Source organism: Niastella yeongjuensis, assembly GCF_900110245.1.
GTDB classification, from domain to species: Bacteria; Bacteroidota; Bacteroidia; order Chitinophagales; family Chitinophagaceae; genus Niastella; species Niastella yeongjuensis.
In genome coordinates this window covers 865,071-922,741 of record NZ_FOCZ01000002.1, presented here as the reverse complement: position 1 = coordinate 922,741, position 57,671 = coordinate 865,071, and the positions used below count along the sequence as shown (strand labels likewise).

Below are 57,671 nucleotides of genomic sequence, written 5' to 3'. Positions count from 1 at the left end.
AGTGAAGAAACCAGTGCACTCCAGAACAACGTCTACATCATGCTGACCCCAGGGAATTTGAGCAGGGTCTTTTTGTGCATAGATCTTTACTTCTTCACCATTTACTATAATAGAATTATCGGTATTTTTTACTTCAGCATCAAAACGGCCCTGAGCGCTATCATATTTAAGGAGGTGGGCCAAAACTTTAGGACTAGTAAGGTCATTGATAGCAACTACTTCAATGCCATCCATTTTATAAATCTGGCGGTATACCAACCGGCCGATACGACCAAAACCGTTGATCGCCACTTTGACTGTGCTCATGATCTGAATATTTTGTGTTAATTAAAAATTCGGGGGCTAAGGTACGTCTTTGGCTGTAAATGATTCTGTGAAATTTATGTGTATAGCCGGCCGCAACCGGTTGCGTGGCGGCATATTGGCACAAACAGGCTAAACATATATCGGACACTTACTTATGAAAACAATTACCCTGGTTTTTTTGGAGGCTTTATAACAATTTGAAAGCAAATGGAGCATAGTGAAAGAAAACGCATAGCAACAAGAAAGATGCTAAGAAATCGTTAATTGGCCGATGCGATATTTTTTATTGATGGTGAAGGCAGTCCCTGGAATACTACCGGCCGATTGTTTCAAGTCACCCACTTTTCTAGCAGGCAGGTAAGCACCCTGAAAAATATTTTAAAAGAAAGTGGGCTTTTTTTTGGTAGAACAGGACAGTTTCCTATTTTTGCACTCCCAAAAACGAGCCGCGTTCGTCTAAGGGCTAGGACACCACCCTTTCACGGTGGTGATACGGGTTCGAATCCCGTACGCGGTACAAAGGTTTCAACCTTGGCAATATTAAAAGAGCTTCCCGATAGACCGGGAGGCTTTTTTGTTCCCACCGGAAGGGCAAAGTGATGGTGGAAAACAACTGATCCTTATCTTTGCATTCTCAAAACCAGCCGCGTTCGTCTAAGGGCTAGGACACCACCCTTTCACGGTGGTGATACGGGTTCGAATCCCGTACGCGGTACAAGAATTTAGAAAGGACTGTTCGGAAGATCAGTCCTTTTTTGTTTGATCAAGGACCAGCGAGCCAGGCATATTTCGCACTTTTAAAATTTGACTAATGGACAAACCTTCAATCATCCCTTTCAGAATAAATAAGCCCGCAGCTGCATTAAATTCACTGGTAAACAGGGACGATTTTTTTGTAACCGAGTCGAAGGAAGGCTATATGTGCACAGTTGAATACATAGCATTATCATATAGTATTAGCGCTGCAGATTTGACAATTGCCGTTTATGATTTTAATGCCGATCCGAAAGGCCAGCGTGTATTAGTCTACGAGATACCGGCTGAAAGTAAAGGCACCTATTTTTATACAAAGATCAGAATGGCGCCCGGTGAACTGTTATATGTTAAAGCACGAGGCGCAACGGAGTCAGTGAATGTTCATGTGTCGGGGTATTATGAGGTTATTCCCGAATAAATAGGCAGTTTATTTTTTATCTTTTCGGGCAGCCACCACTTTGTCAATAATTTTCAAATAAAGCTCCGTTGGCACCTGTCGCCCGTATTCATACTTTGTTTTATGAGCTATCACCAGATCAAGTTTTGGGAGAACAGTAATAAACTGCCCAAATGCTCCACTGGCAGTATAAGCGCCTTCATATACGTCCTTATCAAAGGGCGCATCCCAAACCCACCACAGATAACCATAACCAAAATGAAAATAAGCCGTCTTGTTTTGCTCAGCCTCCTTATAGGTAGTAACAGGTACAGTAGTAGTTGTTACCCAGTTTGCCGGCAACACCTGCTGGTTCTTCCATTTGCCTTTTCTCAGCATGAGATAGCCTAACCTTGCCATATCACGGGTCGAGAACCACATGTGATAAGCAAGATATTTTGACCTTGTTGTATCGCCGGTTTTTCGTTGTGCGTCCATTCTCCAGTCTTGCATATGCAAGGGCTTAGCCAGTATAGAATCAATAAGTTCATAAATACTTTTCCCTGTCTGCTGCTCAAGAATATAACCTGCTATATTAAAGTCCCAATTATTGTACAGCCAGAAACCGCCAGGTTGCACGCTGCCTCTTTTGGGAGCCATAGCAGAAGCATCACCTTCATTGCTTGCCGGATGATAAACACCTGAACGGGCGGTGAGTAAATCTTTTATAGTAGCCTTCGTTTCAACAGGCAGTAAACCACCCACATCATTAAGCCCCAGTTGTTCAATAGTGGTATTCAGCTTTATCTTTCCATTCTCAACAAAAGGTCCATATAACATGGAAAGAACACTCTTTCTACAGGATGCCAGATAGCTAAGTTCCTCTACATCTCCATAGTCGACCAATATTTTACCACTTTGAACTACCATAAACCCTGTTGTATGGGCACTGTCAATAATAAATCGCCGGAGTTGTTTAAGCAAGGTGTTATCCCATCCGTAATCGCCGGGATTGATTATTCGATCCCAGGTAATATCAGGATATACTTCAATTGAGTTGTTGGGCGCAGGCGTTTGAGCAACAGAAAAAAACGGAAGTAGCAAACCCCATAATAGCAACTTCTGCATAATCACATTTATTGTAGATAAAAATTAACAATCGATAACAGTTCAGTATACTTGAATAACATCACCCCTATAAAGTTAACAGAAAATAATAAAGCCTTGTAAATAAAAATTTACAAGGCTTTTGTGTGATATCTCCCTCACTGGGAGGACTATGCTCAAAATATTTTACTTATTAATTATCAGTTTCCGTACCCGGCTGTTCTTATAGTCTGCGAAATAAACATTACCGGTCGCATCTACCGCTATCCCCATCGGTTGATTTAACCGCATGGCGGTAGCATGCATGCCGTTTCCACTGTAGCCCGCAATTGCGCTACCTGCGATTGTGCTGATGGTTCCGTCAGTGGCTGATACCTTCCGTACACGGTTGTTATCTGTATCGCAAAAGAAGATATTACCAGCGTCATCTACGGTAACCCCAACAACGTTACTGAGCTGCGCAGCCTTTGCCGCTCCGCCATCGCCACTATAGCCGGTTGTACCTGTTCCTGCCACCGTACTGATCAATCCGGTGATAACGTCTACGCGACGGATCCGTGACTTATCAGCAATAAAGAGATTACCGTATTTATCAAAAGCGACCCCATTGACGTTGTTGAGGGATGCAGTAATGGCGGTAATTCCGTCGCCATTAAAACCCTGTGTTCCATTGCCCGCCACCGTGGTGATGATGCCTGTGGTATGGTCCACACGCCGCACCCGGTAGTTACCAGCGTCACCGAAATAGACATTGCCGTCTTTGTCTAGTGCAACTTTGCTCGGACCTCTCAGTTTGGCTTGCCGGGCCGGAATGTTATCGCCATTGTACCCGAAAGTGCCGCTAATGCCGTCGCCATCCCCTGCAATGATGTTCATCAGGCCGGTAGAAACGGTCACTTTTCGAACAACGTTTTGCACCATGTCGGCATAATAGTAATTGCCGGCTTTGTCGAAGGCCACGCCAGATGGGGCCCAAATTTGTGTACCGGTGGCGGGTAAACCATCACCAGGTTGGCCCGATGAAGAGTATATTCCTGCAGCGATTGAAATGACACCGGAAGAAGCAGTGATCTTCCTGACCAGTTCATTCCCCCAATCGGCGATTAAGAGATTCCCGACATTATCAACAGCTACATCAGCCGGATTATACAATGCCGCCTTAGTGGCCGGCCCATTATCACCACTGAAAGTCGGCCTGTCTATGCCCGCCAGGGTGATCAGGACAGGAGATGTAAAGACGGTAGAATCTTTCTTTACGCATGGAATAACCGTACGGTTACCGATATCTATGTATACACTATCTGCTGTAAGTCTTTTCACTGGCCAACTTACTACGCTTTGGGCGTCCTGCGCCATATCGGGCCATCCAAGGGTTGCTATCTTGAGCGTGTCATCGCCCTGCCACCACCATTTTCCCGTTTGCTCTGACTGATCATAACTGATCACACCGTAAAAGAAACTGTCAACCCCGAAATACAACCTGTTATAGCTAGAACCTGGCGTCCACCAGCCTGGAATAAACCGCTTACTGAGGGTGTCGTTTTTTTGATCAATTGGCGGCGGAGTAGAATTGGAATCAGTGTCTTTTTTGCACGAAAATAAACTAACAATGCCGATTGCGGCAGCGCATAGGAAGGCCGGAATTTTGTTCATGGTCTTTGAAAATTTGAGATAATGGATCACTTATTCATTGCTGAATTTCAAAACATATAATCGCCGCCAAGATAATACAACCGATCGGGTGCTGCAATATTTGGCTCTGATAATGTGAATAAAAAATTAATTCGTTCGAACTAAACTGGTAGTAGAACCGATGAATGGTATCGTTTGTGATTTTAAAGGATAAAATCAGGCAAAACCTATAGGCAGTTTATTTTTTAGCTTTTTGGGTAGCCACTAGTTTGCCGGAGTTGTTTAAGCAAAGTGTTATCCCATCCGTAATCGCCGGGATTGATAATTCGATCCCAGGTAATATCAGGATATACCTCAGTTGAGTTGTTGGGCGCAGGCGTTTGAACAACAGAAAAAAACGGAAGTAGCAAACCCCACAATAGCAACTTCTGCATAGTAACACTTAGCATCAATACCCTGCGCCCGGGCCAACTTATATTTTGCCTCTGATTTCAGGTTTTATATGACTGTCATAAATTTCCCGGAGCTTATCAAACACATTTTTATCGAGGGCGGGAAGCGAAGAGGCTGATACGTTATTGTTTACCTGTGACACTTTAGTGGCGCCGGGGATGACCGAAACTATAGCCTCATGATCAAGTATCCACCGGATCGCATGAGCAGCTAAATTTGTCCCCGGCAGCAGAGCTTGAATTTCCTGCGCCAGCTTAACTCCGATTTCAAATGGAATTCCGGAGAATGTTTCCCCTACATTAAATGATTCTCCGTTAGCATTATAGTTGCGGTGATCATGTACATCAAACGTCGTGTTTGCATTAAACTTCCCGCTGAGCAGGCCACTAGCCAGCGGAACACGGGCAATCAATCCAACATTCTGTTTATGAGCCCTATCAAAGAATTCCTGTGCCAGGTGTTGACGGAAAAGATTGAAAATGATTTGCAATGAAGCTACGTCCTTATGATCCAGGCATATCAATGCTTCCTCTGTAGTTTCAACGCTAACACCAAAGTGTTTAATGAGCCCTTCGCTTTGTAATTTTCTCAAATGATCAAAAATTTCACCCCTGCGCAATACTTCTGTAGGGATACAGTGCAATTGTTCTAAATACAGTTGGTCAATGCCCAGATGCGTCAGAGAATCCTCCACATGCCTTTTCATTACATCATAAGTAAAATTTTGCGGCCAACCATATGGTTTGTCGTGGCGGCGTCCCATTTTAGTGGCCACATAGACTTTTTGATCAAGCTGTTTTAAAAAATCTCCTATGAAAGTTTCACTTACCCCCATTCCATAAACGTCCGCTGTATCGATAAAGTTTCCTCCTGAATTTACATATGCCTGCAATATCTCAAACGCCCCGGCCTGATCGATCTTCCCCCAATCCGCACTGCCCAATTGCCACGTTCCCAACCCTACTTCCGCGATTCTATCTCCCTTAAATTGCCTGTATTTCATATTTATCTATTTGTTTTAAAAACCAATTTATAGCGCATCATGAGCCGATTAGATGAGTTATTCGGCTCAAAAATAGCGAATTTATGAGCCGATTAAGTCAACTATTCGGCTCACGTCATGCCCAAGCAATTAAAAATGAATGAGATTCAAGATCACACATTTAATCATTTAACAATATGAATTGATCATCTGTTGTTCCATTACAACGGTCTGTACCGGGCTATGATCTATCAACAAAAAATCATTTACCATGAAAAAAACAATGCTGATCATCGGCGCCGGGCCCGGACTAAGCTACGCCGTAGCAGAAAAATTTGCCTCTCAGGAGTTTAACATCGGGCTTATCAGTCGTAAAACAGAGAAACTCCAGGCATTTAAAAACGAGTTGGAAGCGAAGGGCACAACAGTTTTCAGCGCTGCAGCAGATGCCGGCGATGCCGCCCTATTGGAAGCAGCCATTCATACAATATCAGCAAACACAGATGGCTTTGATGTGATCTTATACAACGCTGCCGTGATTAAAGCCAGGTATATACTGGAAGAAAGCAGCGAAGACCTTATTCGCGAGTTTGCCATAAATGTCGCCGGCGCTGTAAAATCCCTCCAGGTCACCTACGATGATTTAAAGAAGAGAAATGGCGCATTCCTGCTCACCAGCAGCAACCTGGCTACTGACCCGGTAGCGGCTTACGGTTCATTGTCTATTGGCAAAGCCGCTCTCCGCAACCTGGCCTATCAACTACACAACAGGTTGAAGAACGAAGGAATATATGTAGGCCTGCTTACTATAAACGGGGAAATAAATCCGGGAAGCGACACCCGCTCACCTGCGGTGCTGGCCAATCTTTTCTGGAAACTTTACTCAGACCGGAATCAAGTAGAGATCCAACAATAAGCTATATCAAACTACAACAAAAGCTGCATTATTCCATCGAAAGCAGGGAAACATGGGCTTTAATTACTTCAACATCTTTCGATTGTGCGAAGGCGGTATTTAAAATAAAAACAAGCAGCGTTCCTGTCAGCAACCGTTTCCTTTTTAAGCATTAAGTTTTATAAAATAAGATGGCCATATAGCAAAATAACATAACTTAACAGAAATTGTAGAATTGAAGTTACACAAAGGTAAAAAACCTACAATGACTTATTTTTTGACAACTTCAGTTCATTGAATGACAGCTGTAGCAAACTGAATGACACAATCAGCGCATGAAGTCACGACTTTCCCTTATCCGATATGACAATGATCTTATCGATTCACGTAATGAACTATGCGATACCTCCAATGGTGTATTAGCCAGTCACAATGAGTTATTTGCAAGTACCATTTGCCAATTGTACAGTTCAAATAAATTCCCGGAAGCTATCATCCGATTTAATTAAACCATCATTCGATTTAAGGAAGCTATCATGTGATTTATGATGGCTATCATCCGATTTATTGTAACTTTCAATCAGCATATTGAAGCTTCTATTTAATTATTCTATGAAATAATCAGAATAAGACGTCACACAATTGAAACATGTTATCAATTTCTGACCTATTCTGGCTGCAATCTGATTTATTGGACCTTTAAAACAAAATATTGGCACCCCAAGTCGAAATATTGAGGGTTCCACCTGAATTAAGGAAGCTTTCAACAGAAATATGATAGCTTTCCTCCAATCGCAGCAGGTTCTCACTATATTTAACACCGAGGCATAAACGTGCCCGACATTCCCGTTTCACCCAATTAATTATCAAAGCTCATAACAATGGTAAAAAAACTGACAGAAATTCTGTTAACCATTCTCATTCTTGGGTCTCATGCAAATAGCCAGACCCACCGGACGGATTACAAAGGAAAGATCATCGACATGCACGTTCACCTTTTCGTAGAAGAGGGGGACAAGCTGAGCGCAGCTCGTAACAATACCATTAGCGATATCATGGCTGTAATGCCGAATAACGGGATAGAAAAGGCGACGATCATCACCATTGCACAGAAAGGGAATATGGCCGACACCCGTATGCGCAACGATAGCATCATAGCCACGGCCAGGAGGCACCCTTCCATGATCCCAGTTTGCTCGGTTCACCCGATGGATGGCGTCGATGCCCTCACAGAAATGCAAAGAGTTCATGAACTTGGAGTCCAGATCATTAAGCTGCACCCTAATTCCCAGCGATTCGACGTATCTGCACCGGAGGTCGATGCCATAGCCAAAAAAGCGGGCGAATTGAAGATGATCCTGCTCTTTGACAGTTATAGCCCTACCGACGCCGGCGAGATCGGCAAACTGGTCATACTCGCCGCAACAAACCCTGCCGCCCGCTTCATCCTGGCACATACAGGACTGGTTAACTTTCCTCAGCTGCTGATGATCGAAGGGCTGAAGAAATATCCCTGGTTTCAGAACAATATCTGGTTCGATGTATCTGCCATTGCACCTATTCTCGGCGATTCTCCATTCCGTGAACAACTGGTATGGACCATCCGGAAAATAGGTGTCGGGCAATTCATGTTCGGCTCCGACTTCCCACTGTTCGACCCGGCCGAATCTATCAAAGGCGTACATGATATGGGATTCACATTAGAAGAAGAGAAGAAGATCTTTTATACGAATGCCTGCCGGCTCCTGGGCATCAAACCCTGAGGTTTTAGGAGAGATATGGAACATAAATGAAATCCTTCCCGACAAGTCGGGAGGGATTTTTGCTTTTGGAAGGCTTATGCAAAAGAGCTATACACCCCATGCCCTACAATACTTGATGCAACTTAACATACTGCAAAAGCAGGATCGTCTTTCCATCCCTGATCTCCCCTGTTTCTATCATTGACATTGCCTTGTTGATATCCATTTCCAGCACTTCAATGTTTTCTTCTTCATGTTCTATACCACCACCCTCTGTCACTTTCATTTCTTTTGAATAAGCGGCAATAAAAAAGTACAATATTTCAGTAACCGAACCGGGAGACATATACGCTTCAAAAATTTTGCGAACTTCTCTTATTTTATAACCCGTTTCTTCTTCTGTTTCCCGCCTGATACAATCTTCCGGATTATCCTTATCTAACAGCCCGGCACAGGCTTCGATCAACATACCGTTCACATTACCGTTTATGAAGGTAGGCAGACGGAATTGCCTGGTAAGAATTACAGTTCCCTGTTCTTTATTGTAGAGCAATATGGCAGCGCCGTTCCCTCTATCATATGCTTCTCTGGTTTGAGTCTGAACCGATCCATCCTTTTTAGTATACTCATAGGTTATTTTTTTAAGTACATACCAGTTGTCAGACAGTATTTTAGCGTTCAATATATTTACATTACTTATCATTTATCATTTATTTTACTGTGTGTAAATAAAGTCAAACATTACTCCGCCTAATAAACTACCCCTTATACTTGTTCTTATAATCGAAAGGGGTCATCCCTGTTATTCTTTTAAAAACTTCCCTGAAAGCCTGAACATCGGCGTATCCTACATTGTACATCACTTCATTTATTGTCTTGCGCCCAATCTCCAATTGTTTTTTGGCAGCTTCAATTTTCACTTTTTGAATATACTCGGCTGCTAAAAGCCAATAAAAAGGCACCCGTACACAAACTGGCTACTTCAGAACCACTTTTGTAGGCTTCCGAGATCCATGAGGTACAGTCTTTATTTATATAAGTGGCACTGCTTGCATGTCCGGTCAGGGAAGGTATGATTATCAAATCAGGATAGGTTGCTTTATCAAATGTTCTGTCGGTTTTTATCACATACCTGCCACCATTTATTTTTACTTCATCTGTGAAGCCAACCACATTAACATTAAACATCGATGGCTTCCCATTTTTTATCAGATACTCATTTGCCTTTTCAAAAAAGTAAACCGAATCTGTAATAGACCCAGGTGCAGCGTTTTTAAAAGCCAGGACAGAAATGGTTTTCATGTAACAAATGTAATGAATCAGAATGTCGCAAATACCCCCTCAACAATGTCGTATTCACCCGGCATAAATATGGATCCTTACGGATAATTTTGTGTCATGCTTAGTATTAATCCATATTTCAACTTCATGGGCACTTCAGAAGAGGCCATGACCTTCTACAAATCCGTGTTCGGCGGAGAGTTCACCATACTTCAACGGTATAAAGACATTCCCGGTAGTGAAAAATGGCCGGTTGAAGAACAGGATAAAATCATCCACATCTCATTAGTCACCCCCAAGGGCCATGTTTTTATGGCAACGGATGCATTGGAGTCAATGGACCAAAAGATAACTGCGGGTAATATTTGCCGTATAACCATTCATACTGAAAATGAAACCGAAACTAAAAAACTGTTTAATGGCTTGTCTGCAGGCGGTAAAATTGAAATGCCACTGAACAAAACTTTTTGGGGAGCTCTTTGTGGGATGATTACCGATAAATACGGAATTCAATGGATGCTTAACTATACCTATCCGACAAACAAATAAACTCCATACATAATGAACAGCAATCACAACATTGGCTTTTGGATAGGCCAGGTCCTTAAGGTATTATTGATACTTTTCATGGCATTCGACGCCATAACAAAGATCATTAAACATCATCAATCGATGGAAGCATCAGCCAAATTAGGTATAGCTCCTGCTCTTGTTCCAGCATTGGGTATTATGTTGCTGATCTTCATCATCCTTTATGCAGTTCCATTAACCAGTACCTTCGGATTAATTCTTATCACTGCCTATTTGGGTGGAGCTACGGCGGTAATGATTCAGGCCAACATGGGAGGACACCCCTACTTTTTCCCAATTGTTTTCGGCATCGTTTTATGGATCTCTCAGGTATTAATTTCTCCGGAAATCAGGAAACTGCTTTTTTCCCCTAAGTAATTGCATAAACCCCGGACCTACTGAAAATCCAGTAGATAAAAAACATGCATTTCCAGTATTGTCCTTCTTCATGGATTCTACCAAATTTGCGCCTGAAAACATTAATCAATGAAAAAAATACTTACCGTACTCGCGTTAATAATGGTTATTTCTGGCGCAATCTCCTGCAAAAAGAGCAGTGATGATGGGAATACTAATAATAACGCCAAGACTTTGTTAATCAAACTGACCTTGTCACCCGTACCCGCTACCAACCAGGGCTCATTTTCCGGAGCTATTAATGCACTGCTGCCTAATTTAAACCTGGCCACCTGGAAAGTAAACAATGTGGTTCGTTCAAATGAAAGCACCATAGCGTTCAGCGCAACTGATTTCCAAAACGGCGTTTTGACATTGGAAACCACTCAGGCGGTTAGTAACTGCAGCATTACCCTTAGCGGAGTTACCACTGCACAATATCCTTACACCGCTGTTATTCAGTGGACACTTAACGGGAAAGCAAACGACCCCATAACCATGCCCGTAACCAGCACGCTGGTACGCACTTTCGACATTCTTTAACCTTTTATAAGTAAAAAATAATAAATCCCGGACCTTTCAGTCCGGGATTTATTACTTAATGCCAACTGTAACCTCACATGATGCAGCCATTGGATTATCCCATGAACCACCAACAACAATACTAAGCATAGCCTTACCTTGCTTAATGGCTTTAAAAAGCACAATATTGGGCAAACCCTCCGGATAGATTTTTTCTCCGGAAGAAAGTAATAAAGATTCAGAGAAAATACCTATGAGCTCAATGACATCTTTTCCAGAAAGCTGATGCCCACCCGTTGCCTTAAAAAACAAAACATCACCTATGTCAATATAGATCATTTGGGGTATTTCCCGACTGCTATCAATGGTGACCAGGTGCGCCATAACCTGAATGGACTGCTATTAACAACCCTACTTTATCAAACTGGATTTAATTACCTCTTCAATCTGGGTATCACTTACATCCTGATCTTTAGTCCATGCTTCCTGATAAGCTTCTTTTCCATAATCTGCAACCTGTGTGCTACTGAAAAGTTTGGGATAAACAATGGCGGCAAATTTATAATCCGACTCATTTATGTCAGTACCACCTAATATTGGCTGATTATCTTTGGTAATGGAGGAAGGAAGCTGATAACACATGATGGAAGTCTGATCAGCAGGTGTACCTATGATCGAGCTGTCGTTTAAGGGAGTAAGTACTTGCTGATCTACGGTTGCCCGATCCCAGCCCTGTGTTCTTTCAAAATATTCGTACGCTTTTTCCTTATCAATCCTGTTTATGATTTCCCGTCTCATGTGTTCATGAGGGAACCCAAGTGTATGCCCTGTTTCATGTCTTATCACCCTGTAAAACTCAGAGTCGATCGTATTCATGGTAAATCCCTGCAGGTTCATGGTTTGCATATTTGTTGGAACATGAAGAATGTCTGTTCCAAGATAAGACCAATACCCACCGCCACCTCTGGAAATTCTAACATTACCATCTCCTTCCGTTTCAACAAAAGATATACAGGCTGTTTTTGACCAGGCGTTCATGTGACCTATGATCCTTTTTTTGAGATCTGCAGGTGTAGATTCCATAAAGCTTACGGTTAGCTTCCGGGGAAAAGGCCCCCAGTATTTTGTAATCAGCAACGTTAGCTTTTGCGGATTGGCGGTTAGTTCCATAGCCAGCTCTCTTGTGGACTCTAAAACCGGTTTATTAACAGGATATACTTTGACAGCTGTTTCCGCCGCTTTTTCAAGCAGATGAACAGGAAGCATTTTAATGGAACAACCGATTTCTTCTGGTGTGCTTTTATTATCTTTCTCACTGGTTGTAGTCCCAAGCGCCTCATTGGCAATGCTAATAATGCGGGATAATGCTTCTTCGGCATTGTTTGATTTGTTCATGATTACACCTCCTGGTTTTAAGAGTTATTTTATTTGTTTGTACAAAAGAATATAGTTCATCCCCAAACAGCATCAGGGGATGTCTAACACTTTAGTAAATAATGATTAACCGATTTTTTTTCTTTAAAAGGCGTCTGGATTAAGAGGAACTATTCAGAAGGTGGGACGGTTGCAGGCAAAGTTTGGAAATAATTTCTAATGGGACAAAATGATTCTTGTCACTCTTTTTTAATGGCTATACTTTAATTGGAACATTGCGAATGAACGTTTTAGTGGGAAGCCGGGTTTCTTTTATCTGCCCAATCGTGCTCGTACATTTGCTGAAAACGAACTGGTACCTCTTTTGTTTACATGCAGTTGATCGCCGAACATCGTATTCGGCAACCATACTTCAGTCTGCAAAACACATAACCGGGAATACTTTTTTTGCAACCCTTCCAGAAACTGATTTATTGTAGACTCATACAGGGATTTGTTATAAGTATTGAACGAAGCCTGGTTCATGGGCGGATTAACCAGATATACAGCGATATCATTCGCTTCGGCCAAACGCATGATCTGCTCAAGATAATGCTGATTGATCTGTCCGGGTTCAAAGCGAAGTTTGGCATCTATAACATCCGTGTTATTGGAATCGGCTCCGCCAAAATTTGTATAACCCCGGTATTCGCTTAATTGAGCAATGACCCTTTGCTTGTCACGAGCAGTCTTCTTTTGAGAAAAACAGCAATTATTTAAGCCGTCCAAAAATGTTTCCCGGTAAGAAAACGGAGAATGCCAGTATTTTAATTCCCTGACAAACTGATCGTATCTCAACGTAGCATGCCCCGCGGCCCGGTTGTGAAAAAGATAATTGTATTTTCTTTCCAGTTGCTCCAGCTCTTTCAATTCGCCATAACTGATAAACCGGTAAGGAATAGTCCTGAGATTAAACCAGCGGGAGTATTCGCTGATGTAACTCATTCCATAGACCATTACTAAAGTATCTACTTTATTGTGCTGCAGGTATCGCTTCAAAGTAATATATCCTTCAAAAAAATCACTTCCCGGGATGGATAAATTAATCCACTTTTCCCCAAGCTGGCGTGGATTAATACTTGCATTCCCCCGCGAGTCGCCGATGATAATACTTGTGAATCCGGTTTTCTTATTGATTTGGCCATATTGATACTGGCATTGAAAATAATCTACTGCAGGCCCTAAGAAAAACTCAGGCTTTCGGGAAATGAACCCGCCAATAATTATCCCGGATAATAGTACTGTTACCAGAAGATAGCGGGTAGTCTTTAATAAAAACTGCTTCATTTCCTAAAACTGAAAATATATAAAGTTTGTTTGTTTGCCAAAGTAGAACAGCACCAGCAATGCCAGTACTACATATATAACTGATTTTATTCGCCGGGGCGCTTTTAAGCTTCGCTCATCTCTTCGCAACCACCAGTCGCAGCCTATTAACGGAATAATATAACAGCATACGCTCAGGCACATTAAAAGGTCCTTCGGTTGTTTATAATTGGTAACTGCGCTTGTCAAATACCCGATGGCTTCCCGCATATCAGCAGCACGAAAAAACACCCACGCAAAGGTCACAAAAGTAAAAGTGACCATCATTTGTGCAAGTTCCCTTCCCGAAGGCAGCCTGCGTTCCTGGGCAACCACATCCGATGTGTGTTTTCGGTTACGGTTTAACAGCAACAAGGGCAAGAACCCGCAGGCGTGAATGCCACCCCAGGCAATGTATTTCCAACTAGCCCCATGCCAGAAACCACTCACCAGAAAAATGATGAACGTATTTCTTACTGCTTTTAATTTTCCCTGTTTGGAACCTCCCAGCGGAATGTATAAATAATCCCGGAACCATGAGGAGAGTGAAATATGCCAGCGGCGCCAGAATTCGGCAATATCCCGGGAGAAATAGGGGAATTTGAAATTGGTCAACAATTCAAACCCAAACAACTTAGCGGTGCCCAATGCAATGTCTGTATAGCCGCTGAAGTCGCCATAGATCTGAAAAGAAAAAGCAATGGCTCCTACAATAAGGGAGCTCGCATGCTGATCATGATAATGGGTAAATATATTGTCCACAATCACCGCCAGGCTGTCTGCAATCACCACTTTTTTGAACAGTCCCCACAAAATCAGCCTGCAACCATCTGCGGCCTGGATATTATTAAAAAACCTTTTCTTCCTGATTTGAGGCAACAGGTGACTGGCCCTTTCAATTGGCCCGGCTACCAATAATGGGAAAAAGGAAACAAACACAGCATAGTCAATAAAATTCTTTACCGGCTTTTGTTTATCGCGGTAGATGTCGAACACATACGACATGCCATGAAAGGTATAAAATGAAATACCGATAGGTATAGCCACCTGCAATAAAACCACATTTGTGTGTAAACCCAGCAAAGCCAGCCCCTGCTGAAATTGTAATGCAAAAAAGTTATAATATTTGAACACCGCCAGGATGCCAAGATTATTCAAAACACTCAGCCATAAAAAAAGCCTGGCTCTTTTTCTGTTTTGTAGAGCTACCCCAAAACCATATAAGTAATCGAGAAAAGTGCTCAGGGCCAGCAGTACCATGAATTTCCAGCTCCACCAGCCATAAAAGAAATAACTGGCTATTAAGATCAATATATTCTGCCAGTGCAAAGACCTGTTGAAGACAAACCAATACAGTATAAAAACAGACGGTAGAAACAATAAGAATTCAACGGAATTAAATAACACTAATGATGGTTTTGTTACGAATTGGCAGGCCGGAATAAAATTGAAGGTGCAAAAATATAAAAGATACCCTATTTCATAATAATATTGATTTCCGGGGTTAGCCGTAACAAACCCATTTCAAAATTCTGCAAATCAGCGATTTGTAAAACAATAGGGCGTGTTTCACCGGGGACCGGTAAGAGTAAACCCTGAAAAATGTAATATTTACATTAAACATTTAACCAATTGGTTTGTATCCGGCTATAAAAGTTTATCTTGGGCCGGCATGCAAGGCCTAGTTTATTACATTTCGTTACCATTCATTTATTTGCTTTCCCTCCTACCCTTCCCCATCTTATACAGGGTTAGTGACGGATTTTATTTTCTTCTATATTATGTTACCGGCTACCGCAAAAAGGTAGTGCTGCAAAACCTTCGCAATTCTTTCCCTGAAAAGTCGGAAAAAGAATTAACAAGATTGTGCAAGGATTATTACCACTACCTCAGTGATCTCTTTCTGGAAAGTTTTAAAACACTTACCATCGGGCGCTCCTCCATGTTAAAACGTTGCACGTTAAGCCCGGAGGCAAAAGCCATTTTCGACCGGTATAACCAAGAAGGAAAAAGTATTATGCTGGTGATGGGTCATTACGGCAATTGGGAATGGGCAGGCAATACTTTCAGCCTCCTTTGTAAACAAAAATTGTTCGTGGTCTACCATCCGTTCCGCAATAAATACTTCAATGGGTTGATGGTTCGCATGCGTACACGCTTCGGCACGGGGCTTATTGCCATGAGAGACACTTACAAAGACATGGTGAGAAACAAGTCAATGATCAGCACCACTGCCTTTATTGCCGACCAAACACCTTCACCCGAAAGTGCCTTCTGGACAACCTTTTTAAACCAGGACACACCGGTTTTTAAGGGAACGGAAAAAATTGCCCAGAAAATGGGGTATCCTATTGTGTATATAACAATAAAGCGATTAAAAAGAGGTTATTACAACATATTGGCGGAAGTATTGGTGGAAGACGCTAAAAAGACCGCCGAAGGGAAAGTCTCTGAATTGCACACCGCCAGACTGGAAAAAGATATTCGTGAACAACCTGAAATATGGCTGTGGTCACATAGACGATGGAAGCACAAACGCCCGGCAGAAAACAAAATAATTCTATAAAAAACCCTTTAGTCTCAAATCATGCAAAAAAATCCGGGCCGGGAGCTGATCCTTGCAACCAAGCCATTTGCCAAAGAAATAGTATGGAAAAGCTGGCTCTATAGCCTGTCTACGTTAGCCGTCCTGATCGCACTTGTGTCAGGTATTTATTTTTTGGATAATATTTTCCTACGTATTGCCTGCAGTCTTGGCGCCGGGCTTACCATGGTGCGCATGTTTGTGATCTACCACGATCATCAGCATCATACCATCCTTAACCGGTCAGTGCCCGCTAATATCCTTTTCACCCTGTACGGCATTTATATTCTCGCGCCTACCAGCATCTGGAAGCGGTCGCACGATTATCACCATAATCACAATTCGAAATTATTCAGTGCCAGCATAGGTTCATATCCCATTATGACCAAACAACGTTTCTTGCAGGCATCCAAAGCAGAACAACGTGGCTACCTGTTCATCCGCCATCCATTGACCATTGGGTTTGGGTACATTACCATGTTTATTTATGGCATGTGTGTACGCTCCTTTCTCAGTGCGCCCAAACGCCACTGGGATTCGCTCATTGCACTGATCGTTCACTTTGGCATTAGTGCTATAGTCTTCGTTTACCTGGGCTGGCTCACCTGGTTGCTGGCGGCGATTGTTCCTTTTTTACTGGCCTTTATGATAGGTGCCTATTTATTCTATGCACAGCACAATTTTCCGGGCGTAACCTTCCGCGAAAAAGACGACTGGTGTTATGAGGAAGCGGCTATGTCTTCGAGCAGTTACATGGTAATGAATCCATTTTGGAAATGGGTTACCGCCAATATCGGTTACCACCATATTCACCACATCAATTCACGCATTCCGTTTTACCGTTTGCCTGAAGTAATGGCCAAACTGCCACAATTAGCGGAAGCTAAAACAACTTCCCTGAACCCCTGGGATATCGTGGCCTGTTTCAAGTTGAAAGTTTGGGACCCGGGCACCAATTCTATGGTAGGCCTTAAAGAGGTGTATTACCCGCAGCCGGCAATAAGCGCAATAACAACTGCCAGTTAGTATAAAACAATAAATCAGTTATACAATCCCTCCCGACGCATCGGGAGGGATTTTTCATTTTAAGAAAACAGGGGTACATTAGGGTTGTCATATGAAAACAATTGAAATGAACCCGTCCACACCTTACCTCGACTCCAAGAAACACTACCCGGTACTCGATGGCCTTCGCGGCGTAGCCGCTGTTATGGTCGTTTGCATGCACGTTATGGAAACCTTCAGCGGCGGCAACCGGTTTGTTATGATTATCAACCATGGTTACCTGGCAGTAGATTTCTTCTTTTTACTCTCTGGATTTGTTATTTCCTACGCTTACGACGACCGGTGGTCAAAAATGACCCAATGGGATTTTTACAAACGCCGGCTGGTGCGGTTACAGCCCCTGGTGGTGCTTGGCTCCCTGGTTGGCGCGGCGCTGTTTTATTTACAACAGGGTCAGGTCTTCCCGTTAATAGCCGACACGCCAGTCTGGAAATTGTTACTGACCATGGTCATTGGCGCTACTTTAATCCCGGTACCTGTTTCCATGGACATTCGTGGCTGGCAGGAAATGCACCCGCTCAACGGTCCTGGCTGGTCGCTGTTTTTTGAATACACTGCCAATATCCTCTATGCTATCCTTTTCCGGCGTTTTTCAAAAATAGTATTAGCCGTTTTTGTCGCATTGGCGGCCTGCCTGTTAACCGGCTATCTCGTTTTGGGGCCGAAAGGAGACCTGATCGGCGGCTGGTCTATTAACCAGGAACAACTGTTCATTGGTTGTACCCGGGTATTGTTTCCATTTACTGCCGGACTGTTACTTTGCCGCATGGGCAAATTGATCAGGGTGAAGGGCGCATTCTGGTGGTGTGCTTTCCTTATCGTGCTTGTTCTTAGTATGCCGAGGATCGGTGGCGAACAACAATTATGGATGAACGGGATCTATGAAGCGGTTGTTGTTATCCTGGTGTTCCCCCTCATTGTTGCCATGGGAGCCGGTGGCCAGATAATGAATCCCCGGTCGGCCAGCATTTGTAAGTTCCTGGGGGACACCTCCTATCCGCTCTACATCACCCATTATCCGCTGATCTACACATTCACAGCGTGGGTAACGAATAATCACATTGAATTAGGAATGAAGGGCCTGCTGGCAGGTTTTACCGTAGTAATCGTCAGCATTGTATTGGCATACATTTATCTTAAGCTGTATGACGAACCTGTAAGAGAATGGTTAAAAAGAAAGTTCCTTATGAAAAAACGGCCGGTTACCTTATAAATCATAATTAAGATTCCATATGAAACAAAACATACTGCTCCTTTTAATGGCATCCTCATACAACTGAACGCGCAAACCTGATGATAAAAGAAATAGCCAGGTTACAGAAGGAAATAAAAATTAGTTATATTAGTAGTCGCGAAAGCGGCTTCTACCCTATCCCTTATCTTTCTCTTTATTCCGTATTTTATTCAGATCATTCCTGTACATCCGAGATTCATTGAAACCTTCTGCTAAAAACCTTCTCTTACAAGGTAGCTTCGTAATGCGTAGCCACGCAACGAAGGGAATTTCTCATTCTAAAAATCTGAATTATGGTTACGGAAACAATCTCAAACGAAGTGGTGGTAACGCCCACCCGGATAATGCAAACAGGATTTGCCTTCTGGTCCTCAAAGGTTTTATTGTCAGCGGTAAACCTTCAATTATTTACGTTGCTTGCACAGGGTAGCAAAACAGCGGAAGCAATCAAATCGGAACTGAAACTTCAGGAAAGGGGTCTCACCGACTTTCTGGATGCCCTGGTTGCCATGAATTTCCTGCACCGGGAAGGTAATGGTGCCAGCGCGAAATATTGCAACACCCTGGAATCGGATGCCTTTCTTGACAAAAACAAGTCATGTTACCTCGGCGGAATGCTCGAAATGGCCAATAACCGGCTCTATCCTTTCTGGAACAATCTGGAAGAAGCACTACAAACAGGGCAGCCCCAAAATGAAGTAAAAAATGGTAACAAGCCAATTTTTGAAACCCTGTATGAAGATGAAAACAAGTTAAAGGAATTCGTTGCCGCTATGGGTGGTATACAAACGCCTAACTTTATAGCCTTTGCCCGCCAGTTTAATTTTGCCGACTATGATACACATTGTGATATAGGCGGTGCCGGCGCCGACCTCTCTATTCAAATTGCAAAGCATCACCCATCTATGCATTCTATTAGTTGGGACCTGCCCCAGGTAGCCCCCATTGCAACCAGGAATATTGAGCAGCATGAAGTACAAGACCGGATTGCGGTACAATCAGGCAGTTTCTTTACCGATGAATTCCCCAAAGCCGATGTGATCACCATGGGTAACATTCTGCATGACTGGAACCTGGAGCAGAAAAAAATGCTTATTCAAAAAGCATATAATGCATTACCCAAAGGCGGAGCATTCGTAGTGATAGAAAATGTTATTGATGATGAACGTAAGGAAAATGCCTTTGGCCTGTTGATGTCTCTGAACATGCTGATTGAAACACGTGGTGGTTTCGATTATACAGCCGCTGACTTTATCAGCTGGACAAAAGAAGCCGGTTTTGCTCACGTAGACATTATGCACCTTGCCGGCCCTGCCAGTGCCCTGATCGCTTATAAATAGCTTGGTAATATAAAACAGAAATCCCTCCTGATAAACCGGGAGGGATTTCTGTTAATCTTTTTGACCGACTTCTTTTTTTACCATTTTCCACCAGGCATATGTTTTCAATGCCAGGTTGTAGTTATGAAACATGCTTTGCTCATCCTCCAAAAAGCTTTCGTTAAATCGTAAACACCTGCTGTCTTTTCCTACCTTATAAAAAAAGCTGTAGTTGGGTTCATGATCGACCCAACTAATCAAAAAATCCATCGTTTTGTATTTATTCAGCCAGGCTTTGGAGATCACCGGCATGAAGTATTCTTTTCTCAGCTTCGCCTGATTGTTGGCATATAAGCCAAACAAATCTTCCGATGACGTCCTTGAAACGTCAATGGAACAGCGCCCCTGGATCTTTCTAATAGAGGTAGCTCCTCCTTTATTCCAGATGATAAAGGTTTTTATAGGAGAACCGCCGGTGTCGCACTCATTCATACTGGAATAACCGATATACTGGGTCGAAAAAACGATTACCGAGTCAACACCATCTATCCGGAGGCTGTCAATAAATTTATTTAAATGAAGATTGTATGCCTCGCTTCCGTCTACAATAAGCGAGTCTGTTGGCTTTTGCCAGGATGGGGGCCGCCAGTATTTGAGTGCTTCCTGCGGCGTTAAAGGTTTTTTTTCCTGAGCATACCCGACTATAATCAGTAAAGTGAACACTATCGAAATTACCAGCTTCCTAATCATAATTAAAAATATAAAAATTATACCATCTGACTTATTTTAACCTATGGCAACATGCGGGGATTTATATAATTTCAGCCAATTATAAAATGTCACTATGAATAAATTATTTACGGTGCTCCTGATAACAGGCGCACTGGCAGCATGCAAAAACAAGGTAGCTCCTACCGCCCCTGAAGCCGGCAATAAGGAGCTGGCCACCCTTTTTGAAAAGTATTATAATGGCCGGATGGCATTATTACCTGTGGAAGCTACGATCAACGGCGACACCCTGTATAACGACCAGCTGCCGGCGGAATTTACCGACAGCTACCGGGATAAGTTAAGCGCCTTTTTCACAGGCAACCTCCAGGCTGTTCAGCAATTCAACCGGGAACAGCTCAACGAAACCGACCGTACCAGCTTCGACATCTTCAAACGGGAAATGGAAATGAGTATTGAAGGATTGAAATACCAATACCTTTCTACCATTGATTATTCCATCGATGGCCATGTGCCTTTTAATCAGTTTTATGGCTTACCGTTATCCTTCGGACAAATGGGAAGCGGGGCTGGTGCGCAACCATTCAACACTGTTCGTGATTATGACAACTGGTTAAAACGGGCTGCAGCTTTCCCCGCCTGGGCCGACAGCGCCATCGTGTACTTCCAAAAGGGAATAACCGTGGGCAATGTATTACCAGCCAAACTGGTTGAAAAAATGATCACCCAAATGCAGAACATGGTTGCTACCGATGTAACCCAAAGCCTGTATTATGGTCCCGTAAAATCCATGCCTGCCAGTTTCCCCGAAGCTGATAAAAAACGACTGACGGCTGCATTTACGCCACTTATCACAAATACCCTGTCTCCTGCTTTTCAGAAGCTGGCTGACTTCCTGAAAAAAGAATACCTGCCTAAAGCAAGAACAAGTACCGGCATCAAAGCAGTACCCGATGGCCCTGCCCTGTACGATTACCTGGTAAGGTATTGGACCACCACACCTAAAACTCCGGATGAAATTTACAATACAGGGCTGGCTGAAGTAAAACGCATCCGTGGCCTGATGGACAGCGTAAAAAACTCGGTAGGATTCAAGGGTGACCTGAAAGCCTTTTTTGAATACATGCGTACCGATAAAAAATTTAAGCCTTATAAAACACCTGAAGAAGTACTGAATGCTTTCCGGAATATTCAGGCCCGCATTGAACCACACCTGAAAGACATGTTTGGACATATCCCGAAAATGAAATTCGAGATCAGGCAAACAGAAGCGTTCCGGGCGGCCAGTGCCAGCGCCGAATACAAACAGGGAACCGTAGACGGAAAACGCCCCGGTATTTTTTATGTACCTATTCTGGACGCCACTGCGTTCAATACTACCAGTGGTATGGAAAGCTTATTCTTACATGAAGCGATCCCCGGTCACCATTACCAGGTTAGTTTAACATTGGAAAACACAGCCCTGCCTACTTTCAGACGCTATTTGTGGTATGGTGCTTACGGCGAAGGCTGGGCATTGTATTGCGAAAGCCTGGGTAAAGAATTGGGGCTGTATACAGATCCTTATCAATATGCAGGTGCGCTTGGTGACGAAATGCATCGCGCCATCCGGTTAGTGGTTGATGTGGCCATGCATGCCAAAGACATGACCCGCGAACAGGCTATTGCTTATATGATGGAGAACGAGGCCATATCAGAAGAAGGCGCCACTGCTGAAATTGAACGGTACATGGCCCTTCCGGCACAGGCGTTAAGTTATAAGATCGGCGCTTTAAAGATCCGGGAACTGCGCAATAAATACAGCCAGGAGCAGGGAGCGAAATTCAGCTTGTCTGCCTTTCATGATGAGTTCCTTCATTTTGGCTGTATGCCATTGGAACTGGTTGAAAAGAATATGGATGAATGGGCAGCTGACCGGAAATAATACTTTTCCCCGGGAAAACACATTAATACCCCGGGAAAATATATCATTTTCCCGGGGTATTTTGAGGTGGGTTGTAACCTTTACGACTCACAGGGGATCAAATAGTAAAACAAGAAAAACCCTGTTATGGTCCAAGAAATCTTCTACATATGGCTAACAATCATTATTTGTGTTTTTTTAGCCTGGTACTTCCGGCATAAAGACGGGCACAAAGAAAGGATGAAGCTGATAGAACAAGGGATCAATCCTATGGAAAAGACAACGGCTGAACGTAAAGAGAATCTGATGCGGATTGCCATCGTCGTGGTAGGCATAAGCATTGGTTCTATAATAATTTCCATCTTAGTAGGGCTTAAACTATTAAATCACTTGGGGAACGTATTTCCCCTGGCAATACTTGGTTTGTGCGGCGGTATTTCTCTCATTATTGCCAATTTATCAAAACGGAATAGAGATAAGCAATAAGCATGGACGAGCTCTACATTCAAAAAGTATTAAATGGAGATGTTCAGGCTTTCCGGTATTTCTTAACTACCTATAAAGATATGGCCTATACGATAGCCGTATCAGTTGTAAAAGATGAATTTGTAGCGCAGGAAGTTGTACAGGATGCATTTTTAAAAGCATTTGGAAACCTTCAGCATTTCAACAAAAGGTCCACGTTCCGTACCTGGTTTTACCGGATTGTTGTCAACGAAGCCCTGAAAAGACTAAAGCGACAGCGAAAAGAAAAAATCCTGTACGGGCAGGAAGACAATGATGCTGCTGTTGACAACAGTATGCTTTTAAACATGCAAAAAGAGGAACAGGTTAAGATGATCAATATGGCACTGGACAAACTGGCCCCCAGAGAAAGCCTGGTGTTACGTCTTTTTTATTTAGAAGAACAGAACATTAAGTCCTTAAGCAAATTAATGGGCTTGTCTGTAGCCAATATTAAAGTATTGTTGTTTCGTGCAAGAAAAAGCATGCTTCAGGTATGCGGTGAATTACTTAAACGCAGTAAAATGTAAGTTATGGCAAACAATGATGTAAACAACGACGATCTCTTTAAGCTCATTGCTGAAAGCTCATTGAAAATGCCTTTCAATGGTTTTGAAGATACGGTAATGCATAAAATAGAACAGGCAGCAAAGCAAAAAAATAAATACTCGCTCAATGTAAAGCTTTCAATCCTGTTTTCTGTCCTTGCTTCCCTACTGGGCATTCTCTTACTTGGCTTATTACCCAAAACCGGGTTTCATTTTCCTGACCTGACAGCAGGTTCTACTATACTACTGATACAGGCAACGTTTGTTTTTCTCTTCTTATTACAACTTGAAAAATACATCCGGCAGTTTATAGCGCCGAAACGCTAAGCAACTACTTCTTACTTATTCTTTAATAATCAAAATCATGTTATGAATTTGAAAGGGATTCCCATGCTCGTTACTGTCCTTATTGCCACACAGTCAAACGCACAAAAAATTCAGCTAAAGGGAAAGATCACAGATTGTGATACCATGCTGGTGGTTTTTCAGGGCCCGGAAAAAAGCGATACCCTAATTACCAACAATGGCGAATTTTCAATTTCGCGTAAGGCGGCCTATCCGGAACTATCTTATGTTTATCTGGCAAAAAACAAACAGTCTATTGAAGCTTATAAAAACGGTGATTACAGCAATTTAAATAATAGAGATTTTGCCCGGAAACAACTCTTCCTGGATCCCGGCATCACCAGTATACAGTGCACCTTTGCCAAATTTGAAAAAGCTCCGGTTGAACGGCTACCTGGCGCCTCACAAAATTTGTACGATGACTTTCAGGCGCGATACACACCACTGTTTAAAATGGCCCGGGTTCTCATTGATACCTCTTATAAGGTGGGAACCGAACAAGAAAAACAATTATGCCGGAATTTATACAACAGGCTGCTTCGGATAGAAAACCAGGTAGCTGAAAAATTCATACTGGAAAACACAAGTAACCTGGTAGGCGCATATGTATTATACGACCATTACAAAACTGATAACTATGCTTTGCTGGATTCTATCTATAACTTATTCGACAGCCGTTTATCTGCATCGTATTACCTCAAAAGCATAAAAGATAAAATACTCGCCCTTAAAAGGGTTACACCTGGCGCCCCCATACCAGCATTCATGGCAACCGATATGAATGGCAAGACCATTAAACCTGAAAACTATAAAGGGCGGTATGTTGTTTTGGACTTCTGGTTTACCGGCTGCCCGCCCTGCCTTAAAGGTTTTCCTAAAATGAAAGCTTATGCGGATAAATACAAAGACAAAATGGAACTGATAAGTGTTTCGTGCAAGGACGAAGACTCAGTATGGCGCAGGTATATTACCAATAACAACTTAACCTGGACACACATTCTCGACACCAGGGTATCCAATAACCTGGCCGTTTTATTCAATATTGAAACTTACCCCACTAAATTCATCATCGATCCCCAGGGCAAACTGGTTAAGATCTGTACCGGGGAAACAGAGGAGTTTTATAACACAATAGATGAATTGTTAAAGAAATAATAGCTGTACCCTTCTTATTACCGGCCAGAAAAAATCATCCATTAGATTGTCCAAATTATCCATTCTTCAGCGACCAATTGCAGGCCACCTTTGCATTATACAAATGCAAATAATATGAACAAAACAGCAATCGTTATCCTTTCTGACCCTAAAACAGGTGAGGATGAAGCAGTTGGCCGTGTATTCAATGCTTTAGCTGCCGCCTACGACCTTAAAAATGAAGGCGAAGATGTTAAAATTATTTTTCAGGGAACAGGCGCCCGGTGGCCGGAACAATTGGTGCAACCCTCGCACCCGGTAAATGCACTTTTTCTGGCAGTAAAGGATAGAATAGAAGGTGTTTCCGCTGGTTGTGCTGCTGTATTCGGCGCCGATGCATCTGGTTACGACCTGGTTGCAGATAATAAGGTACCCGGAACACCTGGCTTACCTAGTTTTCTCAAACTTAGAAAGGAAGGATACAACGTCCTGATCTTTTAAATCATCACTGTCCCTCAATGAAACCCTGGGGGACAGTGATCTAATTTACAGCATATGACCGATGTATTTCATAGCGGCGAGCGTGACATTCAAAACCGGGTTGGTGAAGCTGAAATGGCAGCTCATAACAAAATGATGATCGCCCCATCAATACCCAGGGGTGCCATTAATTTTGTGGAGAAGCAGCCAATGGCAATTGTCGGCAGCCGAAATGCCGCGCATGAGTTATGGGCCTCGATCCTGATCGGCAACTTCGGCTTTGTAAAAGTGCCGGACCCGGCTACCATAATTTTCGACACCCAACAACTAGTCAGCAATCCGGCGGATATTTTCTTTTCCAATATCGCCCATGATAACCAGATCGGGAGCCTGTTCATTGAACTGGCAACCCGCAAACGACTGCGGGTAAACGGTAGTGTAGGTATTGAAAACTCAAAAATTGAATTCCATGTTGAACAGGCCTATCCCAATTGTCCCAAATATATCCAGCGCAGGGTTATTTCAATGCCGGAATATTTTGAACAAACGCACTCAAAGTCAAGGGAAGGAATTGAACTGAACGAAGAGATAATCAACTGGATCAAAAGCGCGGATACATTTTTCGTGGCCAGTGCAGGGTTAGACGGCCGTTTGGATGCGTCGCACCGGGGCGGCAATCCCGGTTTTATTGAGATCCTGGAAAACGGGATGATCAAAATACCGGACTATCCGGGCAACAGCCTGTTCAGTACTTTTGGCAATATGCTGCAAAACCCCAAAGCTGGTTTACTGTTCATTGATTTCGAAAAAAGACAAACATTACAGCTAACGGGGACAACCAATCTCCTTTTTGACCAGACATCAGAAATTGACCTCGCCAGAACCAGAGGTACAGGCCGTTTCTGGCTTTTTCAGCACGCCCGATGGATCATCACCCAGGAACACCACCGCGTAGACTGGAACTTTTTAGAATACTCACCCTTCAATCCGTAATAAAAATGGCTACAAATAAAAGTTATACCGTTACCTTGCTTACATCAAATAAAGAGATCCTTTGGGACCAAAGCAAAGGCAGCTTATTAGAATTGAGTGAATCGGCAGGATTAGAACCAGAACACAGTTGCAGAGTGGGAACATGTGCCACCTGTGCAACAAAATTAGTTACCGGTACCATTGAATATGACCCCGAGCCTTTTATGGAGCCATCAGACAATCACATTCTGATCTGTTGTGCCCACCCAACATCGGACATTGTGATTGAACTTTAAAATTATGCAAGATGTTATCGCAGTCGGTTTATACGCTGATCAATCAACAGAACGGGAACCTGGCCTTCAAGGTTTTCGAATTCGACAACAATAGTTATTTTGATCACATTCAGCGGAATAACTATTTCACCCTGATCATCATCACCGCGGGGGAAGGACTGGCGACTGTTGATTTTTCCGAGTATCCCTGCCGGGAAAATACCCTGTTCGCCTTTTATCCCTACCAGCCATTCATGCTGCAGGCAAAAGGAACATTAATGGGTGTTGCCATTCAATTTCATCATGATTTTTTCTGCATCTACAGACATCATAAAGAGATAGCAGCCAATGGTATCCTGTTCAACAATATTTACCAGCAACCATTTATCTGGCTGCAGGAAAGTTCGAAAAAAACGCTGTTGAACATCGTCAGCGAAATAACCGGGGAATTGAAAACGGAAGCGTTGAGAAGGGATGAGGTTATTGTATCTTACCTGAAGATCTTTCTGGTACTTGCCACCAGAATAAAGCTCGAACAGCAGTCCATGCAGGAAGCCAGTGCTGTCAATGATAAACAGCGTTTCATTGTGCAGGACCTAAGAAATGCGATCGAAGAAAATTTCCGGCTGAAACATTCTGCAAGTGATTATGCCGACATCCTGCACCTGACGCCTAATGCGCTCGCGCGGATCACCAAAACCCATTTCAATAAAACACTGTCAGACCTGATCACCGACCGCATCATTATTGAAGCCAAAAGGGAGTTATATCTTACAGATAAAACGATCAAGGAGATTGCATATGAACTGGGCTATGAGGATGAATACTATTTCAGCAGATTCTTTAAAGGCAAAACAGACATCTCCCCACAGTTTTACAGAGATACGGTGGGTTTTAACAGACAGGCAGCCAATTGATCCAAAAATAAGATCCCTCCGGTACACCAGGAGGGATCTGCTCTTTTTCAGACTTAATTGGTCACACTGTTTAACCTGGCTGCCTTTATCTTATTTATAACTGCAAAACCTAATAAGATAACGAAGACAATAGCCATCAATACGGTACCAATCAAAAATATCACCCTAAGCGTTAATAACTGACTTTGAATACCCAGAGATTTCGCCAGCAGCATGTTTGAAATACCCATCGCTTCACCGGTGGTATATCCTTTTGATACAAACAGACCTTTATATAATTCCTGGCGCTGCGTAACAGTACCCTCTTCGGGAATCAGCTTGCTCAAAAAACTATCTTTGAACAGCTGGTTATAATTTAACTGCAACGTATAAAACCCGGCAATGGAATTGAGCGTGGCTATAAAGCGGGTATAGGTACAAACAACAATGCCAGTCATACCGGTGCTCTGAGGCACAGATCCTATACAAAATACACTTACCGGAACAAACAATAGTCCGCAGGCAAAGCCATGTAAAAAGATGGGCATACAAAGGTCGGCAAATGACAGATCAGGCGTAAGATGCGTATAGACCCAGATATGATAAAAGGACATTACACCAAAACCAACCAACAATAGTTTGGGTAAATGTTGCTTGTTTACCATAATCATCTTTACAGCAATGATCGTCGCAATAATTACTCCGGCAATGTTATATAAACCCGAGTTCACCACGTCTGCCGAACTCCAGCCAAGCACTGAAGCGGCGTATCCATATATAAGATTTATACTGTCTTTAATTCCCCAGAACAACAGCATGAGAAAAATTGCAAAAATAAATTTACCAACCTTAAACACGCTCAGATCTATCAGGGGCCTTTTGAGAGAGGCTTGTCTGAAAAGGAAAAGTGTTGTAGCAACGACCGCAAAGATCGTTGTGTTTCTAATGGTTGCATCTGCAAACCAGTACCGTTTAGGTCCATAGATCATTACGAATAACATGGCAGCAGCGGCAAACATAAACAAAGCACCACCGGGCCAATCGATCTGGTATAAAGGGTAGGCTTTTGTGGTTTGCCGGGGCTTGAATAGACAGATACAGAGCAGTATAGCCATTACCTGAAGGCCAATCAAACCATAATATACTGCGGTCCAGTTTGTTCTTAACACGACCCAGGAGGCGCCAATACCAATCAACACGCCACAGGTAAGGATCAATGAAAAAAACAGGGATACGCCGGCAAGCATTCTATTCGATGCTGAAAATGTAGTAAAAATGACTATCAGTATGCAGCCGGCCACAATACACGTAACTACCCCTATTAAAAAACGTAATATTGAAAAGAGCACGAGATCGTGAATGAACAGGCACCCCATATTCAAAAGAATGCCCGTTAAAAGTGCTGTCAAAAGATAACTCCGGGTATTAAAATATCTTTGCAGCCTGAATTGTATGGGCAGGGTTGTAATAATTCCCACATAGGCGATCTGTAAAGCAAACGAAACATCCTCCTGCTGTGCGCCATAAAATGAAACCACATGGGCCTGTATAAGCCCGAAAGAAGCGAACTGGGCCACTGACGCAAACAATATCAGGATCAGCGAAATCCTTACAAGGCCTACATGCCTGCCCACCAGGTTGTTAATATAGATCGACTGCTCCATGCTGGTTTATTTTGTAGCTTTCCTTACTTTAACATTTACATTCATTCCGGCTTTAAGTTCCTCCACGTCCCGATCATTGAAGACTATTTTAACCGGCACCCGTTGAATGATCTTTACAAAATTACCGGTGGAATTATCTGCGGGCAATAAGGAGAACCTGGAACCGGTAGAAGCAGAGATGGCCTCAATTTTTCCATTAAAGATTTTACCAGGGATCGCATCTGCTTCAATTTGTACCGGCTGGCTTATATACATGCCGTGCACCTGGGTTTCTTTAAAATTCGCGATCACCCATTTATCGTTTGTATTGACCACCGATACCAATGGCTGTCCTGCCTGTACCTGCTGGCCTTCAAGAATGGTTTTCCTTCCTGTATATCCACTATAGGGAGAAGTTATGACCGTGTAACTCAAGTTAAGTCTTGCCAGCCCCAGCAATGCTTCGGCCCGTTTACGTGCCGCCAAAAGCGAATTGTATTTAGCCTGCAATTCACGCACTTTGCTATCGCCCGTTTTCAAACCGTTTATAGCTGCGCTGTAATCGCTTTTTGACACATCGTATTTTGTTTGTACCAGCTCGAAGTCCGATAAGGTCACGGCTTCTTTGTCCAACAGGTTTCTGAATCTTTTTACATCCTGCTCCTGTTGCCAAAGCCTTGCCCGCGCAGCAGTGATCTGGTCTTTGTTTATCAGGGTAGAAGTCTGAACCGATTGGATACTGGCATCCAGTATTTCCTGTTGTGCCCTGGTATCTTCCAGCATGGCCTCAGCCTCCCTGACCCGCTGTAGATACTCCCTGTCATCCAGCACTACCAGTGTATCTCCCTGTTTCACCTGCTGGTGTTCATTGAACAACACGTTCTTTATAAAACCGCCAGCCCGCGCCGAAACAGGATTGATAAAGCACTCCACCTGCGCGTCATTCGTGTCTTCATATACACCTGCCCGTAAAATATATCCAATAAAGTAAACAAGCGCGGTCACTACAACCAAAACCGCGACCCATATGGTGAACTTATTCATGAGGCTCTTTCCATTACTTTTTTTTGCTTCCATTTCTATTTATTCTTTAAAGTTTTCCGGTTATAAAAAGTAAACGATAGTAGATTGACAAGGCCGCTATATTAGCCTGTATATAATTGTACCTCGACTCCTGGTAAAGGTTATCAGCATCCAGCAGATCGGTCAACAAACTCAACTGGTTGGCGTATTTGGTATTTTGTATATCATAATTCACCTCAGTTTGTTCGATAGTCTTTTTCACAACCAGCATTCGTTCAACAGCCTCATTATATTTAACTGCCAAAGCCCTTACTTCCTGCGCCACGTTATCCTGGATCCAGTCTTTCTGCTGTTTCAGTTCTGCGGCCCGTATGGTGGCTGACCTTACCTTATTTTTATTCTGGTACAACGAGGAGATATCATAAGAGAGCCTCACGCCAATGAGGCCAACAGCGAAAGTTTGCGCCACCGGTGGAAAAACAAGGGTGTTTGGATAGTTAAACCCGTAGCCGCCGAATAAGGCAATAGTTGGCAGGTTAGCCGATTTGGCCAGTGCGACCCTGTTCTCCTGTATCTCGATATTCTTCTGCGCTTTTAAGATCGCATACGTACCCGGGTATTCTTTCAATAAACTTGCAAACGTTACGCTGTCAGGCAGGCCTAACGAGGTGGTATCTACCGGAATGATCTTTACCGACTCATTCAGGTTCAATAATGTATTCAGCCGCTGATTGCTGATCCCGTAATCGTTCCGGTTTGAAGTTTCACCCAAATGAACATTGGACAATACCACCTCGGCCCTTAGCAAATCACTTTTAGTTACTTTACCATTGGTGTAAAAGGCGTTGATATTCTTCAATCTTGATTCCGCCCTGGTTATCTGATCCTTTATGAGACGTTCCTGAAAGTAGATCCTGATCATATCCAGGTATTGCAGAGCCACCTGCAACCCAATGTTTGCTTCCTGTTCATTTGTATTTATGCATGCCAGCTCGCCTTTGTACTTTTGATCCGTTACTGCGTATCGTTGTCTGCCACCCGCATATAAATTAAAAGCCGCTTCTACATTCAAACCACCGGCATTGTAGCTTGGTGGTTTGGGGATTGAATGCGATTCGCCGAGCACATCATGATACAAGGTTACCTTAGTATAACGTTGATAGGATGCATTGCTGGTAATACGGGGGAAAGCACCCATTTTGGCATCCTCCAGATCTGCCTGTGTGGCTTTTTCCTCCGTCTTCAAAACCCCAACCAGTTTATTCGATTCTTTTGCATACCGGATGGCCTCATTCAAGGACAGTCTCATAGTAGCATTGTCGTCATTTTGTGCGTTGACACTACCAACCGATGCACTGAGAAACAGGCAATAAAGGCCCCGCTTTCCAATGCTTTTAAAAGGGTATATTTTCATTATCTGCATTAGTTTATAATACCTGATGGCAAAAAGCATCCTGTACGCTGTTATTCAACAGCATGTACCTGTTACCAGTAAACCTGCATTACTGGCACATCAATAAAAGTGTGCTATGGTTTAGTAGATTTGAAATCACTGCGGAAACGGCCTGGTGAAACATCAGCCAGCGCGGTGAACATCCGGTTGAAATATTTGGGATCATCATAACCCAGATAGCTGGCAATCTCTTTTATGCTAAAGTCAGTATAACAGAGCAATCGTTGCGCCTCCCTAAGCATTTCCTGCTGAATATAATGGGTTGCGGTAAACCCGGTAACGGCTTTTATCGTATCGTTCAGGTAGCTTACCGAGAAGTTCATCAGATCTGCATAATCGCCTGACTTCTTCAGTTCCCGGTAATGCTTTCTTACCAATTGTTTAAATCTCTTTGTAAGTTCAACGCTTCTGCGGGAGTGTTGCCCCGATAACGATTCCGTACTTGCCTGAAAGGCAGATGCGATCTTATAAATACAGGGTGCTGCCAATGCATTGACGGCTAATTTATGAAGCGATCCCAACGTATTATCCTGGTAGGTTTGATACAGCAGTTCAAAATACCGGATATACCAATTAAGATCCGATTTTGATAGCGATAAAAGCGGGCCCTTATGCAATGAGTCTTCTATCATTAACCTGGCATGTTCGTCAACCAGCTTATCATCCAAAAATAATATCCAACCTTTACTGCCTTCATTAAACATAACGGCCCGCTGAATCTGTCCTGGAATCAGGAAAACAAGCGTTTCCTTAGCAACGGGCACCTTCTTAAAGTCAACTACCAGTTCGCCCCCGCCCGATGTTAATAACAAACATATGAAATGGTCGTTGCGGTGTAGTTTACTGGCATCATTCAATGCAGTAGAAATATAAGTTTCGGTGAACGGGTCAATCCGTACACCGGATATATTTTCTTTTATTTGCCAGATAGGTATTGTGCTTTTCATCCCCTTCAGATTACTATGACACAAAATTACCCAATGAAACAGTTGAATTATCCTACTTTTCGCAGCATTTGGTGGATAAATCGCATATCAGGCACTTCCACGGGGTTAATTGTCAATTTCCCCCAGGATGCCCGAGATAATTTTCAGCAAGTCCTGAAAGCGGTCTGGTTTTGTTACCAGTTTGAAGGCTCCAAGATTCCGGGCAATGTCGATATCGCGTTTCGAGGAAGAGGTTGTATACATAACAACCGGGATGTCTTTCAATGCAATATCATCTTTTAAATATTTAAGGCATTCCCAGCCATTCATTTCAGGCATATTGATATCCAGGAAAATAACAGCCGGAGTTTCCGTTTGTAGTTTTGAGAGTACTTGCCGTCCGTTGTACGAAACGATCAACTCGGCATCCGGCCTCACCTCTTTCACCGCCTCATGAAACAATTCGATATCATCAATATCATCGTCGCCTAACATTAACTTCATTAAATCTTTTTTTTGAGATCAATTACAGGAAATTCAATGGTAAAGGTAACGCCTTCTCCCTTCTTGCCATCAGCGTGTATGGAGCCGCCATGCCGCTCAACGATCTTTCTACATAGTGAAAGCCCCAATCCTGTTCCATCAAAGCGGTCTTTTGTATTCAGGCGCAAGAACATGTCGAAAATCAACTCATTATATGCCGGGTCAAAGCCAATCCCATTATCAGTAAGCGTGATCTGATAGTATTGATTATTGTCTTTTTGTTTAAGCTGCCAATTGATCTCAATTACCGGCTGTCTGTCAGGATGGGCGAACTTTAACGAGTTGCTGATAAGGTTATAAAATAACTGATACACCAACAACCGCCCACCAACAACCGCTGGCATAGCTGGATATTTCAGGGTGCCGCCTTTTTGCTGAACCAACAACTCCAGGTCTACCTTTATATCTTCCAGAATGACGTTCAGGTCTACACTTTCCAATTCAACGTTGGTCCCATTTAATGAGGAATACATAAGCACTCCATCGATCATGGTCGACATCCGTTCGGCGGAGGTCATTATTTTGTTTAAATAAGATCTTCCTTTCTCCGACGTCAACATATCTGAATCATCAATCAGGCGATTAGTGAATGTCTTTATTTTTCGCACTGGTTCTTTCAGGTCATGGCTGGCCACGTGTGCAAACTGTAACAGATCGTCGTTTGAGATCTTCAAAGCGGAGTTCACTTCATTCAATTCCCTTGTACGGTTTTCAACCCGGCGTTCCAGTTCGGTTTCATACAGCTTTCTTACAGAAACATCACTGGCAGCCCCAAACCATTCTATGATCTCACCCTGCCTGTCGAGAATAGGAACCGCTCTCGACAACGTCCAGCCTAAAGTCCCATCAGCCTGAATGACCTGGTGTTCCAGTTGAAATACAGATTTTGTCTTTATAGCCTCCTGTATTACGCCCCAAACCCTGGCCTGATCTTTTGGGTGAATGTACTTATCCTGCCAGTTGGAAATTGGTTCTCCGGTATCCTGCAAAAAGTTTCTTCCATCCAGTTGCCGCATAACTGTCCAGTCTGGGCTCATTCTATAGATCACATCAGAAGTAGCAATAACCAGTGCCCGCAGCCGGGCTTCGCTTTTCCGGATGGCTTCTTCCATTTCCTTTCTGATATTCGAGAGTTGAATATTGGAATTCACTCTTGCTATCAGTTCATTTCTGGTAAAGGGTTTGGTGAGGTAATCATCGGCACCGGCATGAAAACCCTCGATCTTTGCTTCTTCGCCCGCGCGTGCAGAGAGCAAAATAACGGGTGTCGTTTTAAGTGAAAGGTCCTGCCGCAATAATTCCAGTAACTCCAACCCATCTATCTCCGGCATCATAATGTCAGACAAAACCAGATCAGGCTTTATTGCTTTAGCCAGTTCATATGCTTGTTTTCCATTTACCACTGCATACACATTACAATATTCAACAAGCACCCCTTTAATGTATTCGCGCATGTCGGCGTTGTCGTCGGCCAGGATGATTGAAGGTTTATGGGAAGCCTGTTCTTTTATTTCCTGGTCTGCAGTGGTGTGTTCCCGCACATCATCGGGGAACCATCGCATTGCTTCTTCCAGAAATACGTTTGCTTTTATTGCGGTTGACAATTGTTCTCCTGACCTATATTGTATCTGTTCTGCAGGCAGATGCGCCCTGCCGCGGGGAAGCCTCACAATAAATGCCGTTCCCACATCGGGTTCACTTTCTACTCCAATACTTCCACCATGTAATTTTATCAATTCACCTACCAATGCCAATCCTATTCCACTTCCTTCAAATGACCGTGACCGAGCCTGGTATACCCGATGAAACCGTTCAAAGATCTTTGACTGATCTTCTTTCGAAATTCCAATTCCTGTATCCTCAATCCTTAATTCTGCAACACCAGGAAGCATGCGGAGCTGAACCCTGATCTTTCCATCGAAAGTAAACTTGAATGCATTGGACAGCAGGTTCAGTACTATTTTTTCCCACATCTCTTCGTCCAGGTAAATGGGTTCAGGCAACTTTGGGCAATCAATTTCAAATTCAAGCCCTGCGTTCGATATAGCCGAAGTGAAATTGCTCGCGATGTCGGATGTTATTTTAGAAATATCTATGGGTTTGAAGACCATCTGCATGCGCCCGGCTTCAATCCTTGAAAAGTCGAGTAAGGTGTTAACGAGTTTCTGCAGGCGAAGGCCGTTCCGTTGTATCAGGGCAATCACATCGCGTTCTGCTACTACCTGCGTTTGCTTTTGTACCAGTAGCTCATCGAGCGGTCCCAGCATAAGAGTTAGTGGTGTTCGAAATTCATGGCTTACATTCCCGAAGAAAGCGGTCTTTGCTTTGTCCAGTTCTGCCAGCGCTTCGGCTCTTTGTTTTTCCTTTTCATAGGCCAGTCTGTTTGTGACGCCTGAAGAGATCTGATCTGCTATCAGCTGTACAAAATTGCTGTACGATTCATCAAACTTTCGAAAGGGATTCAATGCCAATGTTACCATGCCAATAGGTGCACCCCGTTTAGCTTCCGTGATGGGCAGGTAGGCAAACTGCGTGGGTGCAGCATCCCAGGCACCGGTAGGAACCTGAATCCTGATCTGATCATTATCACCTAAGACCACAATACGCTCACCTGCAGACCTGACCCAATCGTTCCATTCAGTATTCTCACGGGTGAGATCCATTTCATTTGGTAATTCCGGATGCCCCATCTCAATCCCGGCCACCGCTTCCAACCAGGCTTTTGAATTGGAGTCGATCCGGTGTATAAATGCAAAGGGGATATCGAAAGGGTTTTCTGCTAGTACCATAGCCGCCTGTATATATACCTCGGCTACCGAAGAAGCAGAGGAAATATTTTTCCCTAATTTTCGCAGTATTTCCATTTGCCGCTTGCCAATAATCTCTTCGGTAATTTCATTAACTGTAGCCAATACACCACCAATACCATTGGGTGCAGTGGCATCAGGCACGGGACTATACGCTATGGTAAAGTGGGTCTCTTCTTCAAAATTATTGCGGTTAACTTTTAGCAGGATATCATCCATCCATGATGCAGCTCCCCCTTTGAACGGCGTATCTATCAATGGGCCGATCACATTCCAGATCTCATCCCAGCATTCGTAACCCGGCCGGCCAAGCCCCGGAGAAGGATGTTTTAACCCCAGTACCGGAATGTATGGATCGTTATAGATCTGAACATAGTGTTCGCCCCACCAAAGCAGCATGGGAAAACGATTCACCAGCATCATGTTTACCAGGTTCTTGAGGCTTTCTGACCAGGTGTCAGGTGAACCGATCGGCGTTGTTGACCAGTCAAACTCACTGATGAGTTTAGCCATTACACCGCCGGCGACAAAATTTTTAGGAAGAAACTTGGTTCCCATGGCAAAGTCCATATGTAACTGTTTATTTTTCTGCTAAAAAATCAGGCGGGGATTGGAACAATCGTATAAGGTGGCAGCTCCGTTATTCCAGGATTTAAAGATAACCCATACTTGCAACTATCCGTGTTATCAGCCTGCTATTTTAACAGGGGCATGTGATATAAAAAATCATGCCAGCGCAGGCAGAAAAGTTTTGAGTTTTGAAAACGGCCTTCTATATTGTACGCAAATAGTACCCTATCATGCCCCAACACCTATGGATAAAAATGGCCAACCTTGTATTTGAACTGGAAAAAAAACTATCCACAGGACAGCCATCCACCGGCATTGTTCGTAATATAGACCGGATGAAAAACGTTCTGGAAGAGGCCGGATTCATGTTGCTCAATCCACTGGGAGAACCTTATAATGAGGCCCGTACCGATCTGGAAGCCAGCATCACCGGTGAAGCAACCGGTAAACTACACGTACTGGATGTTATAAAACCCATCGTTTACACCCAACAGGAAGACGGCCGCTCTTTATTACAGAAAGGCGTTGTCATTGTAGGTAATAAATAATTTAATTAACACATATGTCGTCGACTATCAATTTTGCCATCGATCTGGGCACCACCAATTCCCTGATCGCAAAGGCGAATAACGGAAGTGTGGATATTTTCAAAAACCCTTCCGGTATGAAAGTGACCCTGCCCAGCGTGGTGGCCTTCCGGAAAGACCGCATCCTAATTGGAGATAAAGCCCGGGAATACGTTGAAAAAGACCCGGCCAATGTATTTGCAGCCTTCAAGCGCAAAATGGGTACCGGGGAAAGCTTTTTCATTCCCAATAGCGGCTCGTTCAAAACACCTATCGAACTAAGCACGATCGTTTTACAGGAATTAAAGAACTTCATTTTTACCGGTGAATCTCCGGCCAGCGTGGTGATTACCATCCCGGCCAGTTTCGATACCATTCAAAGCAATGCCACCAAAGAAGCAGGTTATGCCGCCGGCTTCAGAGAGGTGTTGTTATTACAGGAACCTATTGCAGCCAGTCTGGCATTCGCCAATAAAGAAGGCAAGGCCGGTATGGAAGGCCGTTGGCTGGTGTATGACCTCGGCGGCGGTACTTTTGACGTAGCCCTCGTAGTTATCGAGGATGATGAAATGAAGGTCATTGACCATGAAGGCGATAATTTCTTTGGCGGCGTAGATTTCGACAATGGTATCCTTACGCAATTGTTCGTTCCGTACCTGGAAAGCCACTATGGCGTGCAGGACCTGTCTTCAAAAATGCTGAGTGCAAACGGCAAGTATAATAAGCTGTATTTTCAGTTGCTGTATAAAGCCGAAGAAGCGAAGATCGCGTTAAGCAATAACACAACCGTAGATATAGAATTCGATTTTGAAGATGAAGCCGGTGAAGAACACGAAGTGTTTTTCACCATCAGCCGCGACCAGTTCGACGCCATTGCCCGTGAACGTGTACTGGCTTCTATTGCGTTTATCCGGAACCTGTTGACCCGGAATAACCTGCAGTCTTCGGATATTACTGAAGTAGTGCTGGTAGGCGGTAGTACCTATATCCCCCTGGTACGAAACCTGTTGGCGCAGGACCTGGGTATTAAAGTAAATACCACCATCGACCCTACAACGGCAGTAGTGGAAGGCGCAGCCTGGTATGCTGGCGGCAGACCCAGTAAAGCTACTCCGCTGCCGGCGGCCCAACAACCGGAAGCTGCCAATACCGGTGGCAAAACCGCACCAGCCGCAGCAGCATCCAACATTGAAATAAAAACTGCTTTCCAGTCGAACAGCCGCGACACAGAAGAATATTTCGCAGCCACCATCAAAAATGCACCGGCCGGTAGCTCCTATCGAATTACCCGCGCCGACGGCGGTTTTGACAGTGGTCTTAAACCCGTAGCTGAAAAGATCAGTGAAATGCTGCTGTTGCTGCCCAACAGCCTGAACGCTTTTAGCCTGAAGCTGTTTGATAAACAGGGTTTCCCCTTGCAGGTATCCATTCCCGAGATCCTGATCGTACAGGGAAAATTCTCCATATACGGCCAGCCCCTTCCCCATGATATTTGTCTTGAAGTGGATGATACAGACAATAACATCACCCACCTGGAAGTGATCTTTGAAAGAAATGCGATCCTTCCCATCAAGAAATCGATCACCAAAACATTGAGCCGCACCATTGTGAAAGGAAGCGACGACCAGCTGCTGATCAATGTGCTTGAGGGCAGCCGTTATTCATCACCACAATCGAACCTACCCATAGGTATTGTCAGCATCTCGGGCAAACAACTTAAGAGCGACCTGGTAAAAGGCGCCGATGTGGACCTCACTTTCGAGATCAGCGAAAGCCGCGATATAACGGTGACGGCCTATATCAGTATGATCGATGAAGAATTTAAACAGGCGTTCAGTCCTTCGGCCCGCTCGATAAACGTAACCCGTTTACAGCAGGAAACAGATTACCTGCACCGGTTGGGCAAACGCCAGCTCGACAAGCTGTTAAAGACTGAAAAATATGAAGAAAGTGCTCCCCTGCAGCGTGCGCTGAATGACCTTGAAACTATCCAGACAAAATTAAGAACGCTGTCGGCAGATGATGTAACAGACACTAAATACCAGCTGGACGATCAGAAAAGAAGACTGGCACAGATCATCGATACAGCCGAGAAAGGCGACCGGATGGTAGAGCTCAAAGAAGAATACTATCAGAAAAAAGAAGAGGGACGGCTATTGCTACAACAATCCGGCAACAAAGACCTGCTGCAACGCTTTGAAAACATGAGCGCTGATGAACCCACCTGGATCAATAACTGCAGTACGCAATTCCTGCGATTGAAGATCGGTGAAATGGGCAGGCTGATCTGGGAGATCAAACGCAAGGACGTTTCTTATGTTACCCGGGTTTATTTGTATTATGCCGGTCTGTCTGATGATAAGTACTATAATCACTCGCAGGTAAAAGTATTGCGGGCCCGGGGAAATGAGGCCCTGGGAAGACAGAACCCCGACGAGATCCTGAGTTATGCGGCCCAACTGCACGAACTGCTCATCGACAAAGACCAGAATGAGGCGATAAAAGGTACGGGGTTGAAAGGCTAGTCTTAAGTATGTTATTGTTGAAAAACTCAATTTGAGGTCTAAAATAAATAAGGTAAGAAGTAAGAAACAGGGGTACGAAGCTCGCGTACTTCTTACTTCTTACTTCTTACCACCTATCTCTTACCAGTGACAAGTGGCTAACCTCGCCAGCAACAGCACAACAAATATTATTAATTTAATAATTGCCCAGGGGCTGCTTTCCGCCGACTGCGGTGCTGAAGCGCCAGTCTCCATCGGAGCAAGGATGGCCTCCAGTTCTTCCCGCTTTTTACGAATCTGCTCCTTCATATCCTCGGAAGCTGCCAGCAATTGGCCGTTTTCCAGCCAGTTACTAACATAGTTCCCGGTTTGTTTATTCCTGTTAAAAGTGTATACGCAGGCTTGTAGAATTGTAAAGGCATATTTATCCTTTACCGGGGCAAACCGGACATTCGGAAGCAATTGCACCAGTCGGATATAACGGAATTCCATCAGGTCTTTTACCTTGATGAGCATTTTACTGCCGGGCGTTTTATAGTATTCTTCGATAGAAGAAACACTGCCCATGACTATACGTGTTACCACCTCCCACGACTTTTCAGTATCACCAGGGGTCATCAGCAAATTGTTCTTCATGAGGGAGGTCAGCCCATCTTCATCGGGGTCAAGAAAGCAGGCATTCATATAAGTACTGAAGGCATGGCTGAAATATGGACTGATCCAGTTAATAAACTGCTCATTTGTATACAGGGGATTGTTCTTAAACAGTTCTTTCCGTCCAATATGAGCGGTTTCCAGGAAAAGCTTCAAAATCGGATCTTCCGCAATCACAGCATGATAGTTCAGGGAATCCTCTTTCAGCAGGTCCTCATAATATTGAATGATGTCATTTTTGTTAAATGACCGGCCGTTCATTTCGATCGTAGTTTCCCCGCTGAGTTCCAGCTCGGCAAAGAGTTTTTTTCTTTCTAATTGAATGGCTTTCTTATCAAGTGGGGTAATCAGGGCGTCTCCGGATAACGAGCTTGGTGATAAATATTGCATCAGGGTAGATTGTGGTTCAACCGGCGAAAAATACACAATATTCCCAATAGATGCAAATACCCCCATCTGGGATATATAATCGAAAACAGGTATTTGAAAAGGCTCGCCCGCTTCCAAAAAGAAATTGTAAATTATGGTACTAAAACTAAAACCATGAGGCCAGTCCTGACTGCTTTTGTCCTGATCTGCTTTTCGCATCTCAGTTATTCCCAAACAGCTGTTAAACAATACACCATTGAACAATTTTATAAAACGATTGCATTTGGTGGCGGCAATTTTAATAAACCCGAAACTAAAATCCTCGTTCATGACAACAGCTCCGGCATTTTCAATGTATACGAGATAGACCTGGCTACCAGGGAAAAGAAACAATTGACCACCTCTGCGAAGGAATCTTATATCTCCATTGATTATATCCCCGGTACCAACGACTTTTTGTATTCAGCCGACAAAGGCGGCAATGAGAATTCGCACATCTATTTACAAAAAGCCGATGGCGACGTAACCGACCTAACGCCGGGCGTTAAGGAGAAAGCTGATTTTTATTCCTGGAACCATCCTAAAACGGCCTTCTATTATACCAGCAATGTTCGCGATCCCCGCTTTTTTGATCTTTATAAAATGAGCCCAACCGACTGGAAGCCGGTACTGATCTATCAAAATGAAAAGGGATTGGATGTAGCCAGCATTTCACCTGATGAGAACTGGCTTGTGCTGACAAAAAGCATTACCACCGATAAAAATGAAATGTACCTGCTTAACCGAAAAACCAGTGATTTGAAGAAGCTGTCTGCCGAAACAGACGCCACTTATTCACCGCAAAGTTTTGAACTGAACAACAGCGCTTTTTATTATACCACTAACGAAGGCAGTGAATTCACCTACCTGGCGAAATACGATCTTGCCACCCGCAAACAACAAAAGATCTACAGTGACAAATGGGATGTTATGTATATGTACATCAGCGAGAACGGCAAATACCGCGTAATTGGGGTTAATGAAGATGGCCGGAATAAAATACTGATGTACGACCACAAAAGCGGCAAACAGCTGGCATTCCCCACCATCAAAGATGGTTATGTACAAGGTGTAAGCATTTCCTCCACGGAAAAAAACATGATCGTGTACGTGGTAAGCGACCGGTCGCCGGTAAATTTGTATTCCTTCAATTTCGCCTCTAAAAATCTCGACAAACTAACCAACTCATTAAATCCGGAAATAGATCCCAATGACCTGGTGGATGCAGAAGTGGTACGTTTTAAATCATTCGACGGATTACAAATCCCGGCCATATTCTACAAGCCAAAGAATGCGGCTGCGGGCAATAAAGTGCCGGCCCTGGTATGGGTGCATGGCGGTCCCGGCGGACAAAGCACTGCCGGCTATTCACAATCCATTCAATATTTCGTGAACCATGGCTACGCCATTCTCGCCGTAAACAACAGGGGCAGCAGCGGCTATGGCAAAACGTATTATAAAATGGACAACCGCAATCACGGAGATAAAGACCTGAAAGATTGCGTGTGGGGAAAGAAGTGGTTAGCGGAACAGGCTTATATTAACCCCTCGCTGATTGGCATCTATGGGGGCAGTTACGGTGGTTTTATGTCGCTGGCCGGTATCATTCAATACCCGGCTGAATTCAAGGTAGGGGTTGATCTGTTTGGCGTAACCAACTGGTTAAGGACCCTGCAAAGCATTCCTGCCTATTGGGAAAGCTTTCGCAAAGCACTGTACGAAGAAATGGGCGACCCCGGCACCGATTCGGTACGCCTGCGTTCCATTTCCCCGTTGTTCAATACAGACAAAATAAAAACACCCCTGCTGGTATTACAAGGCTCCAATGATCCCCGGGTATTGCAGGTAGAAAGTGATGAAATTGTAGCCGGGGCCAAAAAGAACGGCACCCCGGTAGAATATGTGCTGTTCCCGGACGAAGGTCATGGCTTTAGAAAAAAGGAAAATCAAATGAAGGCAGCCAAAGTAACCCTGCTGTTTTTGAATAAATACCTCAGCGAGGGCGGTGATTCGGCAGACAGCAAGAAAAGTTTTTAGTCTGCTAAACTATTGATAGCCCTTCGCCTGCAGGTAAAATAATTCCGCATAGCGGCCATTTTTTTGTAACAGCTCCTGGTGCGTTCCTATTTCCAGGAGCTCTCCTTTATCCAGCACCAGTATTCTATCGGCCATGCGCACCGTGGAGAATTTATGCGAGATCAGCACAGCCGTTTTGCCCTTGGTCAATTCAGAGAAACGCTGAAACACTTCATATTCAGCCCGGGCATCCAATGCTGCAGTTGGTTCATCCAGTATCAATAATTGCGCATCCTTCATATATGCTCTTGCCAGTGCGATCTTTTGCCATTCGCCGCCTGACAATTCCACGCCCTGGTTAAAACGTTTGCCCAACGGTTGTTCATACCCGCCCGGGAGTTTTTGCACCAACAGATCGGCCAGGCTTTTTTTGGCCGATTGTACAATCAACCCCGTATTCCCTTTTTCTTCAATATTACCGACGGCAATGTTTTGCGAAACCGTCATCTGATACCGGATATAATCCTGGAAGATAACGCCTACGTTATAGCGCAGATCCGTTAAATCGTATTCCCGCAGGTCATGTCCATCCAATAAGATCCGGCCTTCAGTAGGATCATACAGCCGGGCCAGCAATTTCACCAGCGTTGTTTTTCCGGCGCCGTTCTCCCCTACCAGGGCCAGTTTTTCACCGGCCGCCAAAGAAAAGTTCAGGTGCCTGTTGGCCCAGTTTTCCGAGTTCGCATATTTAAACCCAACGTTCTCAAAAACAAAACCTTGTTTTATTGGATTGGGAAAAGACAGTGATTTGCCAATAGGAATGATCTTCGGCTGGATATGAAAGAATTCAAAAAAGTCTTTTAAGTAAATGGCGCCTTGCGACACAGCAGTAAAGCGGGTTAAAATACCCTCCAGCAAACTTCTTAACTGTCTGAAAGAACCAGCCAGGAAAGTAAGATCGCCAATGGAGATGCTTCCCTGCACGGCTTTGTAAACAATAAAAACATACGCGCCATAATAACCGACGGTACCAAAAAGTGAAAAAGCAGCGCCCCATACCGACCGTTTGATGGCCAGTTGTTTGTTATCCTTGTAAAACTTATCTGATAATTGTTTGAACCGGTCAACCAAAAACCCCGACAGATCAAATAGTTTTACTTCCTTGGCCGTTTCATCACTGGCGCCAATGTAGCGCATATAATCCAGCTCCCTGCGTTCGGGTGTTTGTCTTCGGCTGAGGGAATACGTTTTATCATTAAAGTGCGCCTCCCCCAGGAAGGCGGGCAATACGGCAATAATAAGGATCAGGATGAGCCAGGGATTAAACACCACCAGCCCCGCCGCCAGGAATGTTACCGTAATAAGGTCCTGCACCTGGCTTAATACCTGGGAAAGCAATACCGTTCTGCCCACTGTTTGCTGCCGTGCCCTTTCGAGTTTATCGTAAAAAGTAGAATCTTCAAACTGCTCCAGGTCTAACGTGGCCGCATGCTGCATAATTTTGATAGAGGTGTAATTGGCGAACCGGTCACCCAGCAAACTATCAATTAAAGCAGTGGCGCGCCCTAATACATCAGACCCTACCGCCAGTATCAATTCAATAACTACCAGCTCCCACAAATAAGCATGGGAATCGGCAGGCCCCTGTGTTGGGTGCGCTACCTGGTCAATGATCAGTTTTCCAACATATAAGATAGCAACAGGAATGGCCGAACGAACAATGCGAATAAGCGCCGTGGCAACTGTTAACGCAGGGCTTGTTTGCCACACCAGTTTAAAAAACTGGGGCAGGTTATTTAATGCATTGAATCGGTCCTTCAACGTTACTTCCTCTATTACTGTTCCCTTTCTTTCCAAAATCATTTATATTTAGATGCAAAATACGACACTATAACTTTATCTCTAATACAACAAACCATGAACCATTCTGTTTCAAAAGATCGCGCAGCCATGCCCACGGGTACCAATGCTGTACTTGACAAACGATCGCTGGCCAATTCAAATGCCAACCTGCTGACGGTATTAGCCCCCGGACAATCTGTTCTGGACGTAGGTTGTGGGTCCGGTGCCATTACACATGGCATTGCTGACCTTGCTGGCCCTGATGGATTTGTGGTCGGCGTCGACCGTAGTTGGGACCTTATTCAGCAGGCAAAAAACACGTATGCCACCGGAGAAAATCTGCACTTCATTACCGGCGATATCCTGGATTATAGCCCGCCCATGTGGTATGATGTAGTCACCACCGCCCGCACCTTACAATGGGTGGCCAACCCGCAGGACCTTATCCAGAAAATGAAAACACTTGTAAAGCGCAATGGTTTAGTGTGTGTGCTGGATTATGACCACACAGCCATTACCTGGGACCCACAGCTACCGGCCAGCATGCAATTATTTTATGAACAATTCCTGAAATGGCGCAGCGATGCCGGTATGGACAACCAGATTGCTATCCATACCCCCGACCTGATGCAGGCATGCGGTCTGGAGATCTGTTATAATGCCGATCATTCCGAATTTCACCAGCACACCGAACCAGGCTTTTTACAACATGTTAGCATCTGGACGGTAGTGGCAGAAACCCGCGGCAAACAAATGGTAACAGATGGGTATGTATCGGAAGCGCAACGCGCACAGGCGGCCGCCGAATATGCCCAATGGTGCGAAACAACAGGCCAAAGTATGCGCCTGGAACTAAGGGCCATCCATGGCCGCCGTACAGTGACTGTATCATAACCGAACAACCAAAAAGGAATGATATGTTTACTATTTTGACTTTCAACAGGTTTAGGAATGGCATATTATTTATTCCTAATACAGCACCTACATTCACCATGAAAGCCAAATTTGCATGATCAGCAATTTCATTCTTACAGCCGCCAGGAACATTCGCCGAAACCTGAGTTATACGTTATTAAATGTACTGGGGTTGACCCTGGGAATTGGCGCCTGCATTATTATTTTCCTGGTAGTACGTAATGAGCTGAGTTATGATCAGTATCACCATAAGGCCAGCCGCACGTACCGGGTTACGCTGAATGGTCTTGATTATAACCCAACGGTATCGATGGGGGTCGCCCCTCATCTTCGTAATGATTTTCCGGAGCTGGAAGCGGTTACCCAGGTATGGTTTCAAACAGACGGGCTGGTGAAAGTGGGCGAACAGCGATACAATGAAAAGCAATATTGTTATGCAGACGAATACTATACGAAGGTATTCGACAATCAGTGGTTACAGGGCAGCCGGACTACCGCTTTGTCAGCACCCAATTCAGTAGTACTTACCAAAAGCCTGGCGAAAAGATGCTACCGATACCCTGAACCATGTAGTAGTAAATGAAACGTTGATCCACAAACTTGGCATACAACAGCCCAATGACGCATTAGGCGTTCGATTCAGAGGCAACGGTGGTATACTCACCATTTCTGGCGTGGTGAAAGACTTTCAAAGCGAATCAAAACACAAGGCCAGAAGACCGGTTATCATCAATTATAACATAAAGCGTTTCTTCAGGGTAAGTGTGGCGTTGAAAGCAGGCAGCATTGTACAAACCATGAGTGGCATTGAAAAAACCTGGAACGCGCTTTTTCCCGATAACATGTACTCCTACGAATTTCTGGACGACCGGGTCGCCAGCTTTTATAAACAGGAACAGAAGTTATATACGGCCTTTCGCTTTTTTGTAGGCATTGCCATTCTGATCGGTTGCCTGGGTTTGTACGGACTGATCACGTTTGCGGCTATTCAGCGCACCAGGGAAGTGGGTATCCGAAAAGTATTGGGAGCCTCGCTACCCAACATTGTGTACTTGTTCTCAAAAGAGTTTATCGCACTGATCGGCATTGCTTTTTTAATAGCTGCTCCCCTGGCCTGGTATGCCATGAACAACTGGCTGCAGAATTTTGCCTATCATATTCAGATCAGCGCCGGCATTTTTGTAATAGCCATCTTTGCCTCGATAGTGATCGCTGCATTGACCATCGCGTCTCAAACCATTAAAGCGGCCCTGGCCAGTCCGGTGAAGGCACTAAGGAGTGAGTAAATCCCGCATGGCGATTACCCGGTAATGATGATCGTGCAAATATTTCATGTATTCTTTAAATGTATCGGGGTCGGTACTTACCCAGGGATGCGGGGTATCGGGCACACCATGAAAACAGAACACTACTACCTGACCTTCCTTTGCATCCTGTAATGCTTTATAAAAAAGATCTTTGTTGGCTTTGCTGATGGTATAGCTGGGTATATAAAAGGGATCGTCCTTTTTAGGATCATATGGCCGGTCGTTCCCGGTGCGGGCATTTGTATATCCTCTTTGTTTCAGTACACGTACGGCCAGTGTATCCGTTACATAGGCTGGATAACAAAAACTCGTCATTTTAGGGATCTTTAATGAATCACCTTTCTGTTCAATATAAGCCAGTTCTTTTACCAATTCCTGTTCCTTCAGTTTAGGCACATGCTTATGGTGCCAGGTATGGTTACCAATTTCAAAACCCATTTTATTTAGCACGCCTACTTGCCGCCAGTTAAGACTGATGGTACTGTCGGGATAAACGCCTGGGAACTCGCACACATAAAATGTCGCGCTGAAACCGTACTGTTTCAGGATCGGCGCTACAAAACTATAATGGCTTTGCGGCGCATCGTCAAAGGTCAATACCACTGTTTTAGGGTTCGCCTGGGAAAACAATTCGATTGGCAATAACAACAACGGGAGCAGGAAGGATTTTATAGCCATGGCGTCAGCAATGTTTATAGATCCTTCTAAAGTAATTACTTTACCACAAACAGCTTTCCTGTACAGTCTGCCATCATTTTTGATGAAGACATAAGCCGTTCCCATCCTGGTCCTTTACCCAGGCAAACCTGCCGTAAGGCTGGTCATCGATTTTTCCAAACTCAATGCCTTTGGCCTTATACTCCTGCACATCTTTTTCAATATCCGGTGTTTCCACAATAATGCCATGAAAATGCATCAGCGCTATAGTAGCACCATCATCAGGCAGGCTCATTTGTAACCAGCTATGTCCATGGTCGGCCGGGGCTTCCACTATCACCTTAAAACCCAGTTTCATATAAAATTCTTTTGCTTTTTGCTGATCCGATACCGGAATAATAATGATCTCAATTGCTTTCATATTTGTGTTATTTGATTGTAAAACTACCCGTTATGCAACAGACCCAGGCAGGGCAAATGCGACAATCTACCCTGTTGATCGCGACAACGTTACTGCTTACATTTGTACAATGAAACACATTTCAATTTTGGTATTGGAGGATGCTACCATGTCGTGCATCGACAGCAGTTACCAGATTCTAACCCGCATAAACGATTTCCTGAAATACCAGGGGAAAGAACCATTTTATACAGTTGAAATGGCAGGCCTGAAAACAGATTCTGTTTTAAACAACGGCCTATACAGTATTCACACAAACAAAACCATTGCCGATATAAGCCATACAGACGTCGTTGTTATACCTTTACTATGTGGCGATTTCTCCAAAACATTATTAAAAAACAAACCGTACTGTAACTGGCTTATATCCCAATATCAAAACGGTGCAGAGATAGTAAGCCTCTGTGTAGGTTCATTCTTTCTGGCATCAACTGGTTTACTGGCCGGTAAAAAATGTGCCATTCACTGGGCTGCTAAAAATGAATTCATGACGATGTTCCCGGATATTCAGGTCATAGATGACAGCATTATTACCGACGAAAACAGAATATATACATGTGGGGGCGGATATTCCTACCTTAATTTGCTCCTGTATGTAATAGAAAAACACCTGGGCAGGGAAATGTCTGTCCTGGCCTCCAAGATGTTTGAAATTGATATTGAAAGAAAAAACCAGCACCCCTTCATCATCTTCGTTGGCCAAAAGAAACATGGCGATCAGTATGTATTGCAGGCACAGGAATATATTGAAAGGAATCCGGCAGCATTATATACTATTGACGAACTCTGTACAAAACTGGCTGTAGGTAAAAGAACATTCGAAAGGAAATTTAAGAAATGTACGGGCAACTCTATCGCTGAATATATTCAACGGGTTAAAGTTGAGTATGCCAAAAAACAACTGGAATCAAGCGACAAACATATCAACGAAATAATATACGAAGTGGGTTATAATGATGTGGATGCATTTAGAAAAGTTTTTAAAAAACATACCGATCTCTCTCCTGTAGACTACAAGAAAAAGTTCAGGGTGTAAAAACGTGCTTTATTACTGTGCCAGGGCTCGCAACACCCGGCATGGATTTCCTGCGGCAAACACATCTGCGGGAATGTTCTTTGTTACCACACTGCCCGCCCCGATAACACTACGATCCCCGATTGTTACCCCGGGACAAATCACCACGCTTCCGCCTATCCATACATCTTCACCAATGGTAATGGGTTTGGCATATTCCAGTCCGGCAGCTCTTTCTTTATGGTCCATGGGGTGCGTGGCGGTATATATCTGCACATTAGGTCCAAACAAAGTACGGCTTCCAATGGTAACGAGTGTTACATCTAACACCACGCAATTAAAGTTAAAGAAAACTCTTTCTCCCATTTTGATATTGTAACCATAATCGCAATAAAATGGCGGCTGCAACCAAAGCCCCTCACCAGCATTTGGAATAAGCTGTTTTAATATCCGGCTGCGTTCATCTGTCTGGTCTTCTCTGGAGTCGTTCAACTCTTTAATAAGCAATCTGGTTTTCAGTCTTTCCGCAGAAAGCTGTGAGTCCAGCGGATCATATAGCTCGCCGGCAATCATTTTATCTTTTTCTGTTCTCATGGTGTTTGAGCGGAAAAAATCGTGCCCGTAATGTAACCAAAAAAGCCCCCGTTACCGTCGGGGGCCATGTCTATCTATCAAACCAATGCTAGGCTACAATAGCCTGGCGAACTTCTACAACAGCACCATATTTAATGATGGGGCATTCTTTGGCAATGGCCACTGCCTCCTCATAATCCTTTGCTTTTATCAGGAACAAACCGCCAACAGAGCTTTTCTTTTCAGCATATGGCCCTTCCTCGATATTGGTAGCGGTGATCACTTTGCCGCGCAGGTCCCATCTTTTGGGCGCCACCACCAGCCGGTTGCTGGATGCTATGCCGGCAATCCAATCCTGGTACGGTTTAAACGCTTCTTTCATTTGCTCGGGTGTTGGCACAGGCTTTTTGCTGGTAAGATCCCTATGGATCACGATTAAAAATTCCTGCATGTTATTTTTGATTTTGATTTTGTTGCACTCGTTTATAGGGAACCGGCAGCTTTTATAATGAATGCAGATACTTTATCTGGCTGCGACAACATAGGAACATGACTTGATTGCAGTTCAATGGTTGTTGCCTTGATCATTTTTGCTTCAGCCCGTTCCAGTGCCGGTGGCACTGTTTGATCGTTGGCGCCTACAATAACCCAGGAGGGTTTGTTTTTCCAGGCTGCCGTTGATATTTTATCGGTAGTACCTTTTGCTGCCCAGGGTACCTGTGTGGCATAAATAATATCTCTTTCCCCTACTGGCAGGTCCTGCGCAAAATAATTGTGAATACCTTTATTCGATAAGGTTAAAAAGCCAAAAGAATCCAGTTGAAACTCAGCACTGGCGGGTGCCGGTGGAACCGGTTTGGTAACATCCACTACCGATTGGCCATCATCGGGTACCAGCGCACAGATATAAAGTAACCCGGCCACCTTGGGGTCATTGCCTGCCTCGGTGATCACCATGCCGCCATAAGAATGTGCAGCCAGCAGCACCGGCCCATCCATGGAGGCAAGTACCCGTTTGGTAGCAGCCACATCATCTGCCAATGACGTGAGCGGGTTTTGTACAGAAATAACATTATATCCCTTAGCCTTCAACAGCGGAATAACCTTTGCCCAGCTTGACCCATCGGCAAATGCACCATGCACCAGCACTATGTTTTTTACGCCGGCTTTAGTAGCCGTTTGTGATTGTACAGGAAGTGAAAACAAAAAGATAACTGCTGCCAGCATCATGGCAGGCATGATTCGATTAAAAGTGAACATAAATAGTGTTTTTTAGATGTTTGAAATGGTCGACGCCCAATCGTTTATATAGGTTAACAGGGAACGGGAGGTGGGTATGGATGCATTTGCGCGGCAGGCACCTGAAACGGCCAGGCCCAGCACAATTGCGTGCGGAATGGTAAGATGAAGCAACAATCCCAACCGATATCCTGCCAGGAAAAATTCCCGGTTATGCGGGGACGTCTGATTATTATTCACTGGGCCGCCGGGAAAGTCGGAATGTCCTTCTTTTGAAAACAGCATAACGCCGTTGTTGTAAAGTATTAACAGGCTGTCAATACGCATGGTACTGAACTGAAGCATGTATTTTTCTTTTGCTGAAGGCTCGTAGTTGATGCCACACAACAAATCCCATAGTTTATCGGATTCCTGTTCATCCTGCACCAGGCTAACTCTGCCATGCTTATTATACTGACCAATGATATCAAGCACCTCATCAACTTCAAATACCGTGTGCCCGGTAACATCGCCTAACTGAAACACATATTCAATGGTCCGTTTATCAACTCCTTTTTTTATCACATCAGCAAAAAGGCCATCCCAAAAGCCAGCTGCATCCTTCACGCTCACATAATCAGCAAACTGAATTACGCAACAGTCGCCGAGGTACTTTGTAAGCTCCTCTATACTGGTATCTTTTCTCATGTGACCCCATTTGTAGGGATCCGCGTCCGTGGTTATAGTCCATTGACCCTGGGACGCCGTTTTACTGCGGTGAATATTTGAGATAATATGTCGTATTCCAAGCATTTCCCAGAAAGTGGATGGGAAATAACTTACCATAGGCTGCGCCACCGTTTCACCGGTTTCCCGCAGGGGGTTGAAAATCTCATGCTCCCCATGCTGTTGCAGGTACCGGTCAACCGGTTCGTGGTTTTGCCCAATGATATCAGCCAGTTTCGCTAATAACAAAGCGGTATCCGGCGTATGGTTTAATACGTTCATATGTAACAATTGATCTACGATTGATTATTGGATCTGCTTTTCTAAACCTTACAACAATTGTTCAGGGCTTCCAGTCGCAATGCTTACTTCGGTTTGCATCAGCGGCAATTCGTCTTCAAAACGCAAGGCGTCGTCCATAAACTCGGCACCTTCCATGGTATCATGTGCAGGCGCGTGTAGTCTAACAAGAGTAGGCTCCTGGTTTTTGGACCGTAAATTCAGTTTAAACGGATGTAAATAATCAAAAAGCATGGCGTTGGATTTAACAATGAATAATGATGTTTCAACGGTTGGCAGACAAATACCTTTTAGGCATTGGCCGCTTGTGATGCCATCCATTTTTCAAAAGAAGTTTCTCCCAGTGATGCTTTTCCAGCGGGTACCAGGTCACTTTCACCAATTTCGCCGCCATAGTAGTGGTTATCGTTATTGGGAACTACTTTGCGTGGATCATTTGTTGCTTTCAGGTAGCGTTCAACTATTTCGTACATATGCATACGTTCGGGTCCGGCAATTTCCATAGTGCCATTAAGCGGTTCAGCCACAGCAGCTTTGGCTACCAATAAGGCTACATCATCTGCTGCAATAGGTTGGAATTGTAAAGAACTCAGGTGTACTTCGTTATCTTTTGTAGCCTGGTTAGCAATACCGGGCAGGAACTCGAGGAACTGAGTGCTTCTGATAATAGTATAGGGCACTGTAGATTTTTTGATCTCTCCTTCCTGTGCCATTTTACCCCGCATATAACCAACATTCTTCATTAGGTCAACGCCCACAATAGAAAGACAAAGATGATGTTTTACGCCGGCATTTACTTCTGCTGCCAGCAAATTATGACCGGCTGTTGTAAAGAAATCCAACACAGCCTTATCTTCCCAGGAAGGTGCATTGGCCAGGTCTACCACTACATCGGTATCCTTCATCGCTTCTGCCAATCCCTCGCCGGTAATAGTGTTCACACCGGTGATGGGAGAGGCGGCAATTGCCTGGTGTCCCCATTGACGAAGATTTGCTACTACTTTGGTTCCTATAAGACCAGTGCCCCCGATTACTACGATTTTCATAATTCGATTTTTTAATTGTTTTGGATGCCTATATAGATTCCAACAACATGCCAATCAATTAATCGAATGAATATCAACATTGTAAACAGTAGTCGCACTTTAATTTTTCACTGTATTTAGTGAAAACACGAGTCTTTACACTATATGTAGTGAATTTTCAGAGGGGGAGATTTAAGACTTTGTCAGGAAAAATAATCAGCCTTGGTAATGCCCAGTTTTTTCATCTTTGAGTGTAAGGTGTTGCCGGGAACGTCCAGAATTTCTGCCGCGCCTCCCGGGCCGGAGATCTTTCCGGCGCATCGTTTCAACACTTCAACGATATAACCTCGCTCTACTTCTTCCAGCGTACGGTTTAAAATAAAGGAAAGGTCCTGTTTATCTGAAGTTGACTGTTTCGGAATATATACATCCTGCAACACCTCATCGGTGGCCAACAGCACGCTGCGTTCAATAAGGTGCTCCAGTTCGCGCACATTACCCGGCCAGGTATAGCTGCGTAATTGTTGTATTACTTTGGGCGATACCTTCCTGATCTTACGGCCGGTGTTCTTGGCAAATTTGGCAACAAAGAAATGGATCAATGGCTCAATATCTTCGGCACGGTCACGCAAAGGCGGCAGGTTAATGGGAAATACATTCAACCGGAAATACAGGTCGGCGCGAAAACGGCCTGCCTTTACTTCTTCTTCCAGGTTGCGATTGGTAGCTGCTATCAACCTTACATCTACCTTGATGGTTTGTTTGCCACCCAATCGCTCCACCTCACGTTCCTGTATCACGCGCAATAATTTCGATTGGGCTTCCAGCGGCAGTTCACCAATTTCATCCAGGAACAGGGTACTGTGGTTGGCCAGTTCAAACTTGCCAATGCGCCGGTCGAGCGCACCGGTAAAAGCGCCGCGTTCATGACCAAACAATTCACTTTCAATGAGGTTCGTGGGCAGGGCCGCACAATTCACTTTCACCATCAGTTTATCCTTGCGGGATGATGAGTTGTGCAACGCGCGTGCGATCAGTTCTTTACCGGTGCCGGTTTCCCCAAGTACCAGTACCGTGGTGTTGGTACTGGCCACGATCGACATCAGCCGGTACACCTCCTGCATGGCTTCGCCGGAACCAACGATCTCGGAAAAATTGTAAATGGTTTTTATCTGCTCTTTCAGATAATCGTTCTCAACCTCCAGTTGCTTTTTATAGGCCAGCAATTTTTCATTGGCCTGTATATTGTCAATGGCCACGGAGATCTGCGCACAAATTCCCCGCAACACCAACTGGCTTAACCAGTCGGAATGCAGCCAGATAGTGCCCAGGAGTTTATTACCAGCCCGCAAAGGCAGCGCATACACATATTTCAATCCTGTGGCCGCCCACAATTTCGCGTAAGCACTGCCCCCTTTTAATTCTTCTGCTATATCGAACACCACACCGTCTTTACTGGCCAGCACCTTCGCCGTGTAAGGCTCTTCGATAGTAATTACACTGGCAGCCATTTGTTCATGAGTAACCCCGGCGTTTACAAACAGGGTATTATCGAACATATAGGCAGGCATGCTGACCCCATCGTCTGCAATGAGCCGGATCATAGACAGTTTGGAATGCAGGGCATTATCGAGCACTTTGAAGATGGCAGCTTCCAGGTCGGGCTTGGTTTTCACCTGCGCAATGTCATTACTGAAATCGAGCAGAAAGGCCTGCTCCTGCTGTGTTTTTTCTACCTGCTCATTAGCAACTATATTGGCCATGGCCACCGAGATCTGGAAACAAATGCCCTGTAATAGCTGGATGTTTATCTCTTCAATGCCCAGCCACAAAATACCCAGGTTCGTAATGCCATAATGCAGCCTAATGCCCACCATTGTTCTGTAACCCACTTTTTTCCAGTAATGCAGGTAGGAAGAAGTGATGCCCCGTTGTACTTCCCGCTCTACGCTGAACAACAAAGGAATATAACTTTCCAGCACCCGGTTTTGTAATCCGTCGTATAACGGAAAGCGGGCCGTGGTAACCGCCACCCATTCCGGATCATCAAAATTGGCAATACCGGGGTCATAGATATAAGTGCTCAGGGTTTCCCCATCTTCGTTTATTTTACGAATAACATAACCACGTAACGCGTTCAGCTTGCTCAGTCCCGTATGAACTGCCAGAGCCAGGTCTTCCTTTGTTCTAACTGCGGCAATCTCACTGCTGAATTCGAGCAGGAATGATTTTTCCCTTTCCTTGTTAAGGATCTCTTCATTTTTGATGATGTTGGCAACAGCGCTGGCCAACTGGGGTGTAATTCCTTTAATAGTGTCCCTGAACTCCAGGGAAAAGCCTTCGGTCCGATCGGTATATATATGAATAAACCCCACCGGCTTTTCTTCATTCCGCAGCGTGGTCATCAGTATTTCCCGAACCCCGCGTTCGTAATTCACCTTGAGAAAAGAAGGACTTTGCGGTTTGTCCATAATATCTTCCAGTAAAAAAGAAATAGGTCCATCTGCCGCTAATACCGCCTGAATAAATGGGTCATTCAATGAAAAATGGGCCGCCACCATTTCCCCATACCTGTTATGGTCCCTGATGGGCGAATGTTCATGATCGAGCAGAAAGGGGGTATAGGTTTCGTCTTTGCTTTCAATAAGCGTGACTATAGTATGGGTAAAGTAGAAAAAGCTTTTTATCCGTTTGGAAAAAAGTGTGATCAGGTCGTTTTTTTCACGCACCCGGGCTATGTCATTGCCAAGATCCAATAAAATCTTCCTTTCCTGTTCCAGGGCGGCTTTGGAAGGAACGGGAAGCTCAGTTACCTGACCATTTTCCATTTTCATGAAACTATTTTTTGGGGAGCTGGTTAGTACAGCAAGTTAGGAAAAATACGAACGGATTATGTTACAAAAATAAAGCTTGTATAAATGAGAGAATTATATGTGGCTTTTAAACTGACGTAGTTAAGACGTAGCACATTTCAGGTAGATTTTCCAACGGGTCAATTAAACATTTAAAATGTGGCAGTACTTTTGCACATCCCCCCGCACCTTCTTCAACTAACAAATTCTGTTACATTAAAATTTTTACCCAACATGAGAAAAATCGGGAAAAACCTGTTTGCCGGTATTGCATTACTGGCCTTGTCAACATTGCTGTTAAAGTGTAAGAAGCAGGATGAAAGCGCGCAAGTACAATCCCCATCTGCCCAGGAGGAAACTACGGTTAACATGGCAGCAGCAGCCATTACTACGTTTGTACATCCCAGTATTTTAAACACGCAGGCAAGCCTCGATCAGGTAGGCGCCGAAGTAAATGGCGGCGATCCCGTTCGCCTCGCTGCCTACAACAAGGTACTGGATTATATTAACCAGAACGCCTTACCAACCAAGTTCTTTGCTACTGTAACGGTAGGCTCCAATGGCGCCACTACCGAATCAAAAAGCCAGATCAGAAAAGATGCCATCTTAGCGTATGCGCTGGCATTGCGCTGGGCCAAAACCGGTACCATGACCTATGCCCAGCAGGCTATCGCCATCCTGAATGGTTGGTCATATACCTTTAAAAATTATGCGGTTCTCTCCGGCTCCAATGCGTTGCAACCTTCACTGGAAGCTTCCTGGACAACCCCCAGCTTTGTAGCTGCCGCTGAGATACTGCGTTATTATAAGGCATTCGGCAAAGCTTCCGGCTGGAGCGATGCAGATATCAACCAGTTCAAGGCCTATATTGATCTGGTAAAAAACAGCTATATCGTCAATACGCCGGCCTACAACAACAACTGGAATGCCTCTGCCGGTTATGCCCGGATGTGTATCGGCATTTTCCTGGACAATGCCTCTGTATACCAAAACGGTTACAATATCATTCAGGCCCATTTGCCCATCATCATCAAAGCCGATGGCACCATTCCTGAATATTGCGACCGTAATGACTGCGTTCACTATCAGTACTCTTTGACTGCTTTTGCTTACGCTGCAGAACTGGCAAGAATTCAGGGTGACAACTCTTTGTTCACGTACAATTCTAACCTGTTAAGCAAAGGATACGATTATATGCGCAAGGCGTATAACAGAGAAACCGGTTGCAACACCTGCTCTACCAGCAGCCCGGTATTCCCTGGTACCGAAGTAGCTTATAATTATTATAAAACTGCTAACCTGAAAAGCTTACGGGAATTGCAAGACCCATTGGGATGGCCTAACGACAGAACATTCCTGGGCTTTACTTCCTATACCCACTTTAATGTGGCTGGCCTGTAATTGTTTGAAGTAAAAAGTAGGAAGTAAGAAATAGGAGGTATGAAATTCCCGAACCTCGTACCTCCTGCTTCTTATTTCCTAATTCTTGCTTCCTACCTTGTTAATTACCCCATGACTATCAATAATTTGACGTATACACACCAACGCTATTTGTCCGTTTTCGATACAATCTTCGTACGCTTTTATCACAGGCATACATAAAGCCTGTATTATTTTTCCCCAACCGCTTTTAAGCCCATTGTATTTTTTGCATATTTGTAATAAACACATTCCCCCTTATGCTTAACCAGGTCTTCTCCGTAAGCGGAAACAAAATTGCATCCTTTGTTGCCGATGCAGATTCCTTAAAATTCTCCAGTTCCAATTTTACCAGTGTGGATGAGTTTCTCGCATCCTTTGGTAAAAAGCTGTCTTTAGCTACCAAAGTGGAGATCAAATACGATTCCATTAAATCAATTCAAAAAGAAGACAACGACAAAACCATTGCCATAAAATACAAAGGCATTGGCGGCATCACCAGCAGCTGCGAATTTTCCTTTGCCA

The 57,671-nt window shown here is 44.1% G+C and carries 57 protein-coding genes and 2 tRNA genes (2 of these 59 cut by a window edge); 30 read left to right on the top strand and 29 right to left on the bottom strand.

Annotated elements, in window-relative coordinates:
• On the bottom strand, positions 1–306 hold the beginning of the coding sequence (gap, locus tag BMX95_RS08465) for a type I glyceraldehyde-3-phosphate dehydrogenase (protein WP_081201765.1). 735 nt of this gene lie to the left of the window's left edge; the window shows 306 of its 1,041 coding nt (coding positions 1–306); the start codon lies at positions 304–306; its stop codon lies off the left edge, out of view.
• Positions 307–751: 445 nt separating this feature from the next.
• Between gap and BMX95_RS08460 the strand changes: the two genes are divergently transcribed.
• The 3 genes from BMX95_RS08460 (at position 752) to BMX95_RS08450 (ending at position 1,480) form a co-directional block, all read left to right on the top strand.
• Positions 752–823 (top strand) — tRNA-Glu (locus tag BMX95_RS08460).
• 126 nt (positions 824–949) lie between these two features.
• Positions 950–1,021, top strand: a tRNA-Glu gene (locus BMX95_RS08455).
• A 96-nt stretch (positions 1,022–1,117) separates the two neighbouring features.
• Complete coding sequence (locus BMX95_RS08450; RefSeq protein ID WP_081201764.1) at positions 1,118–1,480, top strand: hypothetical protein; 363 nt, start codon at positions 1,118–1,120, stop codon at positions 1,478–1,480.
• 9 nt (positions 1,481–1,489) lie between these two features.
• Here BMX95_RS08450 and BMX95_RS08445 read toward each other — a convergent pair whose 3' ends face one another.
• From BMX95_RS08445 to BMX95_RS08435, 3 genes are all read right to left on the bottom strand, one after another.
• Positions 1,490–2,566: a serine hydrolase domain-containing protein gene (locus tag BMX95_RS08445; RefSeq protein WP_081201763.1), complete on the bottom strand. Its 1,077-nt coding sequence runs from the start codon at positions 2,564–2,566 to the stop codon at positions 1,490–1,492.
• Between the two features lie 165 nt (positions 2,567–2,731).
• On the bottom strand, positions 2,732–4,198 hold the full coding sequence (locus BMX95_RS08440; RefSeq protein ID WP_081201762.1) for an NHL domain-containing protein: 1,467 nt from the start codon (positions 4,196–4,198) through the stop codon (positions 2,732–2,734).
• Positions 4,199–4,649: 451 nt separating this feature from the next.
• The gene (locus tag BMX95_RS08435) at positions 4,650–5,633 is read right to left on the bottom strand and encodes an aldo/keto reductase (RefSeq protein ID WP_081201761.1); all 984 of its coding nucleotides are present in this window, start codon (positions 5,631–5,633) and stop codon (positions 4,650–4,652) included.
• A gap of 250 nt (positions 5,634–5,883) precedes the next feature.
• Between BMX95_RS08435 and BMX95_RS08430 the strand changes: the two genes are divergently transcribed.
• Both BMX95_RS08430 and BMX95_RS08425 read left to right on the top strand, forming a co-directional pair.
• The gene (locus BMX95_RS08430) at positions 5,884–6,528 is read left to right on the top strand and encodes an SDR family NAD(P)-dependent oxidoreductase (protein WP_081201760.1); all 645 of its coding nucleotides are present in this window, start codon (positions 5,884–5,886) and stop codon (positions 6,526–6,528) included.
• An 860-nt stretch (positions 6,529–7,388) separates the two neighbouring features.
• Positions 7,389–8,270: an amidohydrolase family protein gene (locus BMX95_RS08425; protein WP_081201759.1), complete on the top strand. Its 882-nt coding sequence runs from the start codon at positions 7,389–7,391 to the stop codon at positions 8,268–8,270.
• A gap of 103 nt (positions 8,271–8,373) precedes the next feature.
• Here BMX95_RS08425 and nudK read toward each other — a convergent pair whose 3' ends face one another.
• From nudK to BMX95_RS08415, 3 genes are read right to left on the bottom strand one after another with little or no spacing between them, the layout of a single operon-like run.
• Entirely contained in the window at positions 8,374–8,952 is a 579-nt protein-coding gene (gene nudK, locus BMX95_RS08420) for a GDP-mannose pyrophosphatase NudK (protein WP_081201758.1), read from the bottom strand.
• A gap of 55 nt (positions 8,953–9,007) precedes the next feature.
• Positions 9,008–9,169 (bottom strand): helix-turn-helix domain-containing protein, encoded by a 162-nt coding sequence (locus BMX95_RS35460; protein ID WP_242673165.1) that lies wholly within the window; start codon positions 9,167–9,169, stop codon positions 9,008–9,010.
• Positions 9,159–9,551 (bottom strand): helix-turn-helix domain-containing protein, encoded by a 393-nt coding sequence (locus BMX95_RS08415; protein WP_242673164.1) that lies wholly within the window; start codon positions 9,549–9,551, stop codon positions 9,159–9,161. Before BMX95_RS08415 ends, BMX95_RS35460 begins: the two co-directional genes overlap by 11 nt.
• 96 nt (positions 9,552–9,647) lie before the next feature.
• Between BMX95_RS08415 and BMX95_RS08410 the strand changes: the two genes are divergently transcribed.
• The 3 genes from BMX95_RS08410 to BMX95_RS08400 all read left to right on the top strand — a co-directional run bounded on the left by BMX95_RS08410 (position 9,648) and on the right by BMX95_RS08400 (position 11,039).
• Positions 9,648–10,079, top strand: coding sequence for a VOC family protein (locus tag BMX95_RS08410; RefSeq protein ID WP_081201757.1), 432 nt, complete (start codon positions 9,648–9,650; stop codon positions 10,077–10,079).
• A 12-nt stretch (positions 10,080–10,091) separates the two neighbouring features.
• Positions 10,092–10,478: a DoxX family protein gene (locus tag BMX95_RS08405; protein ID WP_081201756.1), complete on the top strand. Its 387-nt coding sequence runs from the start codon at positions 10,092–10,094 to the stop codon at positions 10,476–10,478.
• Between the two features lie 108 nt (positions 10,479–10,586).
• On the top strand, positions 10,587–11,039 hold the full coding sequence (locus tag BMX95_RS08400) for a hypothetical protein (protein ID WP_081201755.1): 453 nt from the start codon (positions 10,587–10,589) through the stop codon (positions 11,037–11,039).
• Positions 11,040–11,090: 51 nt separating this feature from the next.
• On the opposite strand, the gene BMX95_RS08395 is transcribed toward BMX95_RS08400, so the two are convergent.
• The 4 genes from BMX95_RS08395 to BMX95_RS08380 all read right to left on the bottom strand — a co-directional run bounded on the left by BMX95_RS08395 (position 11,091) and on the right by BMX95_RS08380 (position 15,065).
• A complete protein-coding gene (locus tag BMX95_RS08395) occupies positions 11,091–11,357 on the bottom strand; it encodes a hypothetical protein (RefSeq protein WP_133053965.1) in 267 nt (88 codons plus the stop codon).
• 72 nt (positions 11,358–11,429) lie between these two features.
• Positions 11,430–12,413 (bottom strand): M12 family metallopeptidase, encoded by a 984-nt coding sequence (locus BMX95_RS08390; protein ID WP_081201753.1) that lies wholly within the window; start codon positions 12,411–12,413, stop codon positions 11,430–11,432.
• Positions 12,414–12,704: 291 nt separating this feature from the next.
• A complete protein-coding gene (locus BMX95_RS08385; RefSeq protein WP_081201752.1) occupies positions 12,705–13,718 on the bottom strand; it encodes a hypothetical protein in 1,014 nt (337 codons plus the stop codon).
• A 3-nt stretch (positions 13,719–13,721) separates the two neighbouring features.
• Positions 13,722–15,065 carry an MBOAT family O-acyltransferase gene (locus tag BMX95_RS08380; RefSeq protein WP_244898080.1) on the bottom strand — a complete coding sequence of 448 codons (1,344 nt, stop codon included), beginning with the start codon at positions 15,063–15,065 and terminating at the stop codon, positions 13,722–13,724.
• A gap of 343 nt (positions 15,066–15,408) precedes the next feature.
• Between BMX95_RS08380 and BMX95_RS08375 the strand changes: the two genes are divergently transcribed.
• The 4 genes from BMX95_RS08375 (at position 15,409) to BMX95_RS08360 (ending at position 19,959) form a co-directional block, all read left to right on the top strand.
• Positions 15,409–16,302 (top strand): lysophospholipid acyltransferase family protein, encoded by an 894-nt coding sequence (locus tag BMX95_RS08375; protein WP_081201834.1) that lies wholly within the window; start codon positions 15,409–15,411, stop codon positions 16,300–16,302.
• 21 nt (positions 16,303–16,323) lie between these two features.
• Positions 16,324–17,346 (top strand): fatty acid desaturase family protein, encoded by a 1,023-nt coding sequence (locus BMX95_RS08370; protein ID WP_081201750.1) that lies wholly within the window; start codon positions 16,324–16,326, stop codon positions 17,344–17,346.
• Between the two features lie 91 nt (positions 17,347–17,437).
• Positions 17,438–18,598: an acyltransferase family protein gene (locus BMX95_RS08365; RefSeq protein ID WP_207631611.1), complete on the top strand. Its 1,161-nt coding sequence runs from the start codon at positions 17,438–17,440 to the stop codon at positions 18,596–18,598.
• A 314-nt stretch (positions 18,599–18,912) separates the two neighbouring features.
• A complete protein-coding gene (locus tag BMX95_RS08360; RefSeq protein WP_081201749.1) occupies positions 18,913–19,959 on the top strand; it encodes a methyltransferase in 1,047 nt (348 codons plus the stop codon).
• A 51-nt stretch (positions 19,960–20,010) separates the two neighbouring features.
• On the opposite strand, the gene BMX95_RS08355 is transcribed toward BMX95_RS08360, so the two are convergent.
• Positions 20,011–20,688: a hypothetical protein gene (locus BMX95_RS08355; RefSeq protein ID WP_081201748.1), complete on the bottom strand. Its 678-nt coding sequence runs from the start codon at positions 20,686–20,688 to the stop codon at positions 20,011–20,013.
• Positions 20,689–20,782: 94 nt separating this feature from the next.
• On the opposite strand from BMX95_RS08355, the gene BMX95_RS08350 reads away from it, so the two are divergent.
• From BMX95_RS08350 to BMX95_RS08310, 9 genes are all read left to right on the top strand, one after another.
• A complete protein-coding gene (locus BMX95_RS08350) occupies positions 20,783–22,591 on the top strand; it encodes a DUF885 domain-containing protein (protein WP_081201747.1) in 1,809 nt (602 codons plus the stop codon).
• A 126-nt stretch (positions 22,592–22,717) separates the two neighbouring features.
• Positions 22,718–23,056, top strand: coding sequence for a DUF6249 domain-containing protein (locus BMX95_RS08345; RefSeq protein ID WP_081201746.1), 339 nt, complete (start codon positions 22,718–22,720; stop codon positions 23,054–23,056).
• Between the two features lie 2 nt (positions 23,057–23,058).
• Positions 23,059–23,604 carry an RNA polymerase sigma factor gene (locus tag BMX95_RS08340; RefSeq protein WP_081201745.1) on the top strand — a complete coding sequence of 182 codons (546 nt, stop codon included), beginning with the start codon at positions 23,059–23,061 and terminating at the stop codon, positions 23,602–23,604.
• 3 nt (positions 23,605–23,607) lie between these two features.
• Positions 23,608–23,949 (top strand): hypothetical protein, encoded by a 342-nt coding sequence (locus tag BMX95_RS08335; protein WP_081201744.1) that lies wholly within the window; start codon positions 23,608–23,610, stop codon positions 23,947–23,949.
• Positions 23,950–23,991: 42 nt separating this feature from the next.
• On the top strand, positions 23,992–25,122 hold the full coding sequence (locus BMX95_RS08330; RefSeq protein WP_081201743.1) for a TlpA family protein disulfide reductase: 1,131 nt from the start codon (positions 23,992–23,994) through the stop codon (positions 25,120–25,122).
• 114 nt (positions 25,123–25,236) lie between these two features.
• Positions 25,237–25,602: a DsrE family protein gene (locus tag BMX95_RS08325; protein ID WP_081201742.1), complete on the top strand. Its 366-nt coding sequence runs from the start codon at positions 25,237–25,239 to the stop codon at positions 25,600–25,602.
• 54 nt (positions 25,603–25,656) lie between these two features.
• The gene (locus BMX95_RS08320) at positions 25,657–26,574 is read left to right on the top strand and encodes a PNPOx family protein (RefSeq protein WP_081201741.1); all 918 of its coding nucleotides are present in this window, start codon (positions 25,657–25,659) and stop codon (positions 26,572–26,574) included.
• A gap of 5 nt (positions 26,575–26,579) precedes the next feature.
• Positions 26,580–26,849 (top strand): 2Fe-2S iron-sulfur cluster-binding protein, encoded by a 270-nt coding sequence (locus tag BMX95_RS08315; RefSeq protein WP_165758982.1) that lies wholly within the window; start codon positions 26,580–26,582, stop codon positions 26,847–26,849.
• 11 nt (positions 26,850–26,860) lie between these two features.
• Entirely contained in the window at positions 26,861–27,745 is an 885-nt protein-coding gene (locus BMX95_RS08310; protein WP_081201738.1) for an AraC family transcriptional regulator, read from the top strand.
• Between the two features lie 53 nt (positions 27,746–27,798).
• Here BMX95_RS08310 and BMX95_RS08305 read toward each other — a convergent pair whose 3' ends face one another.
• From BMX95_RS08305 to BMX95_RS08280, 6 genes are all read right to left on the bottom strand, one after another.
• The gene (locus tag BMX95_RS08305) at positions 27,799–29,388 is read right to left on the bottom strand and encodes an MFS transporter (RefSeq protein ID WP_081201737.1); all 1,590 of its coding nucleotides are present in this window, start codon (positions 29,386–29,388) and stop codon (positions 27,799–27,801) included.
• A 6-nt stretch (positions 29,389–29,394) separates the two neighbouring features.
• On the bottom strand, positions 29,395–30,444 hold the full coding sequence (locus BMX95_RS08300) for an HlyD family secretion protein (RefSeq protein ID WP_081201736.1): 1,050 nt from the start codon (positions 30,442–30,444) through the stop codon (positions 29,395–29,397).
• Positions 30,445–30,457: 13 nt separating this feature from the next.
• Positions 30,458–31,804, bottom strand: a complete 1,347-nt coding sequence (locus tag BMX95_RS08295; protein ID WP_165758981.1) for a TolC family protein — start codon at positions 31,802–31,804, stop codon at positions 30,458–30,460.
• 113 nt (positions 31,805–31,917) lie between these two features.
• A complete protein-coding gene (locus tag BMX95_RS08290; protein WP_081201734.1) occupies positions 31,918–32,790 on the bottom strand; it encodes a helix-turn-helix domain-containing protein in 873 nt (290 codons plus the stop codon).
• Between the two features lie 105 nt (positions 32,791–32,895).
• Positions 32,896–33,273, bottom strand: coding sequence for a response regulator (locus tag BMX95_RS08285; protein ID WP_081201733.1), 378 nt, complete (start codon positions 33,271–33,273; stop codon positions 32,896–32,898).
• The gene (locus BMX95_RS08280; protein ID WP_081201732.1) at positions 33,273–36,689 is read right to left on the bottom strand and encodes an ATP-binding protein; all 3,417 of its coding nucleotides are present in this window, start codon (positions 36,687–36,689) and stop codon (positions 33,273–33,275) included. The genes BMX95_RS08285 and BMX95_RS08280 overlap by 1 nt, the downstream gene beginning before the upstream one ends.
• Positions 36,690–36,919: 230 nt before the next feature.
• Between BMX95_RS08280 and BMX95_RS08275 the strand changes: the two genes are divergently transcribed.
• Both BMX95_RS08275 and BMX95_RS08270 read left to right on the top strand, forming a co-directional pair.
• Entirely contained in the window at positions 36,920–37,237 is a 318-nt protein-coding gene (locus tag BMX95_RS08275; RefSeq protein ID WP_133053964.1) for a hypothetical protein, read from the top strand.
• 14 nt (positions 37,238–37,251) lie between these two features.
• Positions 37,252–39,780 (top strand): Hsp70 family protein, encoded by a 2,529-nt coding sequence (locus BMX95_RS08270; protein ID WP_081201730.1) that lies wholly within the window; start codon positions 37,252–37,254, stop codon positions 39,778–39,780.
• A 120-nt stretch (positions 39,781–39,900) separates the two neighbouring features.
• Here BMX95_RS08270 and BMX95_RS08265 read toward each other — a convergent pair whose 3' ends face one another.
• A complete protein-coding gene (locus BMX95_RS08265) occupies positions 39,901–41,001 on the bottom strand; it encodes a hypothetical protein (RefSeq protein ID WP_081201729.1) in 1,101 nt (366 codons plus the stop codon).
• Here BMX95_RS08265 and BMX95_RS08260 point away from each other — a divergent pair.
• Positions 40,957–42,858: a S9 family peptidase gene (locus BMX95_RS08260; protein ID WP_081201727.1), complete on the top strand. Its 1,902-nt coding sequence runs from the start codon at positions 40,957–40,959 to the stop codon at positions 42,856–42,858. The genes BMX95_RS08265 and BMX95_RS08260 overlap by 45 nt on opposite strands.
• 9 nt (positions 42,859–42,867) lie before the next feature.
• Here the strand turns inward: BMX95_RS08260 and BMX95_RS08255 are convergent, their stop codons facing one another.
• Positions 42,868–44,700 carry an ABC transporter ATP-binding protein gene (locus BMX95_RS08255; protein ID WP_081201725.1) on the bottom strand — a complete coding sequence of 611 codons (1,833 nt, stop codon included), beginning with the start codon at positions 44,698–44,700 and terminating at the stop codon, positions 42,868–42,870.
• Positions 44,701–44,754: 54 nt separating this feature from the next.
• Here BMX95_RS08255 and BMX95_RS08250 point away from each other — a divergent pair, with 54 nt between their 5' ends.
• The 3 genes from BMX95_RS08250 (at position 44,755) to BMX95_RS35450 (ending at position 46,880) form a co-directional block, all read left to right on the top strand.
• The gene (locus BMX95_RS08250; protein ID WP_081201724.1) at positions 44,755–45,573 is read left to right on the top strand and encodes a class I SAM-dependent methyltransferase; all 819 of its coding nucleotides are present in this window, start codon (positions 44,755–44,757) and stop codon (positions 45,571–45,573) included.
• Positions 45,574–45,688: 115 nt separating this feature from the next.
• Complete coding sequence (locus BMX95_RS35455; RefSeq protein ID WP_242673163.1) at positions 45,689–46,177, top strand: ABC transporter permease; 489 nt, start codon at positions 45,689–45,691, stop codon at positions 46,175–46,177.
• Positions 46,178–46,181: 4 nt separating this feature from the next.
• A complete protein-coding gene (locus tag BMX95_RS35450; RefSeq protein WP_242673162.1) occupies positions 46,182–46,880 on the top strand; it encodes an ABC transporter permease in 699 nt (232 codons plus the stop codon).
• Here BMX95_RS35450 and BMX95_RS08240 read toward each other — a convergent pair.
• Together BMX95_RS08240 and BMX95_RS08235 are read right to left on the bottom strand one after the other, a co-directional pair.
• The gene (locus tag BMX95_RS08240) at positions 46,866–47,579 is read right to left on the bottom strand and encodes a polysaccharide deacetylase family protein (protein WP_165758980.1); all 714 of its coding nucleotides are present in this window, start codon (positions 47,577–47,579) and stop codon (positions 46,866–46,868) included. The two genes, BMX95_RS35450 and BMX95_RS08240, sit on opposite strands and share 15 nt — an antisense overlap.
• 73 nt (positions 47,580–47,652) lie before the next feature.
• On the bottom strand, positions 47,653–47,979 hold the full coding sequence (locus BMX95_RS08235; protein ID WP_081201720.1) for a VOC family protein: 327 nt from the start codon (positions 47,977–47,979) through the stop codon (positions 47,653–47,655).
• Between the two features lie 109 nt (positions 47,980–48,088).
• Here BMX95_RS08235 and BMX95_RS08230 point away from each other — a divergent pair, with 109 nt between their 5' ends.
• Entirely contained in the window at positions 48,089–49,054 is a 966-nt protein-coding gene (locus BMX95_RS08230) for a GlxA family transcriptional regulator (RefSeq protein ID WP_081201718.1), read from the top strand.
• Positions 49,055–49,066: 12 nt separating this feature from the next.
• On the opposite strand, the gene BMX95_RS35655 is transcribed toward BMX95_RS08230, so the two are convergent.
• From BMX95_RS35655 to BMX95_RS08195, 7 genes are all read right to left on the bottom strand, one after another.
• Positions 49,067–49,627, bottom strand: coding sequence for a sugar O-acetyltransferase (locus BMX95_RS35655; protein WP_081201716.1), 561 nt, complete (start codon positions 49,625–49,627; stop codon positions 49,067–49,069).
• An 88-nt stretch (positions 49,628–49,715) separates the two neighbouring features.
• Positions 49,716–50,057 carry a YciI family protein gene (locus BMX95_RS08220; protein WP_081201714.1) on the bottom strand — a complete coding sequence of 114 codons (342 nt, stop codon included), beginning with the start codon at positions 50,055–50,057 and terminating at the stop codon, positions 49,716–49,718.
• 32 nt (positions 50,058–50,089) lie between these two features.
• Positions 50,090–50,866 carry an alpha/beta fold hydrolase gene (locus BMX95_RS08215; RefSeq protein ID WP_081201712.1) on the bottom strand — a complete coding sequence of 259 codons (777 nt, stop codon included), beginning with the start codon at positions 50,864–50,866 and terminating at the stop codon, positions 50,090–50,092.
• 12 nt (positions 50,867–50,878) lie between these two features.
• On the bottom strand, positions 50,879–51,832 hold the full coding sequence (locus tag BMX95_RS08210) for a hypothetical protein (RefSeq protein WP_081201710.1): 954 nt from the start codon (positions 51,830–51,832) through the stop codon (positions 50,879–50,881).
• A 48-nt stretch (positions 51,833–51,880) separates the two neighbouring features.
• Positions 51,881–52,084: a hypothetical protein gene (locus BMX95_RS08205; protein ID WP_133053963.1), complete on the bottom strand. Its 204-nt coding sequence runs from the start codon at positions 52,082–52,084 to the stop codon at positions 51,881–51,883.
• Positions 52,085–52,140: 56 nt separating this feature from the next.
• The gene (locus BMX95_RS08200; protein ID WP_081201706.1) at positions 52,141–52,896 is read right to left on the bottom strand and encodes an SDR family oxidoreductase; all 756 of its coding nucleotides are present in this window, start codon (positions 52,894–52,896) and stop codon (positions 52,141–52,143) included.
• 182 nt (positions 52,897–53,078) lie between these two features.
• Positions 53,079–55,709, bottom strand: a complete 2,631-nt coding sequence (locus BMX95_RS08195; protein WP_081201704.1) for a sigma-54-dependent Fis family transcriptional regulator — start codon at positions 55,707–55,709, stop codon at positions 53,079–53,081.
• A gap of 252 nt (positions 55,710–55,961) precedes the next feature.
• On the opposite strand from BMX95_RS08195, the gene BMX95_RS08190 reads away from it, so the two are divergent.
• Together BMX95_RS08190 and BMX95_RS08185 are read left to right on the top strand one after the other, a co-directional pair.
• Positions 55,962–57,128, top strand: a complete 1,167-nt coding sequence (locus BMX95_RS08190) for an alginate lyase family protein (protein ID WP_081201702.1) — start codon at positions 55,962–55,964, stop codon at positions 57,126–57,128.
• A gap of 278 nt (positions 57,129–57,406) precedes the next feature.
• Positions 57,407–57,671, top strand: the beginning of a protein-coding gene (locus tag BMX95_RS08185; RefSeq protein WP_081201698.1) for a hypothetical protein. 353 nt of this gene lie beyond the right edge of the window; only the first 265 of its 618 coding nucleotides appear in the window; the start codon lies at positions 57,407–57,409; its stop codon lies off the right edge, out of view.

What these genes read in the sequence shown, in the direction of transcription:
- BMX95_RS08450 (WP_081201764.1), top strand. Translation starts at nt 1,118, where the DNA reads ATGGACAAACCTTCAATCATCCCTTTCAGAATAAATAAGCCCGCAGCT.
- BMX95_RS08310 (WP_081201738.1), top strand. Translation starts at nt 26,861, where the DNA reads ATGTTATCGCAGTCGGTTTATACGCTGATCAATCAACAGAACGGGAAC.
- BMX95_RS08355 (WP_081201748.1), bottom strand. Translation starts at nt 20,688, where the DNA reads ATGATTAGGAAGCTGGTAATTTCGATAGTGTTCACTTTACTGATTATA.
- BMX95_RS08385 (WP_081201752.1), bottom strand. Translation starts at nt 13,718, where the DNA reads ATGAAGCAGTTTTTATTAAAGACTACCCGCTATCTTCTGGTAACAGTA.
- BMX95_RS08210 (WP_081201710.1), bottom strand. Translation starts at nt 51,832, where the DNA reads ATGAACGTATTAAACCATACGCCGGATACCGCTTTGTTATTAGCGAAA.
- BMX95_RS08430 (WP_081201760.1), top strand. Translation starts at nt 5,884, where the DNA reads ATGAAAAAAACAATGCTGATCATCGGCGCCGGGCCCGGACTAAGCTAC.
- BMX95_RS08190 (WP_081201702.1), top strand. Translation starts at nt 55,962, where the DNA reads ATGAGAAAAATCGGGAAAAACCTGTTTGCCGGTATTGCATTACTGGCC.
- BMX95_RS08425 (WP_081201759.1), top strand. Translation starts at nt 7,389, where the DNA reads ATGGTAAAAAAACTGACAGAAATTCTGTTAACCATTCTCATTCTTGGG.
- BMX95_RS35655 (WP_081201716.1), bottom strand. Translation starts at nt 49,627, where the DNA reads ATGAGAACAGAAAAAGATAAAATGATTGCCGGCGAGCTATATGATCCG.
- nudK (WP_081201758.1), bottom strand. Translation starts at nt 8,952, where the DNA reads ATGATAAGTAATGTAAATATATTGAACGCTAAAATACTGTCTGACAAC.
- BMX95_RS08300 (WP_081201736.1), bottom strand. Translation starts at nt 30,444, where the DNA reads ATGGAAGCAAAAAAAAGTAATGGAAAGAGCCTCATGAATAAGTTCACC.
- BMX95_RS08195 (WP_081201704.1), bottom strand. Translation starts at nt 55,709, where the DNA reads ATGAAAATGGAAAATGGTCAGGTAACTGAGCTTCCCGTTCCTTCCAAA.
- BMX95_RS08395 (WP_133053965.1), bottom strand. Translation starts at nt 11,357, where the DNA reads ATGATCTATATTGACATAGGTGATGTTTTGTTTTTTAAGGCAACGGGT.
- BMX95_RS08400 (WP_081201755.1), top strand. Translation starts at nt 10,587, where the DNA reads ATGAAAAAAATACTTACCGTACTCGCGTTAATAATGGTTATTTCTGGC.
- BMX95_RS08365 (WP_207631611.1), top strand. Translation starts at nt 17,438, where the DNA reads ATGAAAACAATTGAAATGAACCCGTCCACACCTTACCTCGACTCCAAG.
- BMX95_RS08260 (WP_081201727.1), top strand. Translation starts at nt 40,957, where the DNA reads ATGAGGCCAGTCCTGACTGCTTTTGTCCTGATCTGCTTTTCGCATCTC.
- BMX95_RS08435 (WP_081201761.1), bottom strand. Translation starts at nt 5,633, where the DNA reads ATGAAATACAGGCAATTTAAGGGAGATAGAATCGCGGAAGTAGGGTTG.
- BMX95_RS08290 (WP_081201734.1), bottom strand. Translation starts at nt 32,790, where the DNA reads ATGAAAAGCACAATACCTATCTGGCAAATAAAAGAAAATATATCCGGT.
- BMX95_RS08410 (WP_081201757.1), top strand. Translation starts at nt 9,648, where the DNA reads ATGCTTAGTATTAATCCATATTTCAACTTCATGGGCACTTCAGAAGAG.
- BMX95_RS08360 (WP_081201749.1), top strand. Translation starts at nt 18,913, where the DNA reads ATGGTTACGGAAACAATCTCAAACGAAGTGGTGGTAACGCCCACCCGG.
- BMX95_RS08305 (WP_081201737.1), bottom strand. Translation starts at nt 29,388, where the DNA reads ATGGAGCAGTCGATCTATATTAACAACCTGGTGGGCAGGCATGTAGGC.
- BMX95_RS08265 (WP_081201729.1), bottom strand. Translation starts at nt 41,001, where the DNA reads ATGCGAAAAGCAGATCAGGACAAAAGCAGTCAGGACTGGCCTCATGGT.
- BMX95_RS35455 (WP_242673163.1), top strand. Translation starts at nt 45,689, where the DNA reads ATGATCAGCAATTTCATTCTTACAGCCGCCAGGAACATTCGCCGAAAC.
- BMX95_RS08330 (WP_081201743.1), top strand. Translation starts at nt 23,992, where the DNA reads ATGAATTTGAAAGGGATTCCCATGCTCGTTACTGTCCTTATTGCCACA.
- BMX95_RS08370 (WP_081201750.1), top strand. Translation starts at nt 16,324, where the DNA reads ATGCAAAAAAATCCGGGCCGGGAGCTGATCCTTGCAACCAAGCCATTT.
- BMX95_RS08200 (WP_081201706.1), bottom strand. Translation starts at nt 52,896, where the DNA reads ATGAAAATCGTAGTAATCGGGGGCACTGGTCTTATAGGAACCAAAGTA.
- BMX95_RS08340 (WP_081201745.1), top strand. Translation starts at nt 23,059, where the DNA reads ATGGACGAGCTCTACATTCAAAAAGTATTAAATGGAGATGTTCAGGCT.
- BMX95_RS08205 (WP_133053963.1), bottom strand. Translation starts at nt 52,084, where the DNA reads ATGCTTTTTGATTATTTACATCCGTTTAAACTGAATTTACGGTCCAAA.
- BMX95_RS08325 (WP_081201742.1), top strand. Translation starts at nt 25,237, where the DNA reads ATGAACAAAACAGCAATCGTTATCCTTTCTGACCCTAAAACAGGTGAG.
- BMX95_RS08235 (WP_081201720.1), bottom strand. Translation starts at nt 47,979, where the DNA reads ATGAAAGCAATTGAGATCATTATTATTCCGGTATCGGATCAGCAAAAA.
- BMX95_RS08405 (WP_081201756.1), top strand. Translation starts at nt 10,092, where the DNA reads ATGAACAGCAATCACAACATTGGCTTTTGGATAGGCCAGGTCCTTAAG.
- BMX95_RS08285 (WP_081201733.1), bottom strand. Translation starts at nt 33,273, where the DNA reads ATGAAGTTAATGTTAGGCGACGATGATATTGATGATATCGAATTGTTT.
- BMX95_RS08335 (WP_081201744.1), top strand. Translation starts at nt 23,608, where the DNA reads ATGGCAAACAATGATGTAAACAACGACGATCTCTTTAAGCTCATTGCT.
- BMX95_RS08275 (WP_133053964.1), top strand. Translation starts at nt 36,920, where the DNA reads ATGCCCCAACACCTATGGATAAAAATGGCCAACCTTGTATTTGAACTG.
- BMX95_RS08240 (WP_165758980.1), bottom strand. Translation starts at nt 47,579, where the DNA reads ATGGCTATAAAATCCTTCCTGCTCCCGTTGTTGTTATTGCCAATCGAA.
- BMX95_RS08215 (WP_081201712.1), bottom strand. Translation starts at nt 50,866, where the DNA reads ATGTTCACTTTTAATCGAATCATGCCTGCCATGATGCTGGCAGCAGTT.
- BMX95_RS08375 (WP_081201834.1), top strand. Translation starts at nt 15,409, where the DNA reads ATGCAAGGCCTAGTTTATTACATTTCGTTACCATTCATTTATTTGCTT.
- BMX95_RS08440 (WP_081201762.1), bottom strand. Translation starts at nt 4,198, where the DNA reads ATGAACAAAATTCCGGCCTTCCTATGCGCTGCCGCAATCGGCATTGTT.
- BMX95_RS08270 (WP_081201730.1), top strand. Translation starts at nt 37,252, where the DNA reads ATGTCGTCGACTATCAATTTTGCCATCGATCTGGGCACCACCAATTCC.
- BMX95_RS08220 (WP_081201714.1), bottom strand. Translation starts at nt 50,057, where the DNA reads ATGCAGGAATTTTTAATCGTGATCCATAGGGATCTTACCAGCAAAAAG.
- BMX95_RS08250 (WP_081201724.1), top strand. Translation starts at nt 44,755, where the DNA reads ATGAACCATTCTGTTTCAAAAGATCGCGCAGCCATGCCCACGGGTACC.
- BMX95_RS08320 (WP_081201741.1), top strand. Translation starts at nt 25,657, where the DNA reads ATGACCGATGTATTTCATAGCGGCGAGCGTGACATTCAAAACCGGGTT.
- BMX95_RS08280 (WP_081201732.1), bottom strand. Translation starts at nt 36,689, where the DNA reads ATGGACTTTGCCATGGGAACCAAGTTTCTTCCTAAAAATTTTGTCGCC.
- BMX95_RS08445 (WP_081201763.1), bottom strand. Translation starts at nt 2,566, where the DNA reads ATGCAGAAGTTGCTATTATGGGGTTTGCTACTTCCGTTTTTTTCTGTT.
- BMX95_RS08415 (WP_242673164.1), bottom strand. Translation starts at nt 9,551, where the DNA reads ATGAAAACCATTTCTGTCCTGGCTTTTAAAAACGCTGCACCTGGGTCT.
- BMX95_RS08390 (WP_081201753.1), bottom strand. Translation starts at nt 12,413, where the DNA reads ATGAACAAATCAAACAATGCCGAAGAAGCATTATCCCGCATTATTAGC.
- BMX95_RS08230 (WP_081201718.1), top strand. Translation starts at nt 48,089, where the DNA reads ATGAAACACATTTCAATTTTGGTATTGGAGGATGCTACCATGTCGTGC.
- BMX95_RS08295 (WP_165758981.1), bottom strand. Translation starts at nt 31,804, where the DNA reads ATGAAAATATACCCTTTTAAAAGCATTGGAAAGCGGGGCCTTTATTGC.
- BMX95_RS08350 (WP_081201747.1), top strand. Translation starts at nt 20,783, where the DNA reads ATGAATAAATTATTTACGGTGCTCCTGATAACAGGCGCACTGGCAGCA.
- BMX95_RS08345 (WP_081201746.1), top strand. Translation starts at nt 22,718, where the DNA reads ATGGTCCAAGAAATCTTCTACATATGGCTAACAATCATTATTTGTGTT.
- BMX95_RS08255 (WP_081201725.1), bottom strand. Translation starts at nt 44,700, where the DNA reads ATGATTTTGGAAAGAAAGGGAACAGTAATAGAGGAAGTAACGTTGAAG.
- BMX95_RS08315 (WP_165758982.1), top strand. Translation starts at nt 26,580, where the DNA reads ATGGCTACAAATAAAAGTTATACCGTTACCTTGCTTACATCAAATAAA.